The sequence below is a fragment of the Microbacterium sp. T2.11-28 genome, from assembly GCF_950097975.1.
Classification (GTDB): Bacteria; Actinomycetota; Actinomycetes; order Actinomycetales; family Microbacteriaceae; genus Microbacterium.
In genome coordinates this window covers 1-57111 of record NZ_CATNHF010000002.1, presented here as the reverse complement: position 1 = coordinate 57111, position 57111 = coordinate 1, and the positions used below count along the sequence as shown (strand labels likewise).

Annotated in this window: 53 protein-coding genes and 1 tRNA gene (1 of these 54 only partly in view); 18 read left to right on the top strand and 36 right to left on the bottom strand. The window is 69.3% G+C overall.

What is annotated here, in order from left to right; all coding sequences use genetic code 11:
• The 3 genes from QQZ13_RS05210 to pflA form a co-directional block, all read left to right on the top strand.
• A protein-coding gene (locus tag QQZ13_RS05210; RefSeq protein ID WP_284528092.1) for a Mur ligase family protein crosses the window boundary here: on the top strand, positions 1-861 show its 3' portion. It extends 711 nt beyond the left edge of the window; 861 of the gene's 1572 nt are visible here — the last part of the coding sequence; the start codon falls outside the window, past its left edge; the stop codon is at positions 859-861.
• 216 nt (positions 862-1077) lie between these two features.
• Positions 1078-3339 (top strand): formate C-acetyltransferase, encoded by a 2262-nt coding sequence (gene pflB / locus QQZ13_RS05205; protein WP_284528091.1) that lies wholly within the window; start codon positions 1078-1080, stop codon positions 3337-3339.
• Between the two features lie 36 nt (positions 3340-3375).
• On the top strand, positions 3376-4332 hold the full coding sequence (gene pflA / locus QQZ13_RS05200; RefSeq protein WP_284528090.1) for a pyruvate formate-lyase-activating protein: 957 nt from the start codon (positions 3376-3378) through the stop codon (positions 4330-4332).
• Between the two features lie 105 nt (positions 4333-4437).
• Here the strand turns inward: pflA and QQZ13_RS05195 are convergent, their stop codons facing one another.
• Complete coding sequence (locus QQZ13_RS05195) at positions 4438-5520, bottom strand: 1-deoxy-D-xylulose-5-phosphate reductoisomerase (protein ID WP_284528089.1); 1083 nt, start codon at positions 5518-5520, stop codon at positions 4438-4440.
• A gap of 50 nt (positions 5521-5570) precedes the next feature.
• Positions 5571-6548, bottom strand: a complete 978-nt coding sequence (locus QQZ13_RS05190) for an FKBP-type peptidyl-prolyl cis-trans isomerase (protein ID WP_284528088.1) — start codon at positions 6546-6548, stop codon at positions 5571-5573.
• Positions 6549-6625: 77 nt separating this feature from the next.
• On the opposite strand from QQZ13_RS05190, the gene QQZ13_RS05185 reads away from it, so the two are divergent.
• Positions 6626-7444 (top strand): 1-acyl-sn-glycerol-3-phosphate acyltransferase, encoded by an 819-nt coding sequence (locus QQZ13_RS05185; protein WP_284528087.1) that lies wholly within the window; start codon positions 6626-6628, stop codon positions 7442-7444.
• 5 nt (positions 7445-7449) lie between these two features.
• Here the strand turns inward: QQZ13_RS05185 and QQZ13_RS05180 are convergent, their stop codons facing one another.
• Positions 7450-7923, bottom strand: a complete 474-nt coding sequence (locus tag QQZ13_RS05180; RefSeq protein WP_284528086.1) for an OsmC family protein — start codon at positions 7921-7923, stop codon at positions 7450-7452.
• 80 nt (positions 7924-8003) lie between these two features.
• Between QQZ13_RS05180 and QQZ13_RS05175 the strand changes: the two genes are divergently transcribed.
• Together QQZ13_RS05175 and ald are read left to right on the top strand one after the other, a co-directional pair.
• Complete coding sequence (locus QQZ13_RS05175) at positions 8004-8993, top strand: asparaginase (RefSeq protein WP_284528085.1); 990 nt, start codon at positions 8004-8006, stop codon at positions 8991-8993.
• 31 nt (positions 8994-9024) lie between these two features.
• A complete protein-coding gene (ald, locus tag QQZ13_RS05170; protein WP_284528084.1) occupies positions 9025-10143 on the top strand; it encodes an alanine dehydrogenase in 1119 nt (372 codons plus the stop codon).
• Between the two features lie 5 nt (positions 10144-10148).
• Here ald and QQZ13_RS05165 read toward each other — a convergent pair whose 3' ends face one another.
• From QQZ13_RS05165 to QQZ13_RS05155, 3 genes are all read right to left on the bottom strand, one after another.
• The gene (locus tag QQZ13_RS05165) at positions 10149-12884 is read right to left on the bottom strand and encodes an FtsK/SpoIIIE domain-containing protein (protein WP_284528083.1); all 2736 of its coding nucleotides are present in this window, start codon (positions 12882-12884) and stop codon (positions 10149-10151) included.
• 66 nt (positions 12885-12950) lie between these two features.
• Positions 12951-13739, bottom strand: coding sequence for a PP2C family serine/threonine-protein phosphatase (locus tag QQZ13_RS05160; RefSeq protein ID WP_284528082.1), 789 nt, complete (start codon positions 13737-13739; stop codon positions 12951-12953).
• Between the two features lie 144 nt (positions 13740-13883).
• Positions 13884-14549 carry a large exoprotein gene (locus tag QQZ13_RS05155; protein WP_284528081.1) on the bottom strand — a complete coding sequence of 222 codons (666 nt, stop codon included), beginning with the start codon at positions 14547-14549 and terminating at the stop codon, positions 13884-13886.
• 163 nt (positions 14550-14712) lie between these two features.
• On the opposite strand from QQZ13_RS05155, the gene QQZ13_RS05150 reads away from it, so the two are divergent.
• The gene (locus tag QQZ13_RS05150; protein WP_284528080.1) at positions 14713-15273 is read left to right on the top strand and encodes a DUF4282 domain-containing protein; all 561 of its coding nucleotides are present in this window, start codon (positions 14713-14715) and stop codon (positions 15271-15273) included.
• Positions 15274-15285: 12 nt separating this feature from the next.
• Here QQZ13_RS05150 and QQZ13_RS05145 read toward each other — a convergent pair whose 3' ends face one another.
• From QQZ13_RS05145 to prmC, 13 genes are all read right to left on the bottom strand, one after another.
• A complete protein-coding gene (locus QQZ13_RS05145; protein WP_284528079.1) occupies positions 15286-16035 on the bottom strand; it encodes a YaaA family protein in 750 nt (249 codons plus the stop codon).
• 85 nt (positions 16036-16120) lie between these two features.
• The gene (locus QQZ13_RS05140) at positions 16121-16381 is read right to left on the bottom strand and encodes a F0F1 ATP synthase subunit epsilon (RefSeq protein ID WP_284528077.1); all 261 of its coding nucleotides are present in this window, start codon (positions 16379-16381) and stop codon (positions 16121-16123) included.
• A 1-nt stretch (position 16382) separates the two neighbouring features.
• Positions 16383-17831, bottom strand: a complete 1449-nt coding sequence (gene atpD / locus QQZ13_RS05135) for a F0F1 ATP synthase subunit beta (protein ID WP_284528076.1) — start codon at positions 17829-17831, stop codon at positions 16383-16385.
• Positions 17832-17854: 23 nt separating this feature from the next.
• Positions 17855-18757 (bottom strand): F0F1 ATP synthase subunit gamma, encoded by a 903-nt coding sequence (locus QQZ13_RS05130; RefSeq protein WP_284528075.1) that lies wholly within the window; start codon positions 18755-18757, stop codon positions 17855-17857.
• Positions 18758-18787: 30 nt separating this feature from the next.
• Positions 18788-20428 (bottom strand): F0F1 ATP synthase subunit alpha, encoded by a 1641-nt coding sequence (gene atpA, locus QQZ13_RS05125; protein ID WP_284528074.1) that lies wholly within the window; start codon positions 20426-20428, stop codon positions 18788-18790.
• Positions 20429-20500: 72 nt separating this feature from the next.
• A complete protein-coding gene (locus QQZ13_RS05120; RefSeq protein ID WP_284528073.1) occupies positions 20501-21289 on the bottom strand; it encodes a F0F1 ATP synthase subunit delta in 789 nt (262 codons plus the stop codon).
• Positions 21289-21837: a F0F1 ATP synthase subunit B gene (locus QQZ13_RS05115; protein WP_284528072.1), complete on the bottom strand. Its 549-nt coding sequence runs from the start codon at positions 21835-21837 to the stop codon at positions 21289-21291. Before QQZ13_RS05115 ends, QQZ13_RS05120 begins: the two co-directional genes overlap by 1 nt.
• A 28-nt stretch (positions 21838-21865) precedes the next feature.
• Positions 21866-22099, bottom strand: a complete 234-nt coding sequence (gene atpE, locus QQZ13_RS05110; RefSeq protein ID WP_144807427.1) for an ATP synthase F0 subunit C — start codon at positions 22097-22099, stop codon at positions 21866-21868.
• A gap of 42 nt (positions 22100-22141) precedes the next feature.
• Positions 22142-22972 carry a F0F1 ATP synthase subunit A gene (gene atpB, locus QQZ13_RS05105; protein ID WP_284528107.1) on the bottom strand — a complete coding sequence of 277 codons (831 nt, stop codon included), beginning with the start codon at positions 22970-22972 and terminating at the stop codon, positions 22142-22144.
• Positions 22973-23104: 132 nt separating this feature from the next.
• The gene (locus QQZ13_RS05100; protein WP_284528071.1) at positions 23105-23611 is read right to left on the bottom strand and encodes a hypothetical protein; all 507 of its coding nucleotides are present in this window, start codon (positions 23609-23611) and stop codon (positions 23105-23107) included.
• Positions 23608-24780: an MraY family glycosyltransferase gene (locus QQZ13_RS05095; protein ID WP_284528070.1), complete on the bottom strand. Its 1173-nt coding sequence runs from the start codon at positions 24778-24780 to the stop codon at positions 23608-23610. Before QQZ13_RS05095 ends, QQZ13_RS05100 begins: the two co-directional genes overlap by 4 nt.
• Entirely contained in the window at positions 24777-25490 is a 714-nt protein-coding gene (locus QQZ13_RS05090; protein WP_284528069.1) for an L-threonylcarbamoyladenylate synthase, read from the bottom strand. The genes QQZ13_RS05095 and QQZ13_RS05090 overlap by 4 nt, the downstream gene beginning before the upstream one ends.
• Positions 25491-25572: 82 nt before the next feature.
• On the bottom strand, positions 25573-26457 hold the full coding sequence (gene prmC, locus QQZ13_RS05085) for a peptide chain release factor N(5)-glutamine methyltransferase (protein WP_284528068.1): 885 nt from the start codon (positions 26455-26457) through the stop codon (positions 25573-25575).
• A 101-nt stretch (positions 26458-26558) separates the two neighbouring features.
• Between prmC and cysK (QQZ13_RS05080) the strand changes: the two genes are divergently transcribed.
• From cysK (QQZ13_RS05080) to epsC, 3 genes are read left to right on the top strand one after another with little or no spacing between them, the layout of a single operon-like run.
• The gene (gene cysK / locus QQZ13_RS05080; protein ID WP_284528067.1) at positions 26559-27497 is read left to right on the top strand and encodes a cysteine synthase A; all 939 of its coding nucleotides are present in this window, start codon (positions 26559-26561) and stop codon (positions 27495-27497) included.
• Between the two features lie 8 nt (positions 27498-27505).
• Entirely contained in the window at positions 27506-28456 is a 951-nt protein-coding gene (gene cysK / locus QQZ13_RS05075) for a cysteine synthase A (RefSeq protein WP_284528066.1), read from the top strand.
• A complete protein-coding gene (gene epsC / locus QQZ13_RS05070) occupies positions 28453-29076 on the top strand; it encodes a serine O-acetyltransferase EpsC (RefSeq protein WP_284528065.1) in 624 nt (207 codons plus the stop codon). The genes cysK (QQZ13_RS05075) and epsC overlap by 4 nt, the downstream gene beginning before the upstream one ends.
• Before the next feature lie 27 nt (positions 29077-29103).
• On the opposite strand, the gene QQZ13_RS05065 is transcribed toward epsC, so the two are convergent.
• From QQZ13_RS05065 to QQZ13_RS05020, 10 genes are all read right to left on the bottom strand, one after another.
• Positions 29104-29505 (bottom strand): hypothetical protein, encoded by a 402-nt coding sequence (locus tag QQZ13_RS05065; protein ID WP_284528064.1) that lies wholly within the window; start codon positions 29503-29505, stop codon positions 29104-29106.
• A gap of 53 nt (positions 29506-29558) precedes the next feature.
• The gene (gene prfA / locus QQZ13_RS05060) at positions 29559-30632 is read right to left on the bottom strand and encodes a peptide chain release factor 1 (protein ID WP_284528063.1); all 1074 of its coding nucleotides are present in this window, start codon (positions 30630-30632) and stop codon (positions 29559-29561) included.
• A 17-nt stretch (positions 30633-30649) separates the two neighbouring features.
• Complete coding sequence (rho, locus tag QQZ13_RS05055; RefSeq protein WP_284528062.1) at positions 30650-32632, bottom strand: transcription termination factor Rho; 1983 nt, start codon at positions 32630-32632, stop codon at positions 30650-30652.
• Between the two features lie 158 nt (positions 32633-32790).
• Positions 32791-33729 (bottom strand): homoserine kinase, encoded by a 939-nt coding sequence (thrB, locus tag QQZ13_RS05050; RefSeq protein ID WP_284528061.1) that lies wholly within the window; start codon positions 33727-33729, stop codon positions 32791-32793.
• On the bottom strand, positions 33726-34805 hold the full coding sequence (gene thrC, locus QQZ13_RS05045) for a threonine synthase (protein ID WP_284528060.1): 1080 nt from the start codon (positions 34803-34805) through the stop codon (positions 33726-33728). Before thrC ends, thrB begins: the two co-directional genes overlap by 4 nt.
• 2 nt (positions 34806-34807) lie before the next feature.
• A complete protein-coding gene (locus tag QQZ13_RS05040; protein WP_284528059.1) occupies positions 34808-36166 on the bottom strand; it encodes a homoserine dehydrogenase in 1359 nt (452 codons plus the stop codon).
• On the bottom strand, positions 36163-37605 hold the full coding sequence (gene lysA / locus QQZ13_RS05035) for a diaminopimelate decarboxylase (protein WP_284528058.1): 1443 nt from the start codon (positions 37603-37605) through the stop codon (positions 36163-36165). The genes QQZ13_RS05040 and lysA overlap by 4 nt, the downstream gene beginning before the upstream one ends.
• Before the next feature lie 151 nt (positions 37606-37756).
• The gene (locus tag QQZ13_RS05030) at positions 37757-38593 is read right to left on the bottom strand and encodes a DUF2993 domain-containing protein (RefSeq protein ID WP_284528057.1); all 837 of its coding nucleotides are present in this window, start codon (positions 38591-38593) and stop codon (positions 37757-37759) included.
• Positions 38594-38604: 11 nt separating this feature from the next.
• Positions 38605-40269: an arginine--tRNA ligase gene (gene argS / locus QQZ13_RS05025; protein WP_284528056.1), complete on the bottom strand. Its 1665-nt coding sequence runs from the start codon at positions 40267-40269 to the stop codon at positions 38605-38607.
• A gap of 118 nt (positions 40270-40387) precedes the next feature.
• Positions 40388-41233, bottom strand: coding sequence for a transglutaminase family protein (locus tag QQZ13_RS05020; RefSeq protein ID WP_284528055.1), 846 nt, complete (start codon positions 41231-41233; stop codon positions 40388-40390).
• A gap of 102 nt (positions 41234-41335) precedes the next feature.
• Here QQZ13_RS05020 and QQZ13_RS05015 point away from each other — a divergent pair, with 102 nt between their 5' ends.
• On the top strand, positions 41336-42139 hold the full coding sequence (locus tag QQZ13_RS05015; RefSeq protein WP_284528054.1) for an SGNH/GDSL hydrolase family protein: 804 nt from the start codon (positions 41336-41338) through the stop codon (positions 42137-42139).
• 16 nt (positions 42140-42155) lie between these two features.
• Positions 42156-42228, top strand: a tRNA-Arg gene (locus QQZ13_RS05010).
• A gap of 230 nt (positions 42229-42458) precedes the next feature.
• Here the strand turns inward: QQZ13_RS05010 and QQZ13_RS05005 are convergent.
• Complete coding sequence (locus tag QQZ13_RS05005; RefSeq protein WP_284528053.1) at positions 42459-42932, bottom strand: hypothetical protein; 474 nt, start codon at positions 42930-42932, stop codon at positions 42459-42461.
• Positions 42933-43046: 114 nt separating this feature from the next.
• On the opposite strand from QQZ13_RS05005, the gene QQZ13_RS05000 reads away from it, so the two are divergent.
• The 3 genes from QQZ13_RS05000 (at position 43047) to QQZ13_RS04990 (ending at position 45832) form a co-directional block, all read left to right on the top strand.
• Positions 43047-43655, top strand: a complete 609-nt coding sequence (locus QQZ13_RS05000) for a hypothetical protein (RefSeq protein WP_284528052.1) — start codon at positions 43047-43049, stop codon at positions 43653-43655.
• A 109-nt stretch (positions 43656-43764) separates the two neighbouring features.
• Positions 43765-44085, top strand: coding sequence for a nucleotide pyrophosphohydrolase (locus tag QQZ13_RS04995; RefSeq protein ID WP_284528051.1), 321 nt, complete (start codon positions 43765-43767; stop codon positions 44083-44085).
• The gene (locus QQZ13_RS04990; RefSeq protein ID WP_284528049.1) at positions 44072-45832 is read left to right on the top strand and encodes a DNA/RNA helicase domain-containing protein; all 1761 of its coding nucleotides are present in this window, start codon (positions 44072-44074) and stop codon (positions 45830-45832) included. Before QQZ13_RS04995 ends, QQZ13_RS04990 begins: the two co-directional genes overlap by 14 nt.
• Positions 45833-45859: 27 nt before the next feature.
• On the opposite strand, the gene QQZ13_RS04985 is transcribed toward QQZ13_RS04990, so the two are convergent.
• Positions 45860-47080, bottom strand: coding sequence for a hypothetical protein (locus tag QQZ13_RS04985; RefSeq protein WP_284528048.1), 1221 nt, complete (start codon positions 47078-47080; stop codon positions 45860-45862).
• Positions 47081-47094: 14 nt separating this feature from the next.
• On the bottom strand, positions 47095-48624 hold the full coding sequence (locus QQZ13_RS04980) for an McrB family protein (RefSeq protein ID WP_284528047.1): 1530 nt from the start codon (positions 48622-48624) through the stop codon (positions 47095-47097).
• A 373-nt stretch (positions 48625-48997) separates the two neighbouring features.
• Between QQZ13_RS04980 and QQZ13_RS04975 the strand changes: the two genes are divergently transcribed.
• Positions 48998-50623, top strand: a complete 1626-nt coding sequence (locus QQZ13_RS04975; protein ID WP_284528046.1) for an exonuclease domain-containing protein — start codon at positions 48998-49000, stop codon at positions 50621-50623.
• Positions 50624-50747: 124 nt separating this feature from the next.
• Here QQZ13_RS04975 and QQZ13_RS04970 read toward each other — a convergent pair whose 3' ends face one another.
• The 3 genes from QQZ13_RS04970 to QQZ13_RS04960 form a co-directional block, all read right to left on the bottom strand.
• Positions 50748-52544, bottom strand: a complete 1797-nt coding sequence (locus QQZ13_RS04970) for a hypothetical protein (protein ID WP_284528045.1) — start codon at positions 52542-52544, stop codon at positions 50748-50750.
• Positions 52545-52627: 83 nt separating this feature from the next.
• Positions 52628-53056, bottom strand: coding sequence for a hypothetical protein (locus tag QQZ13_RS04965; protein ID WP_284528044.1), 429 nt, complete (start codon positions 53054-53056; stop codon positions 52628-52630).
• A gap of 211 nt (positions 53057-53267) precedes the next feature.
• Positions 53268-53978 (bottom strand): hypothetical protein, encoded by a 711-nt coding sequence (locus QQZ13_RS04960; RefSeq protein ID WP_284528043.1) that lies wholly within the window; start codon positions 53976-53978, stop codon positions 53268-53270.
• 506 nt (positions 53979-54484) lie between these two features.
• On the opposite strand from QQZ13_RS04960, the gene QQZ13_RS04955 reads away from it, so the two are divergent.
• Positions 54485-55480 carry a hypothetical protein gene (locus QQZ13_RS04955; protein ID WP_284528042.1) on the top strand — a complete coding sequence of 332 codons (996 nt, stop codon included), beginning with the start codon at positions 54485-54487 and terminating at the stop codon, positions 55478-55480.
• 37 nt (positions 55481-55517) lie between these two features.
• Here the strand turns inward: QQZ13_RS04955 and QQZ13_RS04950 are convergent, their stop codons facing one another.
• Positions 55518-55973 carry a hypothetical protein gene (locus QQZ13_RS04950; protein WP_284528041.1) on the bottom strand — a complete coding sequence of 152 codons (456 nt, stop codon included), beginning with the start codon at positions 55971-55973 and terminating at the stop codon, positions 55518-55520.
• Here QQZ13_RS04950 and QQZ13_RS04945 point away from each other — a divergent pair.
• Positions 55960-56910: a hypothetical protein gene (locus QQZ13_RS04945; protein WP_284528040.1), complete on the top strand. Its 951-nt coding sequence runs from the start codon at positions 55960-55962 to the stop codon at positions 56908-56910. The two genes, QQZ13_RS04950 and QQZ13_RS04945, sit on opposite strands and share 14 nt — an antisense overlap.
• Positions 56911-57111: the final 201 nt, after the last annotated feature.

Sequence of the window (57111 nt, the reverse complement as noted above, 5' to 3'; positions counted from 1 at the left end):
GAGGCCAAGCTCGCGCTGTTCCGGCCCGACCGCTCGCGCCGTGGGGCCGTGTGCGTCGACGCGCCCGAGGGACGCGAGGTCGCCCGCCGCAGCGAGGTGCCCGTGACCACGGTGCTGACGCCGGCGCTGGCCGACGGGCCGGTCGACGCGGACTGGGTCGTCGACATCCTCGACGAGCGCCCGGACGGCACGACGTTCCGGCTCTCCCATCGCGACGGGCGGTCGCTCGTGACCACCGTGCCCGTCATCGGCAGCCACATGGCCTCCAACGCGGGGCTCGCGGTGGTGCTGCTCGTCGAGGCCGGCATCGACTGGGGCGAGCTCATCGCGCTGCTGGACGGCGCGCGCATCCCCGCCGAGCTGCCCGGACGGATCCAGCGCGTCTCCGGCGCACGCGGGCCCGCCGTCTACATCGACTTCGCGCACTCGCCCGACGCGTTCGTGAAGACGCTGGAGGCGGTGCGCCGGGTGACGCCGGGCCGCGTGGTCATGCTCACCGCGGCCAACGGCGACCGCGACGTCACCAAGCGCGAGGACATGGGGCGCACGGCCGTGCTCGGAAGCGACATGCTCGTCGTCACCGATCAGCATCCGCGCTCCGAGGACCCCGCCCTCATCCGCGCCGCCCTCGTGGCCGGTGCGCGCCGGGCGCGGCCCGAGGCGGACATCCACGAGGTGACGCCTCCCGAGCAGGCCATCGCCTTCGCGGTCTCGCAGGTCACCGAGGGCGATGCGGTGCTGTGGGCCGGACCGGGTCATCAGCACTATCGCGAGATCGCCGGCGTGCGGGTGCCCTTCGACGCGGCCGAGGCTGCGCGAGCGGCGCTCCGGGCCGCGGGCTGGCCGCCCGACGTCGCCTGAGGCCGCCTGACGTCGCCGGGCGCTCGAAAGCCGCCGGACACCGTCGCGGCGTTGTGGGCGGACCACAAGCGATCTTTTTTCCCGGCCCCTCCGTCGACAGAGTTCCACAGCGTTCTGTTGTGGTCTGACCACACGCGCTATCCTGAGGACATCCGGCACGCCGGGCGGGCTCCTCCCCTCGTCGTGACCGATCCCACGAGGAAGCAAGGAAGCGAAATGACCATCGTCACCCCCGCCGCGCAGGACGCTCAGCCCGCCGCCTGGAACGGATTCACGTCCGGACCGTGGCAGGACGCCATCGACGTGCGCGACTTCATCCAGCGCAACTACACCCCCTACGAGGGCGACAGCACGTTCCTCGCCGGTCCCACCGAGCGCACGACGCGCATCTGGGCCACCCTGGCAGCGATGTTCCCGGAGGAGCGCGCGAAGGGCATCTACGACGTCGACGCCCACACGCCCGCCGGCATCACCGCACACGCCCCGGGCTACATCTCCCGCGAGGACGAGATCATCGTGGGTCTCCAGACCGACGCCCCGCTGCGCCGCGCCATCATGCCCAACGGCGGATGGCGGATGGTCGAGGGCGCTCTCGACACCTACGGGTACGAGGTCGATCAGACCCTCAAGACCGTGTACACGGAGTACCGCAAGACCCACAACCAGGGCGTGTTCGACGCCTACTCCCCCAACGTGCGCGCCGCACGCAGCAGCCACATCATCACGGGACTCCCCGACGCCTACGGCCGCGGCCGCATCATCGGCGACTACCGCCGCGTGGCCCTCTACGGCGTCGACGCCCTCATCGCCGCGAAGAAGGTCGACAAGCTGGGCCTGGACACCACCCCGTTCACCGAGGAGGTCGTGCGCCAGCGCGAGGAGCACGCCGAGCAGATCCGCGCCCTCGGCGAGCTGAAGACGATGGCAGCCTCCTACGGCTTCGACATCTCGGGCCCCGCCACCAACGCCCGCGAGGCCGTCCAGTGGCTCTACTTCGCCTACCTCGGCGCGGTCAAGGAGCAGAACGGCGCCGCGATGTCGCTCGGACGCACCTCCACCTTCCTCGACGTGTACATCGAGCGCGACCTCGCCGAGGGCGTGCTCACCGAGGAGCAGGCGCAGGAGATCATCGACGACTTCGTGATCAAGCTGCGGATCGTCCGGTTCCTGCGCACGCCCGAGTACGACGCGCTGTTCTCCGGCGACCCGACCTGGGTGACCGAGACCATCGGCGGCATGGGCGAGGACGGACGGCCGCTGGTCACCAAGAACTCGTTCCGCTACCTGCAGACGCTCTACAACCTCGGCCCCGCTCCCGAGCCGAACATGACGGTCTTCTGGAGCCCCGAGCTCCCGCAGGGGTTCAAGGACTATTGCGCGCAGGTGTCGATCGACACGTCGGCCGTGCAGTACGAGTCCGACGAGATCATCCGTCCCGCCTGGGGCGACGACGCGGCGATCGCGTGCTGCGTGAGCCCCATGCGCGTGGGCAAGCAGATGCAGTTCTTCGGCGCCCGCGTCAACCTCGCCAAGACCCTCCTCTACGCCATCAACGGCGGACGCGACGAGGTGTCGGGGCAGCAGGTGTCGCCGGTGGCGGCCCCGGTCGGCGACGGCCCGCTCGACTTCGACGACGTCATGGCGAAGTTCGACCTCACGATGGACTGGCTCGCCGAGACCTACGTCGAGGCCCTCAACTGCATCCACTGGTCGCACGACAAGTACGCGTACGAGCGCCTGGAGATGGCCCTGCACGACAAGGACGTGCTGCGCACCATGGCCTGCGGCATCGCCGGCCTGTCGGTGGCGACCGACTCGCTGACCGCGATCAAGTACGCCACGGTCACCCCTGTGCGCGACGAGCGCGGCATCGTCGTGGACTACGTCACGGAGGGCGAGTTCCCCACGTACGGCAACGACGACGACCGCGCCGACGACATCGCCGTCGACCTGGTGGAGCGCTTCATGGCGAAGATCCGTCGTCACCCGATGTACCGCAACGCCCTGCCGACCCAGTCGGTGCTGACGATCACGTCGAACGTCGTCTACGGCAAGGCGACGGGCAACACCCCCGACGGACGTCGTGCCGGCGAGCCGTTCGCCCCGGGAGCCAACCCGATGAACGGACGCGACACCCACGGCATGCTGGCCTCGGCGCTGTCGGTCGCCAAGCTCCCCTACGACCAGTCGCAGGACGGGATCTCGCTCACGAACACCGTCGTGCCGGCCGGCCTCGGTCGCACCAAGGAGGAGCAGATCCACAACCTGGCGGGCCTGCTCGACGCCTACGTCGGCTCCGAGGGGTACCACATGAACGTCAACGTGCTGAACCGCGAGACGCTCGAGGACGCCATGGAGCACCCCGAGGACTACCCGCAGCTGACCATCCGCGTCTCGGGCTACGCCGTCAACTTCGTGCGGCTCACCCGCGAGCAGCAGCTGGACGTGCTGTCGCGGACGTTCCACGGGTCCCTGTGACCCCGGACGCCTCGAGCGCAGAGAAGAGCTGACATCATGGCCGCGACGATGCTCCGTCGCCCCGCGTGCGGCAGCCCTGACCGATCCACCCGACCGGAGGACCTTGCCCTCCCCGACGACGCGGTGCGCCTGGAGGCCCCCCTCCAGGCGCCCGCGCCCGCCGGCCGCCGCGCCGGTGCAGGGCTCGACGGCCTGCACGTGGAGCCGGTCGACCACCACGACCGCCTCGCGGCGATGCGGGAGGGGCGACTGGGGTCCGTCCACTCCTGGGAGCTCGTGACGGCGGTCGACGGCCCGGGCACGCGCCTGACGACGTTCCTCAGCGGCTGCCCGCTGCGCTGCCTGTACTGCCACAACCCCGACACTCTGGCGATGAAGGACGGCACCCCGGTCACCAGCGACGAGCTGCTGTCCCGGATCGCCCGCTACCGCGCGGTCTTCCGCGCCACCGGCGGCGGGGTCACCCTGTCGGGCGGCGAGGTGCTCATGCAGCCGGCGTTCGCCGCGCGGATCCTGCGGGGCGCGAAGGAGCTCGGCATCCACACCGCCCTGGACACGTCGGGCTACCTGGGCCGCAACGCCACCGACGAGATGCTCGCCGACACCGATCTGGTGCTCCTGGACGTCAAGAGCGGCGATCCGGACACCTACCGGCGGGTCACCGGCCGCGAGCTGGAGCCCACCCTCCGGTTCGGGCGACGCCTGGCCGAGATGGCCGGCGGCCCCGAGATCTGGATCCGCTACGTGCTCGTGCCGGACCTCACCGATGACCCGGCCGGGATCGATCGCGTCGCGCAGTACGCGGCGTCGCTCAACGACATCCGACCGGGAGCGGTCTCCCGCGTCGAAGTGCTCCCGTTCCATCAGATGGGCCGCGACAAGTGGGACGCCCTCGGCCGCACCTACGAACTCGGTGACACCCCGGCCCCGTCCGCGGAGCTCGTGGACCGCGTGCGCGCGCAATTCCGCGCACACGGCCTGACCACCTACTGACGTCCGTCAGTCGGGTCGCCGGTGCCCTCTCGCGCCGGCTGGACCGCTCGACCCGCCCCTTCCGCTTCCAGGGGCGGGACGAGCGGCATGCACGCGTGTGCCCGATCAGCGCGCAGCGATGAGCCGGTCGGCCTCCGCCCGTGCCCACCGCTCCGTCTCGACGAGGCTCTCGCGCGTCAGGGCCGCGGGCGCTTCGTGCAGGTCGACCACCCGGGCGACGACGTCGAGGATGCCGAGGTAGTCCAGTGCGCCGTCGTGGAAGGCGTCGACCGCCTGCTCGTTCGCGGCGTTGAACACCGCCGGGTAGGTCCCGCCCGCGCGCCCGACGCGCTTGGCGAGGGAGACCGCAGGGAACGCGTCGTCGTCGAGAGGCTCGAACGTCCACGACGTCGCCCGCGTCCAGTCCAGCGGCGCGCCCACCCCGGCGACGCGGTGCGGCCAGTCGATTCCCAGCGAGATCGGGAGCCGCATGTCGGGCGGGGAGGCCTGCGCGATCGTGGAGCCGTCGTCGAACTCGACCATCGAGTGGACGATCGACTGGGGATGCACGACCACATCGATGTCGTCGTACGGCACCCCGAACAGCAGATGCGCCTCGATGACCTCGAGCCCCTTGTTCACGAGCGTCGAGGAGTTCGTGGTCACGACCCGTCCCATGTCCCAGGTCGGGTGGGCGAGCGCCTCGGCGGGCGTGACGCCGGCCAGCTGCTCCCGGGAGCGACCGCGGAAGGGGCCGCCGGAGGCCGTCAGCACGAGTCGCCGCACCTCCGCCGGCGTGCCCGAGCGCAGCGCCTGGGCGATCGCCGAGTGCTCGGAGTCGACGGGCACGATCTGGCCGGGTGCGGCGAGCGCGGTGACGAGGTCGCCGCCGACGATCAGTGACTCCTTGTTGGCGAGGGCGAGGGTGCGGCCGCCTTCGAGGGCGGCCAGGGTCGGGCCGAGCCCGACCGATCCCGTGATGCCGTTGAGCACGACATCGGCCTCGACGTCGCGGACCAGCTGCTCGGCCTCGTCCGCGCCGAGCGCCGTGTCGGCGACGTCGAACTCGGCCGCCTGCGCCGCCATCCCGGCGCGATCGCTGCCCGCGGCGAGACCGACGACCTCGAAGCGGTCGCGGCGCGAGCGGATCACATCGAGGGCCTGGGTTCCGATCGAACCGGTGGAACCCAGGATCACGACGCGACGCATAGCGTCAGCCTAGAGGCCTTCGCCTGTCGGGGGCGCCTCGCGCTCCGCGCTCACTCCGTCTCGACGTGCTGGGCGCCCAGGATGTCGACGACGAACGCGAGGGTCTCGCCCTTCAGGTCGCTCTCGTTGATCTCGCCCTCGCCGTAGCCCTCGGCCGGGGGGATGACGACGAGCACCTGCGAGCCGACCGGGAAGCCGACGAGCGCCTTCTGGAACCCCTCGACGAAGCCCGTGGTCTGCGCGGCGTAGGGCGCCTTGCCGTTCCAGGTCTCGTCGAAGACCTCGCCGTTCGACCAGCGCACGCCCGAGTACTGGATGAGCACGTAGTCGCCGTCCTGGACGGTGTAGCCGTCGCCCTCCTTGAGGGTGGCGACCTCCGTCTCGGTGGGCGGGTCGGCGTCCGGGATCTCGATCGTGGGCGCGCCGTCGTCGGCGAGCGTGACGACCGGCAGGCCCGGGGCCGGGTCCTGCGGCTCGCCCCACGCGGCCGTGGGGACGACCGACAGCAGGTCGACCACGTACACCTCGGAAGCGATGGCCTCGCTGGTCTCGGTGGCCGGGGTGGCCGGGAAGGTCGCCACGACGCGGCTGCCCGGGGCGTTGCAGCCCAGGATCTGACCGAGCGGGCTGTCCGACGAGATCTGCGACGGCAGGAGCTCACCGGGCTCGTAGCCGAGGGTCACCAGCTCCTCGCCCTCGTCCGCGCCGTACGCGGTCAGCGCGTACTGGACGTAGTCGCCGGCCTGCGTCGGCTCGCCGTCGCCCTCCTGCAGGACGGTGGCCTGGAGCTCGTCGACCTGGAGCGGCGCGTCGAAGCTGATGGTGGGCGCCGAGCCCACCTCTCCCTCGACCGACACCGACTCCGACGCCGCACCCGAGGGGGCGATCGCGTCGCACAGGTCGACGGCGGCCGTCGCCGTGCCGGTGGGGGTCGGCGACGCCGTCGTGCCGCCCAGGCCGGAGCACCCGGCCAGCAGAACGGCCGACGCGGCGGCGATGGACACGGTGACGAACGGGCGCAGACGCACGGAAAGACCTCACGATGGCAGGAAGGGGACCCGACCATCCTGTCGCACTTTCTTCTGTCCCGGCTGTGAGAGCTGCCATGCCGGGGCCGGCATGGAATCGGGAGTACCCTCGACTGGTGACAGATGAGCAGAAGCCTGAGGCCGAGGCCGCTCCCCCCGAGAGCGAGGACGTCTCGGGCGTCGGCTTCACCTACTTCGTCGGACGCTGGATCGTCGCCCCGCTCGCGCGCATGGTCTACCGGCCGCGCATCGAGGGCGTGAGGAACGTTCCCCGCAAGGGCCCGATCATCCTCGCCAGCAATCACCTGTCGTTCATCGACTCGTTCGTCATCCCGATGTTCGCGCCGCGGCCGGTCTACTTCCTCGCCAAGTCCTCCTACTTCGACGGCAAGGGGCTCAAGGGCTGGTTCAGCCGTCAGTTCTTCACGGCGATCGGCGCGACCCCGGTGCAGCGCGGCGCCGGCCAGGCGGCGCTGGACGCCCTCGACCAGCAGCGGCGCATCCTCCAGTCCGGGCGTGCGATCGCGCTGTATCCCGAGGGAACCCGTTCGCTCGACGGCCGCCTCTACAAGGGACGCACGGGGGTGGCCTTCCTGGCGCTCGAGACCGGCGCGCAGGTCGTCCCCGTCGGTTTGATCGGCACCAACGAGGCCATGCCGGTCGGCGCCAAATGGCCCAAGTTCTCACCGCGGATGGTCATCCGCTACGGCGAGCCGCTGGATCTCGCCCACCTCGGACCCGCCTCATCGGGGCGGGCGCGACGGCAGGCCACCGACGAGATCATGGCCGCGATCCACGCGCTGTCGGGTCAGGAGCTCGCCGGCGCCTACAACGAGGCTCCCGCACAGAACCCCGTGGAGCGGCTGCGGCAGGTGCTCCCGCACGAGCGGCGCTGACGCGCTCAGCCGGCGACGAGGATCGTCGGCTCGTGCCGCACCGGGAAGTTGACGCTGTTGGCGATGAAGCACCAGTCCCGCGCCTGCGCGTGCGCGGCCGTCGCCGCGTCGCGCATCGACTCGTCCGCGATCGTCACCGTCGGGCGGAGCACCACTTCGGTGAACGCGCCCCCGCCCCGGCCGTCCTCGGTCATCGTGCCGGAGGCGTCGTCGGTGTAGGCGACCACGACGACGCCGGCGCCGACGCACGCGTGCAGGTAGGACAGCAGGTGACACTCCGACAGCGCGCCGAGGAGCAGGTCCTCCGGGTTCCACTTGGACGGGTCGCCCCGGAACGGCTTGTCGCTGGACGCCGCCACATCGGGCTTGCCGTCGACGGAGAGGGTCACCGAGCGGTCGTAGTCGCGGTAGCCGCTCGTGCCGGTGCCGCGGTCTCCCGTCCAGGTGGCCCGCAGCGCATAGCGATGTTCTCCGATCACCCCGCAAGTCTGCCATCCCGCGCGGGCCACGGGCCCGTCGGCTCCACGGCGTCGGCCGCCTCCGACGATAGGCTGGCCGCGTGACGCAGACCTTCACCGTGTCCTCCGCCGTCGAGCTGGCGGTCGTCGAGCGCAGCGGCTTCGTCGAGTCCCGCCACAGCGGATCGGCGATCGTCCTCGATCCCGAGGGGGTCGTCCTCGAGAGCCTCGGCGACGTCGACAGCCCGATCCTCCCCCGCTCGAGCCTCAAGCCGCTGCAGGCACTGGGTTGCGTGACGGCGGGCGCCGCGCTCGACGGCGAGCGCCTGGCACTGGCCACGGCGAGCCACTCCGGCACCGACCGGCACGTGGCCGTGGTCCGCGACATCCTCGACGCCGCGAGGCTCGACGAGTCCGCGCTGCAGTGCCCGCCGGCCTGGCCCGGCGACGCTCCGACCCGCGACGACCTCGTGCGCCGGGGCGAGGGCCCCTCGCGCGTGCGGATGAACTGCTCGGGCAAGCACGCCGCGATGCTGCTCGCCTGCACGGCGGCCGGCTGGGATCCGGCGAGCTACCTCGATCCGGCGCACCCGCTCCAGGCGCACATCCGCGAGGTCGTCGAGCGCCTGACGGGCGCCCGCGTCAGCGCCACCGCCGTCGACGGCTGCGGCGCCCCGGTGTACGGGATGAGCCTCACCGCGCTCGTGCGCGCCCTGCACCGGATCGGCACCGCCTCGGAGCGGTCGCCGTTCGCGCTGCACCGCTCCGCGGGCACGCTCGTGCGCGCCGTGCGGGAGAACCCCTGGACGATCGACGGCCCGGGACGGCCCGACACCATCGCGATCGAGCGCCTGGGCGTGTTCGCGAAGGGCGGCGCCGAGGGCGTGACGGTCATGGTGGCCCCCGACGGCACCACGACCGCGTTGAAGGTGCTCGACGGGAGCGGCCGCGCCGCGACCGCGATCGCACTCGCCCTGCTGGAGAAGCACGGCGCCCTCGCCGCCGCGGATGTCGCCGCGACGATGGCACAGCTTCCGCTGCCGGTCCTCGGCGGCGGACGGGAAGTCGGCGCGATCCGCCCGACGGTCTAGGAGCCCCACCCGGGCGCGGAGAGGAAACCCCATGAGGATCAGCGTTCCCACCGAGATCAAGAACAACGAGTATCGCGTCGCCCTCACCCCCGCGGGGGTGCACGATCTCGCCGCCGCCGGGCACGAGGTGTTCGTGCAGCGCGGCGCCGGTCTCGGGTCGTCGATGTCCGATGCGGAGTACACCGACGCCGGCGCGACCCTGCTCGACGATGCCGCGGAGGTGTGGGCGCGGGCGGAGCTCCTGCTGAAGGTCAAGGAGCCGATCGCCGCCGAGTACGGATACTTCCGCGACGACCTGGTGCTGTTCACCTACCTGCACCTCGCCGCCGATCGACCGCTGACCGAGCGCCTGGTGTCCGACCGGGTCACCGCCATCGCCTACGAGACCGTCCAGCAGGTCGGCGGCGGTCTCCCCCTGCTCGCGCCGATGAGCGAGGTGGCGGGGAGGCTCGCGCCGACGGTGGGCGCGGCCACGCTGATGCGCTCGGCCGGAGGCCTCGGTCTGCTGATGTCCGGCGTTCCGGGCACGCGTCCGGCCACCGTCACCGTCATCGGAGGCGGTGTCGCGGGGGCGAACGCAGCCGTGATCGCAGCGGGGCTCGGCGCGGACGTCACGATCTTCGACACGAACATCCAGCGGCTCCGCTTCCTCGACGACCACTTCCAGGGCCGCGTCAAGACGGCATCGTCGAATCCGCTCGACCTCGACCGCGCGGTGGTGAACAGTGACCTCGTCATCGGGTCGGTGCTGATCCCGGGGGCGAAAGCGCCCAAGCTGGTGACCAACGACATGGTCAGCCGGATGCGGCCGGGATCGGTGCTGGTGGACATCGCCGTCGACCAGGGCGGCTGCTTCGAGGACACGCGGCCGACCACCCACGCCGACCCCACCTTCGAGGTGCACGGGAGCGTCTTCTACTGCGTCGCGAACATGCCGGGCGCCGTACCGAACACGTCGACGTCTGCGCTCACCAACGCGACCCTGCCCTACGTCCGGCGGATCGCCTCGCTCGGCTGGGAGCGCGCGCTCGCGGCCGATCCCGCACTGGCGGCGGGCCTGAACACGACCGGTGGCGCGGTCGTGAACGCCGGCGTGGCCGAAGCGCACGCGATGGCGTCGACGCCGCTCGCCGACGTGCTGGTCGCCTGAGGCCGTCACGACGGCAGCAGGATGCGCGCGACCGCGCCGTCGCCCGCCCGCAGCCAGGCCCGGCCCGCCTGCGGCAGCGCGAACGGGGGCACCTCCGGTGAGCCGGTGATCGCCCGGTACTCCGCGGCGCACGCCGCATCGATGACCAGGTGCCCTTCCGCGCGGGCGCGCGCGAGCAGACGCCACTGACCGAGCCAGGCTTCCGGCGTCCCCCAGAGCACACGGCCCGGGGCGGGCACCGCCGACGGGTCGTCCACGGTCACCACCTCGCGCCCCTCCGCCGCCCAGCTCTCGATCGTCGACCGGGTCCGCGCGCCGGCGGGGGCGACGAGGGCGACCGGCAGGCGCGAGGGGCGCCACGGGCGCTGCGCAGCGGTGGCCTCCGCGGCGGCACCCTCGCCGTCCGGCTCGGTCCACAGCCCCTGGACGAGGATGCCGTCGCACCTCCCCCGTCCGGGCGGGAGCCGCGCGGGGTCGCCGGGCGCACCTCCCGCGGCGAGGTGGTCGCTTCGCGAGGCATGCGACAGGAGCAGTCGCCGCGGGATCGCCTCCACGATCCGCGCGACGGCGCCGCCCGGACGCTGCGCCGAGACCACCACCTGCACCCCGCGTCCACGGGCCTCGCGTGCGAGCCGTTCGATCCGCTCCCTGACGACGGCTCCGTGGTCGGGACCGAGGCGGGCCAGCAGCAGATCCAGGTCGTCGGCGACGACCAGGGCGCCGCGGGCCACACCCTCCGCGGCTTCGGTCGCATCCCATCCGCGCTCGGGATCGGCGGGGATCGTGAGGACGGCGCCCGCCTGTCGCGCGAGGGCGCGCAGCGCGCTCGTGCGGCCGCTGCCGGAGGCTCCCAGCACCACCAGCCCGGGTTCGTCCGCGGGCAGCGCGAGCGGGCGCTGCCGCTGGTGCTCGGGCTCGTCGGTGACGCCGAGGATCAGCTCGCCCGGTCGGCGCTCCACCTCGCGGAGGCCGATGACGGCCGGCAGCGGCTCCAGCCACGGCCTGCGCGCGGGCGGATGCGAGATCGTCTCGAGTCCCTCGATGTCCGCCGGAGCGCATCGGGAGACCCGCAGCGCCCGGGCAGCGGCGTCGACCGGCCTCCGGACGAGGCAGACCCCGCGGTCCTCGACCCGCCCCGACAGCGCGGCGGCCTCGTCGGTGCCGATCACCGCCCGCGAGTCGGAGGCGTCGGTGACGCGCAGCGCCAGCCGCAGCGGGGCGTTCGCCAGCACCGCCTCGCGGAACGCCCCCGCCGCGCGCTGCGAGGCCAGGACGAGGTGGACGCCGAGCGCGCGTCCTCGCGCCGCGATGTCGCCGAAGAGCTCGTGGAGCGCCGGGTGCGAGGCGACGAGGGCCGCATACTCGTCGACCACGACGATCAGGCGCGACAGCGTGCCGCCGGCCTCCTCGACGTCGCGGACCGCGGCCGCGGCGAGCACGCGCTCACGGTGACGCAGCTCGGCGCGCAGGCTCTCGATCGCCCGGACGGCAGCGGTCTCGTCGAGATCGGTCAGCACGCCGGTGACGTGCGGCAGCCGCGCGAGCGGGTCGAAGGCGCGCCCGCCCTTGAAGTCCACGAGCAGGAAGGAGACCTGCTGCGGCGTGTGCACCGCCGCCAGGGCGACCACCCAGGAGATCAGCAGCTCGCTCTTGCCGGACCCCGTCACGCCGATGACGACCGCATGCGGCCCGTCGGCGATCAGGTCGATGACGACGGGCTCGCCCGCGCGCGTGCCCACCACCGCCGGAAGGCCGCCCGGCCGTGGTCGCGGCGCCGCGACGAGCAGCTGCGCGAGCGGCGGTGCGGGCTGGTCGGCGGCGCCGCGCAGCGCGCGAGCGCGATCTGCCAGGATCGCCGCCAGCTCCCGCGCCCGATCGCGCGAGACCGGCTCGATCTCCACCTCGCGGCTGACGTCACCGTGATCGACGCGGGCGCGCGCGGGCCCCACGAGCGACAGCACGACGCCGCAGCGCGGTGGCGGCGGGTCCCCCTCGGCGACGACGGCGATCACGACGCCGTCATCGCGCTCGCTCCGTTCGCCGGGCTCCGACAGGCGCAGGAGGCGCCTTCCGGTGCTGCGGCGGTGCGGCAGCACCGCGGCCCAGCCGTCGTCCGCGGTGATCACGCGCAGTTCTCCCGGAGGAAGGTTCAGACACGCCTGCAGGAGGAGGCCGCGCGCGACCGCCCGGGCAAGCACGGGCGGCCCGACCACCGCCACCCCCTCATCCAGCGGCACGGTGACGGGAGCGCGTGCGAGGACGCGCGCCGCTGCGCGCAGTGCCCTCACGGCGTCGCCGCCGTCGCCACCCTCGACCCGCACCGCGCTCGTCGCCTCACCGCGGCCGACGACGAGGCTCCGGACGCGCTCGGGCACCGGCCTCCAGATCTCCTCGGGCCGCGCCGCGTGCGCCGCGACATCGGGATGTCGCACCCACAGCGCCGCCCGCTCGCGGTCGTGCCGGGCCGCCACCTCCGCGCGGATCGCCGCGAGTCTCTGCGCGTGCGCCGCCCGCTCCCGCCGCGCGGCACGCCGGGATCCGCGACGGCCGTCGAGCAGCCCCGCGAGCGCCAGCACCGGCCCGAGCAGCGCGAACCACAGCATGGCCGTCGACCCCGTCACCGCCCACAGCAGCCCGGCGCCCAGCACGGGTGCGAGCGACGACAGCAGGGGAAAGCCGGGACGCACCGGCTCAGCGGGCGCGGAGGGGAGCCGAAGGGGTTCGTCGGGTGCGGTGGTCACCGCCCCAGTCGAGCGGAGATCATCGCTGCGCGGAGGCTTCCGGTGCCGTCCGGTGGAGAGGAGCGCTCAGTCCTCGAGCGGGGAGGAGCCGGTGCGCGACACGTTCAGCACGATGATCGTGATGTTGTCGCGACCGCCGTTCTCCAGAGCGGCCTCCAGCATCGCGTCGACGGCCTCGGTGGGGTCGTCGTGCTGCAGGAGGAAGTGCAGGATGCCGTAGTCGGTCAGCTCCTTGGTGAGCCCGTCACTGCAGACGACGAACCGGTCGCCGTCGACGACCTCGAGGCGCACGTAGTCGGGAGCCACGCCGTCGGAGGGCCCGACGGCGCGCGTGATCACGTTGCCGTAGGGGTGGTTCTCGGCCTCCTCGGGGCTCAGCCGGCCCGCGGAGATGAGCTCCTGCACCACCGAGTGGTCCGTCGTGATCTGCGCGAGGCTCTCGTCGCGGAACAGATAGACGCGCGAGTCGCCGATGTTGAGGGTGACCCAGGTGGGCTCCTCACCCGTGTCGTCGAGGTAGACGCCGGTGACCGTCGTGCCGGTTCCCTCGTCGGTCGCCTCGGGGTGCGAGTCGATGTCGGCCACCGCACGGCCGAGGGCCTTCTCGATGGCCTTGGGGCTGACCGTGCCCTTGTCCGCCACCGCGCGCAGCCGGGTGATCGTGCTCGACGACGCGATCTCGCCGCCGATGTGGCCGCCCATGCCGTCGGCGACGACGAACAGGGGGTACTGGGCCAGCACGGCGTCCTGATTGACGTCGCGGCGACGACCGCGATGGGTGACCTCGGCCCAGGACAGTTCCAGAGCGCCGTCCGGCAGCGAGACCGTGTGTCTCTGCGTCGCGGATTCGGCCACGATCCCACCCTTCCTGGTCGTCGGTGGACGTGGTCACACTCTAGTGGACCGGCCTGTGCCGCCCGGACCACGGCCGGGCCGCGTCGGGCAGGAGGACGCCATCCGGGCGCGCTGCGATGCGTGCCCGGATGGCGTCATCCGTCCTCAGGCCTTCGGCGGCTCCGTCGTCGGCGGCTCCGTCGTCGGCGGCTCGGCGACCGGCGGCTCGGGCGCGGCGGACGGAGCGGCCGGCGGCGGCGTGGGAGCGGCGGACGGCGCGGCCGGAGCGACGTAGCCGGGCGCGGTGACGGGGTTGGCCGGGTATCCGCCGGCGGGCGCCTGGCTGGGGATCCCCGCCCAGGTGGTGGTGTCGGAGAGGAACCCGTTGCCGGCCCAGGGGGCGGCGGGAACGTTGAGGTTCCACCGCGACTTGTCGAACGCGTTGATGCCCAGCCACACGGGCGCCAGGAAGAAGTAGAGGATGACCCACACCGCTTCCTTCTGGAGCTTGAGGCCGACCCGCCACGCTGCGAGCAGTGCGATGACGTGCATCGCGAGGCCGAGGACGCCGTTGAGACCGGGCACCCAGAAGAGCACGATCGCAGCGCCGCCGGCGATGAGCACGAGCCAGGGGTTCAGGTCGCCGAGCTTGCTGAACACCATGAAGTTGTAGATCGGCACCCAGGCGCGCCACTTGCCCTGCACGCCGGCCTTGTCGAAGACCTTCATGAGGAAGTAGGCGGTCACCACGTAGATGGCGACGCCGATGAGGAAGCTGAAGAAGCCGAGAATCGCGAGGGCCGCCAGTGCGGCACCGTCCGGGTAGTCCATGTCGATCCTTTCCGAGGGGCGTGAAGGCGGCGAGCCGTCGGCCGAGGGCCTCGGCTGGTGCCATGCTAGCGAGCAGCCGTCGCGCTGCACAGGATCGCGCGCCCACTCGCGGTGCGCCGCCGAGCGTGGATAGCCTGGCGCTACACCCCACGGAAGGACCGTCATGACCGACAGCACCCCCACCCCGCCTCCCCTTCCGTCTCAGCCGGCCGCCCAGGCCGCCGCGGCCCCCACTGGCGCACCGGCAGCCGCCGAGGTCGATGACACCGGCGTCCCGCGGCTGCTGGGCGACGTCGACGACATCGGCCGCGGCTTCCTGTCGGCGCTGTTCGACATCTCGTTCACGACCTTCATCACCCGCCGTCTGGCCAGCGCGTTCTACGTCGTGGGCCTCATCGCCATCGCGATCGGCTTCATCGCGACGTTCTTCGGCGGCATCATCGGGGGTATCCGGTCGCTGTGGTGGAACCCCGGCGGCGGCATCGCGCTGATCGTCTCCACGGTGATCATCGTGCCGATCCTGGCCTTCATCGCCGTCGTGGTGCTGCGGTTCGTGATCGAATCGGTGGTGGCGCTCATCGCGATCGCCGAGAACACCGAGCGGACCGCCCAGAACACGGGCAGCGCCCCGACCAGCGGCACCGCGGTCACTGCGAACACCGCAGCAACCCCGGGCACCTCGACCGCACACGCCCCCGAGACCGGGACCGCGCGCGAGGCCTGACGGGCGCCGGCCTCAGACGACGAGGTCCAGCTCCCCGGGCGCACCGGGCCGCACGTCCCAGCCGGCGGCCTCCGCCCAGCGACGGAAGCCGCGGAGCGAGCCCACGCGCGGCCGGTCCTCGGCCAGCGCCCGCACCAGCGCGCCCTTCGCGTGCTTGTTGAAGTGGTTGAGGGCGCGGACCACGCCGTCGTCCCCCGCCGTCACGACGCGGAGATATGCCGAGGCCACCCCGGAGGGCACCGGGCCCAGCGCGGCATACGCCTCGGACCGCAGGTCGAGCACGACCGCGGGGGCCAGCGCCGCCAGCGCGGAGGTGACGGCATCGGCCCAGACCCGGCGCAGCGGCGGGATCCCCGGAAGAGTCGTCCCCGCCGCCAGCCGGTAGGCGGGGATCGGGTCGGTCGCACGGACCGGGCCGAACGGAGCCGACTGGATGAGGACGTGCGCACCCAGCCAGCGTCGCGCCGCTGCAGGCAGCGACGACGCGTCGAGGGCGTCGAACAGCACGCCGGTGTAGCGGTCGACCGCAGCCATCGTCGGCGCCTCGCGGAGCGCGGCGTTGTCGGCGATCTCTCCCCGCTGCCGAGCGCTCAGCCGAAGCACGCGCGCCGCCTCCTCCTCGTCCGCGCTGAGGCCCACGAGCGCCTCGGACACGAGTGCGCGCTGCGGGGCCAGCGACGGGAGCGCCAGGCCTCCGACGTCGAGGGGCGCGCCCGCGCCGCCCGGTCGCTTGGTCTCGGACGGCGGAAGCAGGATCAGCATGGCGGTGGCGGGATCGACACGGGACGAACGGCTCCGGAGAAACAGCGACGCCGCCCGGGTGAGCGGGCGGCGTCGCGACGTGGTGTCAGGATTCGAGGCTGGCGTGGCCGGCGACGATGGTGAGCTCGTCGGCCTCCATCGACAGGAAGCCGTCCTGAGCGCTGGCGATCACCTTGCTGCCGTCGGCCTGCGTGATGCGGACCTGACCCTCGGCGAGGATGGCCAGCACGGGCTCGTGGCCCGACATGAAGCCGATCTCGCCCTCGACGGTCTTGGCGACGACGAGGCTCGCCTCACCGTGCCAGACTTCCTCCTCCGCGGAGACGAGGGTGACAGTCAGGGGCATGTCAGCCGTTCTCCTTCTGGATCTTCGCCCACTTCTCCTCGACGTCGCCGATGCCGCCGACGTTGAAGAAGGCCTGCTCGGCCACGTGGTCGAAGTCGCCCTTGACGATCGCGTCGAACGACTCGACGGTCTCCTTGATCGGGACCGTGGAGCCCTCGACACCGGTGAACTTCTTCGCCATGTAGGTGTTCTGCGAGAGGAACTGCTGGATGCGACGGGCGCGGGCCACGACGACCTTGTCCTCCTCGGAGAGCTCGTCGACACCGAGGATCGCGATGATCTCCTGCAGCTCCTTGTTCTTCTGGAGGATCTGCTTGACGGCGGTGGCCACGCGGTAGTGGTCGGCGCCGATGTAGCGCGGGTCGAGGATGCGGCTCGTCGAGGCGAGCGGGTCGACGGCGGGGTACAGACCCTTCGACGCGATCTCGCGGGAGAGCTCGGTCGTGGCGTCGAGGTGCGCGAACGTGGTCGCCGGCGCCGGGTCGGTGTAGTCGTCAGCGGGAACGTAGATCGCCTGCAGCGAGGTGATCGAGTGACCGCGGGTCGAGGTGATGCGCTCCTGGAGCACGCCCATCTCGTCGGCGAGGTTCGGCTGGTAGCCCACGGCGGAGGGCATGCGGCCCAGCAGCGTGGAGACCTCGGAACCCGCCTGCGTGAAGCGGAAGATGTTGTCGATGAACAGCAGCACGTCCTGCTTCTGCACGTCGCGGAAGTACTCCGCCATCGTCAGCGCCGACAGCGCGACGCGCAGACGCGTCCCCGGCGGCTCGTCCATCTGACCGAAGACGAGGGCGGTCTTGTCGAAGACGCCCGCCTCCTCCATCTCGTGGATGAGGTCGTTGCCCTCACGGGTGCGCTCGCCGACCCCGGCGAACACGGACACGCCGCCGTGGTCCTGCGCGACGCGCTGGATCATCTCCTGGATGAGGACCGTCTTGCCGACGCCCGCACCGCCGAAGAGGCCGATCTTCCCACCCTGGACGTACGGGGTCAGCAGGTCGATGACCTTGATGCCGGTCTCGAACATCTCGGTCTTGGACTCGAGCTGGTCGAAGTTCGGCGCCTGGCGGTGGATGCCCCAGCGCTCGGTGACCTCGATGGTCTCACCCGGCTCGGCGTTGAGCACGTCACCGGTCACGTTGAACACGCGACCCTTGGTGACATCGCCCACGGGGACCGTGATGGGACCGCCGGTGTTGCGCACCTCCTGGCCGCGGACCATGCCGTCCGTCGGCTTCAGGGAGATGGCCCGCACGAGGTCGTCGCCGAGGTGCTGCGCGACCTCGAGGGTGATCTCGGTCGACTCGCCATCGATGGTGATGGTCGTCTTCAGAGCGTTGTAGATGTCGGGGATCGAGTCGTGCGGGAACTCGATGTCGACGACGGGGCCGGTGACGCGCGCGACGCGACCGACGACCGTGGTCGCTTCAGCGGTGGCGGTGGTGGTCATTCTCTGTCTCTTTCGTGGGGTCGTTACTTGCCCGATGCGAGGGCGTCGGCGCCGCCGACGATCTCGGCGATCTGCTGCGTGATCTCGGCCTGACGCGCGTTGTTGCGCAGGCGGGTGTAGTCGGTGATGAGCTTGTCGGCGTTGTCGCTGGCCGACTTCATCGCCTTCTGCGTGGCGGCGTGCTTGGCCGCGGACGACTGGAGGAGGGCGTTGAAGACGCGGCTCTGGACGTAGACGGGCAGGAGGGCGTCGAGGACGACCTCCGGGCTCGGCTCGAACTCGTAGAGCGGGTAGACCTGCGTCGACGACGTCTCGGCCTCGTCGGCCTCGACGACCTCCAGCGGAAGCAGGCGCACGGTCTCGGGCGTCTGCGTCATCATGCTGATGAAGCGGTTGTACACGAGGTGGATCTCGTCCACGCCGCCGTCCTCGCCGCCGAGGTCGTAGGCGTCGATGAGCGCGCCGGCGATCTGCTCCGCGGTGTTGAAGTGCGGCGTGTCGGTGTCGCCCGTCCACTCCCCCGCCCACGGCATCCGGCGGAACTGGAAGAAGCCCACCGCCTTGCGACCGACGAGGTAGTACACCGGCTCCCGGCCCTCGCTGCGCAGCAGCTCGCCCAGCTGCAGGCCCTCACGGAGGATCTGCGAGTTGAACGCGCCCGCGAGCCCACGGTCGGAGGCGAAGATGACGACCGCCGAGCGGCGGATCACCTCGCGCTCGGTGGTGAGCGGGTGCTGGACATTGGAGTGCGTCGCCACGGCGGCCACGGCCCGCGTCACGGCACGCGCGAAGGGGGACGACGCGCGGACGCGCGCCATCGCCTTCTGGATGCGCGAAGCCGCGATGAGTTCCATCGCCTTCGTGATCTTCTTGGTCGTCTGAGCAGAAGAGATCTTCTGCTTGTAGACCCGGAGTTGTGCGCCCATAGGTTCTGTGTCTCGGTCAGACGTCGCGGCTCAGCCGCGGCGGCCCTTGACGATCTTCTCCTGGTTGACGTCCTCGACGTTCGCCGCCTCGACCTCTTCATGGCCGGGCTTGTTGATCGCCTGGCCCTTGCCGCCCTGGAACTCCAGGACGAAGGCGTCGGTGACCTTCTCGAGCTCGGCGAGGGTGTCGTCGTCCAGCACGTTCGTCTCGCGCAGCGTGTCGAGGATCGACGTGTTGCGCTTGAGGTAGTCCAGCAGGTCGCGCTCGAAGCGCAGCACGTCCTCGACCTCGATCGAGTCGAGCTTGCCGTTCGTGCCGGCCCAGATCGAGACGACCTGCTCCTCGACGGGGTACGGGTCGTACTGCGGCTGCTTGAGCAGCTCGGTCAGACGCGCACCGCGGTCCAGCTGACGACGCGACGCGGCGTCGAGGTCGGACGCGAACATCGCGAACGCCTCGAGCGAGCGGTACTGCGCGAGCTCGAGCTTGAGCGTGCCGGAGACCTTCTTGATCGACTTCACCTGGGCGTCACCACCGACGCGCGACACCGAGATGCCGACGTCGACAGCGGGGCGCTGGTTGGCGTTGAACAGATCGGACTGCAGGAAGATCTGGCCGTCGGTGATGGAGATCACGTTGGTCGGGATGTAGGCCGACACGTCGTTGGCCTTCGTCTCGATGATCGGCAGACCCGTCATCGAGCCGGCGCCCAGGTCGTCCGACAGCTTCGCGCAGCGCTCGAGCAGACGCGAGTGCAGGTAGAAGACGTCGCCGGGGTACGCCTCGCGGCCCGGCGGACGACGCAGGAGCAGCGACACGGCACGGTAGGCCTCGGCCTGCTTCGACAGGTCGTCGAAGATGATCAGGACGTGCTTGCTGTCGTACATCCAGTGCTGGCCGATGGCCGAGCCGGTGTACGGCGCGAGGTACTTGAAGCCGGCCGGGTCGGACGCCGGAGCGGCGACGATGGTGGTGTACTCCATGGCGCCGGCGTCTTCGAGCGCGCCCTTGACCGAGGCGATCGTCGAGCCCTTCTGGCCGATGGCGACGTAGATGCAGCGGACCTGCTTCTCGGGGTCGCCCGACTCCCAGTTCGACTTCTGGTTGATGATCGTGTCGATCGCGATCGCGGTCTTGCCGGTCTGGCGGTCGCCGATGATGAGCTGACGCTGGCCGCGGCCGACGGGGATCATGGCGTCGATCGCCTTGATGCCGGTCTGCATCGGCTCGTGCACGCTCTTGCGCGACATGACGCCGGGCGCCTGCAGCTCGAGCGCGCGGCGACCGGTGGTGGCGATCTCGCCGAGTCCGTCGATCGGGTTGCCGAGCGGGTCGACGACGCGGCCGAGGTAGCCGTCGCCGACGGCGACCGACAGCACCTCGCCGGTGCGGGTGACCTTCTGGCCCGCCTCGATGCCCGAGAAGTCACCCAGGACGACGACGCCGATCTCGTTCTGGTCGAGGTTGAGGGCCAGGCCCTCGATCCCGTTGGCGAAGCGCACGAGCTCGTTCGCCATCACGCCGGGGAGACCCTCGACGTGGGCGATGCCGTCGGCGGCGTCGATGACGGTGCCGACCTCGGTGGCGGATGCCGCGGTGGGTTCGTACGCGGCGACGAAGTCTTTCAGCGCGTCACGGATGACGTCGGGGCTGATGGACAGTTCTGCCATGGTCTTCCTTTGTTGTGAAAGTCGGTGCAGGGAGGCCCTGCGGACCCGCTCCCCGGTGGGAGCAGGGAAGTTCTAGCCAGCCAGGCGCTGACGGAGATCGTTGAGACGGGAGGAGACGGTGGCGTCGATGACGTCGTCGCCGATCTCGATGCGCACACCTCCGACGACCGACGGGTCGACGACGGTGTTGAGCGCGACGTCGGCACCGTAGCGACGGCTGAGCGAGGAGCGCAGCCGCGTGAGCTGGTCGGCATCCAGCGGAGCCGCCGCGTAGACGGTCGCGACCGTGCGGCCGCGCTGGTCGGCCACGATGCGGAGCGCCCGGTTCAGGAGCGAGCGCACGCGACGCTCCCTGGGCTGCTGCACGAGCGAGGAGACGATGAGCGTCGTCGCCTCGCTGGTGCGACCGCCCAGGATCCGCTCGATCAGCGTGCCCTTGGCGGAGGAGTCGCCCAGCCGGCTGCCCAGGGCGAGCTCGAGCTCGGGGTTCACGGCGACCGTGCGCGCGACCTCGAACAGCTCCCCCTCGACGTCGACCGTCGGCACGGCGATCGCGGCCGCGCGGATCGCGAGCGCCTCGATGCCGCCGATGAGGTCGTCGAGCGAGGACCAGCGCTGCGCAGCAGCCGTGGTCACCAGCGAGACGACCTCGGGCTGGAGGCTCGCGAACACCTGCGCGGCCACACCGGCACGCGCCTCGCCCGGGACTCCCCAGGCCGACAGCGCGCCGCTCAGCTGCGACGACTCGCCGATGGTGCGCGCCGCGAGGAACAGCTCCCGAGACGTGCTCAGGTCGCTGATCTTCGTGGTCGCGAGCGCCGCTTCGGTCGCCGCGAGTGCCTGAGTGGTCGCAGAGCCCATTACTTCGCCGTCTCCGACTCGAGGTCTGCGAGGAAGCGGTCCACGACGCCCTTGGCCTTCTTGTCGTCGGCGAGGGTCTCGCCGATGACGCCGCCGGCCAGGTCGAGCGCGAGCGTGCCGACCTCGCTGCGCAGCGAGACGAGGGCCGACTGGCGCTCCGCCTCGATCTGCGTGTGGGCCGCCGCCGTCAGGCGGGCCGCCTCGGTCGACGCGTTCTCGCGGGCCTCGGAGACGATCTTCTTGCCGTCCTCACGGGCGGCGTCGCGGATCTCCCCGGCCTCCTTGCGGGCCTCGGCGAGCTGCGAGGTGTACTCCTCGAGCGCGGCCTCGGCGCGGCGCTGGGCCTCGTCGGCCTTCGCGATGTTGCCCTCGATGGCGGCGGAGCGCGCGTCGAGGAGCGTCTTCATCTTGGGAAGGGCGACCTTCCAGAAGACGAAGAGGATGACGACGAAGCAAACCGCCGACCAGATGATGTCGTACCAGGCGGGGATGAGCGGGTTGTGCGCCGCACCCTCTTCCGCCGCGTACGCGACAAGATCCTTGAGCATCCTGTCTCCTTAAGGGACTGGTGGGGGCTTACTGGAAGATGAAGTAGGTGGCGATGCCGATGAAGGCGAGCGCCTCGGTGAAGGCGATACCGATCCACATCAGCACCTGCAGACGGCCGGCCAGCTCGGGCTGGCGGGCGACGCCCTCGATCGTCTTGCCGACGACGATGCCCACGCCGATGGCGGGGCCGATGGCGGCGAGGCCGTAGCCCATCGTCGCGACGTTGCCCTCGAGGGCGGCGAGAACCGTAGTTGCGTCCACGGGGTTTTTCCTTTCGGTTGAGGGCGGCGGTTGCCGTCCCGATCAGTGCTCTTCGGCGACCGCGAGCTGGATGTAGACCGCGGTCAGGATGGTGAAGACGTAGGCCTGGAGGACGGCCACCAGGATCTCGAACAGGGTGAAGGCGAGGCCGAACGCGAGCGAGCCCGCTGCCAGGGCCGACCACCAGCCACCGAGGTCGAGGAGGAAGAACTGCGTCGCGGCGAAGAACAGGACGAGCATGAGGTGCCCGACGATCATGTTCATGAGCAGTCGCAGCGTCAGCGTGACGGGCCGCACGATGAAGGTCGAGATGAACTCGAGCGGCGTGACGATGATGTAGAGGAACGGCGGCACGCCCGAGGGGAACAGCGCGTTCTTGAAGAAGTTCTTCGGGCTCTTCTTGAGGCCGGCGTAGATGAACGTCACGTAGCTGATGACGGCCAGCAGCAGCGGGACGGCGATGATGCTCGTGCCGGCGATGTTCAGGAACGGGATGATGCCCGTGATGTTCATGAACAGCACCATGAAGAAGATCGTGGTGAGGATCGGCAGGAAGCGCTGCCCGTCCTTCTTGCCCAGCAGGTCTTCGGCCACGTTGACGCGGACGAAGTCGAGGCCCATCTCGACGAGGCTCTGGAAGCGGCCGGGCACGACCGTCATGCGCCGCGTGCCGAGCCAGAAGATCAGGACGATCGCGATGACCGCGAGGAACTGGATCAGGTGGATGCGCGTGATGGAGAGCGGTTCACCGAACAGGACGAGACCCGGGAACGTGAAGATGGCCTCAGGGAAGAACTCGTCGATCGAGGGACCGTGGAATTCCGGGCCTTCTCCGGCCGAGGTGGCGATCAGGGTCGCAGTCTGGGTAAACAGCGCTGGCTCCAGCTTCGGGGCACCGGCCAGGGCCGGGGCGACGATGGTCGATGTGAGCGGACTCCGCACACCACTCCCGGAGGAGCAGGGCAACCGCTCCGTGAGGAGCAGGCGGGCTCTGAAGACAGCCTATCAGTCCTCGCGTGCGGTATCGTCCCGGGCCGGACGATCCGCGGCGCCCTCGGCGACCTCCTCGGCCGTGGGGAGGGTCACGTCGCTGACGTGCGGGATGCGCATCTTCAGCATGACGACGACGTCGATGGCCAGCGAGACGAGCACGCTCGCCACGAGGGCGACGAAGAACACCGGCCCGTTCAGCCACGGCTGGTCGCGCAGCGACAGCAGCACCACGATGAACAGGACGAACTTGAGCAGCCAGGCGCCCATGACCAGCCCGAAGAAGATCGGCACGTAGAGCGGGTCGCCGTACCAGCGGTTCGCGATCAGGATGCTCGCGCCGGTGAACCCCAGGAAGACCGCGGCGAGCACGACGGCGACCAGGGCGCTCCACAGCCCGTCGACGCCGCCGACGGCCCAGCCGACGAGCGCGCCGATGACCGCCAGCCCGGCGGTGGCGGCCGCGGACCACAGGAGGGTCGTGCGCAGGACGGGAGTGCTCGAGACGGTGGGGGGGTTCATGCGACGGACTTCCGTTCGGGGGCGGGTGGGGCGGCGCCGCGCGGGGCGCGCCGGGAGGGCATCAGGGTGACGATGAGACACGCGGTCACGCCGAGGGCGGCGAAGGCCACGCCGGGCCCGTAGAGCCCCGGCCAGCCCGCGGTCGTGCCGATGTACATGAGGAGGACCGAGAAGCTGACCACCGCGGTCCAGGCGTAGAAGATCAGCACGGCGTCGCGGTCGGTGTGGCCCATGTCGAGCATGCGGTGGTGGAGGTGCTTGCGGTCGGGCGAGAACGGCGACTTGCCCTTGGACATGCGGCGGATGACCGCCAGCCCGAAGTCGAGCAGCGGCAGGAGCACGACCACGATGGGCAGGAGCACGGGGATGAACGCACCGAGCAGCTGGGAGCGGCCGAACTGATCGTTGTCCGCGAGGAGCTGCGGCGGCAGATTGCCGTTGACGAGGAGCGCCGAGACCGCCATCAGCAGTCCGAGCATGAGCGCTCCCCCATCGCCCATGAACAGCCGCGCGGGGCTCCAGTTGAAGGGCAGGAAGCCGACGCAGACGGCCACCAGGGTGATCGCCAGGAACGCGGCGAGGCTGGAGTAGCTGCTGAACTCGAAGTCGCGCGCGAGGAGGTACGTGTAGGCGAAGAAGACCACGTTGGCGATGAGCACGACGCCCGCGACCAGCCCGTCGAGCCCGTCGATGAAGTTGACCGCGTTCATGACCACGACGATCACGAGCACCGACAGCGCGACGCTGATCCAGCCGGACAGGTAGGTCGCGCCGCCGACCGGGAGGTAGAAGATCTGCACGCCGCCGGGGCCGACGATGATCCAGGCGACGAGGATCTGCGCGCCGAGCTTGAGGAACCAGTCGAGATCCCACAGATCGTCGGCCACGCCCACCACCACGATGAGCAGCGTCGCGCCGAGGATCGCCCACACGCGCGCGGGCTCCTGCCAGATGATCTGGAAGTAGGGCACCGCCGTGGAAAGCGCGAAGGCCCCGAGGACGCCGAGGAACATCGCGACGCCGCCCAGCCGGGGGGTGGGGTTCTTGTGGACGTCGCGCTCGCGGATGCCGGGGTAGAGCTTGTAGCGCATGCTCACCCGCCACACCACCCACGTGAGCGTGAAGGTCAGCGCCGCGGTGATGATCAGCGTGAAGAGGTAGTGCTTCACGCAGCGCCGCCGCCAGCGTCGGAGTCGGCGGGGTCGGGGTCGGCGGGGTCGGGCTCGAGCAGGTCGCCGAGGACCTCGCGCAGCTCGGCGCGTCCGACCGCGCCGTCGCGGAGCACGCGCACCGCGCGGCGGTCGTCGCCGACGAGGCCGGTGGCGTCGATGATCGTCGAGGCGACGCCGGTGGACGAGGCGCCCCCGTCGAGGTAGACCGTGACGCTGTCGCCGAGCATGTCGAGCGCGTCATCGACCGCGGTGGCCGCGGCCTTCCCGGTCAGGTTCGCGCTGGAGACCGCCAGCGGACCGGTCTCGGCGAGCAGCTCGAGGGCGATGCGCTCGGCCGGCATGCGCACGGCCACCGTGCCGCCGGTGTCGCCGAGGTCCCACGTCAGCGAGGGCTGGGCGGGGAGGACGATGGTGAGCCCGCCCGGCCAGAACCGCTCGACGAGGCGCTCGACCGGCTCGGGGAGCTCGGCCACGAGGGCGCGAAGCGTCGGGATGCCGGGGACCAGCACGGGCGGCGGCGACTGCCGGCCGCGCCCCTTCGCCGCCAGGAGGCGGGCGACGGCGGCCGGGCTGAAGGCGTCGGCGCCCACGCCGTAGACGGTGTCGGTGGGCAGCACGACGAGTTCGCCCCGGGCGATGGCCTGACGCGCCTGACGGAGTGCGGGAAGCAGCTGGTCGGCGTCGCGGCAGTCGAACACAGTGGACATAGCCGCTCCAGTCTACGGTCGCGCGCCTCGGGTTCCCTGTGCCGGTGCTCGGGTGACGGTGCTCCCGCGCCGGCGGCGCCCGTCAGGCGCGGATCGCGGTGGTGGCGCGGTCGCGCAGGGTGAGGTCGGGGTGGGTGGCCGCCGCACGCCACCCGTCGGCGGTCAGGAGGTCGCGGATCGCGGCGCCCTGCCACTCGCCGTGCTCGATGACGAGCGACCCGCCCGGGTGGAGCAGGCGCTGCCCGACGGTCGAAAGCTGCCGCACGACGTCGAGCCCGTCGGCGCCGCCGTAGAGCGCCGCCGGCGGGTCCCAGTAGCGCACCTCCGGATCGCGCGGGATCGCGTCGTCAGGCACATAGGGCGGATTGGAGACGAGCACCGACACCGTGCCGTCGAGGGCGGGGAACGCCACGGCCAGGTCGATGAACGCCAGCGTCGCGTGCGGGGCGATCGCCGCGAAGTTCTCCTTGGTCCACAGGAACGCGTCGACGGAGTTCTCCGCCGCGAACACCCGCGCGTGCGGCACCTCGGTCGCCATCGACAGCGCGATCGCGCCGGAGCCGGTGCCGAGGTCGACCGCGATCGGGGCGGGCGACGCGGCGGCCTGGAGGGCGTCGATGGCCAGCTGGGCGACCATCTCGGTCTCGGGGCGCGGCACGAAGACGCCGGGACCGACGCGCAGCTCGAGGTGGCGGAATGGCGCGAGGCCGGTCAGGTGCTGCAGCGGCTCACGGGCCGCCCGCCGGGCGACCAATTCGTGCCACGCGTCCAGGTCGGTCGCGGGGACCGGGTCGCCCCGCAGCGCGGCGGCGGCCAGTGCGCCGCGGGAGAGCCCCAGCACATGGGCGGCGAGCAGCTCGGCGTCGACGTCGGGCGTGGGCACGCCGGCGGCGGCGAGGGTCGCCGTCGCCCCGCGCAGCAGCTCGCTCAGGCGCGCGGGCGCGCGCGAATCATCGATCGTTCTCATGGGCGCGTCCAGCCTAATCGTGAAGAATCGTCACATAGGTCGTCCTCCCGGTTCGCCGCCGTAGGCTGGTCCGACCCGCACACCCGCACGAAAGGCAGGCCATGTCCGGCATCCACCCCGACATCACGAGCGCATTCGGCAACACCCCACTGGTCAAGCTCAACCGCGTCACCGAGGGACTGCCGGGCACCGTGCTCGCAAAGCTCGAGTTCTACAACCCCGCCTCGTCGGTCAAGGACCGCCTCGGCATCGCGATCGTCGACGCCGCCGAGGCCTCGGGCGAGCTGAAGCCCGGCGGCACCATCGTCGAGGGCACGAGCGGCAACACCGGTATCGCGCTGGCGATGGTGGGCGCTGCGCGCGGCTACAAGGTCATCCTGACGATGCCGTCGTCGATGTCGGTCGAGCGGCGCCTGCTGCTCAAGGCCTACGGCGCCGAGCTGGTGCTCACCGATCCCTCTCTCGGCATGAAGGGCGCCGTCGCCGAGGCCGAGCGCATCGCGGGCGAGACCCCGGGCGCCGTCCTGGCCAAGCAGTTCGCGAACCAGGCCAACGTCGAGATCCACCGCAAGACCACCGCGGAGGAGATCATCCGCGACACCGACGGCGAGGTGGGCTACTTCGTCGCGGGCATCGGCACGGGCGGCACGATCACGGGCGTGGGCCAGGTGCTGAAGGACCGCCTGCCCGAGGCGAAGGTCGTCGCCGTCGAGCCGGCCGACTCGCCGCTGCTGACCAAGGGGACGCCCGGCCCGCACAAGATCCAGGGCATCGGCCCGAACTTCATCCCGCCGATCCTCGACCAGGGCGTCATCGACGAGGTCGTCGACGTCGCCTTCGACGACGCGATCAGCACGGCGCGCGAGGTGGCCACCAAGGAGGGCATCCTGGTCGGCATCTCCTCGGGCGCAGCGATCTGGGCTGCGCTGCAGGTCGCCGCGCGCCCCGAGGCCGCCGGCAAGAACGTCGTCGTGATCGTGCCGTCGTTCGGCGAGCGCTACCTCTCGACGGCGCTCTACGAGCACCTGCGCGAAGACTGAACCGACACGTGCCCGGCATCCATCCCGACATCACCAGCGCGTTCGGCGACACCCCGCTCGTCCGCCTGAACAGCCTCCCCCGCGACCTGCCCGGCGGCGCGGAGGTGCTCGTCAAGCTCGAGTTCTACAACCCGGGCGGGAGCGTGAAGGACAGGCTCGGCTACGCGCTGATCGAGGCGGCCGAGGCCGCCGGCGAGCTGGTGCCCGGCGGCACCATCGTGGAGTCCACGAGCGGCAACACCGGCATCGCGCTGGCGCTGATCGGGGCCGCGCGAGGGTACCGGGTGATCCTCACGATGCCCGCCTCGATGTCGAAGGAGCGCCGCACGCTGCTGAAGGCCTACGGCGCGGAGCTGGTGCTCACCGACCCCTACAAGGGCATGACCGAGGCCGTCGACACGGCCCGGCGGATCGTGGCGGAGACGCCGGGCGCGGTGCTGGCACGTCAGTTCGAACACGCGGCGAACGCGGCCATCCATCGCCGGACCACCGCGGAGGAGATCTGGCGCGACACCGACGGCCGGGTGGACTGGTTCGTCGCCGGGTCGGGCACCGGCGGCACGATCACCGGCGTCGGCCGGGTGCTCAAGGAGCGGAACCCCGACGTGAAGGTCGTCCTCGTCGAGCCGAAGGACTCCCCCGTGCTCAGCGAGGGACGCGCGGGCGGGCACCGCATCCAGGGCATCGGCCCGAACTTCGTGCCGGACGTGCTCGATCGGTCGGTCGTCGACGAGATCTCGGACGTGGAGTTCGACGACGCGATCCGCGTCGCCCGCGAGCTGGCCACCCGTGAGGGCATCCTCGCGGGGATGTCGGCCGGCGCCGCCGTCTGGACCGCGCTGCAGATCGCCGCGCGTCCGGAGGCGGCCGGGCAGCGCATCGTCGTCATCGTCCCCGACGCCGGAGAGCGGTACCTGTCGACCGCCCTCTACGCGCACCTCCGCGAGGAGGCGTCGTGAGCGCCCCGCGGTCCCCCCGCTCCGTCGCCCGTCGCGGCGCGCGCCGGCTCCTCACGTTCCTCTCGCGCGTGCGCGAGGATGTCGCCGCCGCGAAGCTGCGCGACCCCGCGGCACGCTCGGGCATCGAGATCGCCCTGCTCTACCCGGGACTCCACGCCATCTGGGCGCACCGCGTCTGGCACGCGCTGTGGGTGCGCCGGGTGCGATTCCTCGCCCGCGCGGGCTCCCAGGTCACCCGCTGGCTGACCGGCATCGAGATCCACCCCGGGGCGACCATCGGGCGGCGCTTCTTCGTCGACCACGGCATGGGCGTCGTCATCGGCGAGACGGCCGAGATCGGCGACGACGTCATGCTCTATCACGGCGTCACCCTCGGCGGCCGCACCCGCGACGCGGGCAAGCGGCACCCCACCCTCGGCGACGGTGTCGCCGTGGGCGCCGGAGCGAAGATCCTCGGTCCGGTGACCGTGGGCGCGGGATCGGTCGTCGGCGCCAACGCCGTCGTCACCCAGGATGCACCCGAGGACTCGGTTCTGGTCGGCATCCCGGCCAAGCCCCGGCGCCGCACGCCCGGCGAGGACACGAAGGCCGTGCTCACCGCTCCCGAGTACCACATCTAGCCCGCGCCGCGCGGGACGGCGGGTCGGTCAGCCGCGGCGCTCGGCGACCTTCTTCTTGATGAAGAGCATCGGGAGGAACAGCGTCGCCAGCGCGGTGACGAGCCAGACGATCACCGGCGCGATCACCCACGTCCACCACGGGGCGCCGATCGTGAGCCCGGCCCGCGGGATCAGCACCACCACGACGAGGGCGACGAAGGTCGACACGATGCCGATGCCGCCCAGCAGCGCGGGGGCGTTGCGCTGCGCGACGCGGGCGAGCCAGGGCGCCAGGACGCTCTGCAGCACGGCGAAGATCACGATGGCCAGGATGAAGCCGAGCGGGCTCCCCCAGTCGATGACGAAGCCGGGGAGCACCAGGTCTGCCACGATGAGGCCGACCGCCGCCGAGGCGAGGAAGATCAGCGCGCGCAGGAGGAACATGATCATGCCGCGAGCGTAGCGCGGGCGGTTCGCGCGGCGCGAGGCCGGCGCGCACCGTGTCAGGAGCCCAGCGCCGCCAGCCGGGCTTCCTCGTCGGCGCTGATGGCCGACTCGATGAGCGGGCCGAGCGCGCCGTCCATCACCTGGTCGAGGTTGTAGGCCTTGTACCCGGTGCGGTGGTCCGCGATGCGGTTCTCGGGGAAGTTGTACGTGCGGATGCGCTCGGAGCGGTCCATTCCGCGGATCTGAGACCGCCGCGCGTCGGAGGCCGCCGCGTCGAGCTCCTCCTGCTGCTTGGCGAGCAGGCGCGCGCGGAGGACGCGCATACCGGCCTCGCGGTTCTGCAGCTGGCTCTTCTCGTTCTGCATCGAGACGACGATGCCGGTCGGGACGTGGGTGATGCGGACGGCGGAGTCGGTCGTGTTGACGGACTGCCCGCCCGGCCCGGACGAGCGGAAGACGTCGATCTTGAGGTCGTTCGGATCGATCTGGATCTCTTCGGGCTCGTCGACCTCGGGGAAGACGAGGACGCCGGTCGTCGAGGTGTGGATGCGTCCCTGGGACTCGGTGGCCGGCACGCGCTGCACGCGGTGCACGCCGCCCTCGTACTTCAGATGCGCCCAGACGCCCTGCGCGGGGTCGGAGCTGGATCCCTTGATGGCGACCTGGACGTCCTTGTACCCGCCGAGGTCGCTCTCGTTGCGCTCGAGCAGTTCCGTCTTCCAGCCCTTGGAGGCGGCGTACTGCAGGTACATCCGGAGGAGGTCGGCGGCGAACAGGGCCGACTCGGCCCCGCCCTCGCCCTGTTTGATCTCCATGATGACGTCCCGCGCGTCGTCGGGGTCGCGCGGGATGAGCAGGCGCCGCAGGCGCTCCTGAGCCGCCGACAGCTGCTCCTCGAGCGCCGGCACCTCGGCGGCGAACGCGTCGTCCTCCTTGGCGAGCTCGCGCGCCGCGTCGAGGTCGTCGGAGGCCGCCACCCACGCGTCGTGGGCGGCGACGATCCGACTGAGCTCGGCGTAGCGGCGGTTCACGCGCTTGGCGCGCGCCGCATCGGCGTGCACGGCGGGGTCGGAGAGCTCCTCCTGGACCGCCTTATGCTCGTCGATCAGTCCTTGGACGGACTCGAACACGATCGTCCCCGTCCGGGTCAGCGGATGCTGTTCTCGTGCCCGTGGCTGTGGCCGCCGGCGTGACCGGTCGGGGTCGGGATCGACTTCTGCATCTGCACGAGGAACTCGACGTTGGACTGGGTCTCCTTGAGCTTGCCCAGCACGACTTCGAGGGCCTGCTGCGGGTCGAGGCCCGCGAGCGCACGACGCAGCTTCCACGTGATCTTGACTTCGTCGGAGGACAGCAGCATCTCCTCGCGGCGGGTGGAGGACGCGTTGACGTCGACCGCCGGGAAGATCCGCTTGTCGGCCAGCGAGCGGTTCAGGCGCAGCTCGCTGTTGCCGGTGCCCTTGAACTCCTCGAAGATGACCTCGTCCATCTTGGAGCCGGTCTCCACGAGCGCGGTCGCGAGGATCGTGAGCGATCCGCCGTTCTCGATGTTGCGGGCGGCGCCGAAGAAGCGCTTGGGCGGGTAGAGCGCCGACGCGTCGACGCCACCGGTGAGCACGCGACCCGAGGTCGGCGCCGAGATGTTGTAGGCGCGGCCGAGACGGGTGATCGAGTCGAGCAGCACGACGACGTCGCGACCGAGCTCCACGAGACGCTTGGCGCGCTCGATGGCGAGCTCGGCGACCGTGGTGTGGTCCTCGGCGGGGCGGTCGAAGGTCGAGGCGATGACCTCGCCCTTGACCGTCCGCTGCATGTCGGTGACCTCTTCGGGACGCTCGTCGACGAGGACGACCATGAGGTGGACCTCGGGGTTGTTCGTCGCGATCGCGTTCGCGATCTGCTGCAGGACGATCGTCTTGCCCGCCTTCGGGGGCGCGACGATGAGGCCGCGCTGGCCCTTGCCGATGGGGGCGACGAGGTCGATGATGCGCTGGGTCAGCTTCTCCGGCGCCGTCTCGAGGCGCAGGCGCTCCTGCGGGTAGAGCGGGGTGAGCTTGCCGAACTCGACGCGGTTCGCGGCGTCGTCGACCGAGAGGCCGTTGACTGCGTCGACCTTGACGAGCGCGTTGTACTTCTGGCGGCTCGACTGCTCGCCCTCGCGGGGCTGCTTGATCGCGCCGACGACGGCGTCGCCCTTGCGGAGGTTGTACTTCTTGACCTGGCCGAGCGAGACGTAGACGTCGCTCGTGCCGGGGAGGTAGCCGGTGGTGCGCACGAACGCGTAGTTGTCGAGGACGTCGAGGATGCCGGCGATCGGGATCAGGACGTCGTCCTCGCCGATCTCGGTCTCGAACTCGTCACCGGTCTGCGCGGTGCGGCGCTTGTTGCGCTGACGGCCGCGGCCCTGGCCCTGCGACGCGTCGTCGTCGGCGTCGGCGGCCGGAGCGGCTTCGGGGGCGGCGTTCTGCGCGGCCTGGCCGTTGCCCTGGCCGTTCTGACCGCCCTGACCGCTCTCGCCGCTCTTGTTGCGGTTGCGGCTGCGGCTGCGCGAGCGGCTGCGGCTGCGGCTGGGCGTCTCGGACGCGCCCTCGCCGTCGCCGGCGCCCGTCTCGGACGACGCGTCGCCCTCGGCGGGCTGGTCGCCCTCGGTGGCGGGAGCGTCCTCGGCGGCTGCGTCCGGGGCGGGCGTCTCGTCGGCAGCAGCCTCGGTCGAAGTCTCCCCGGCCGGGGTCTCCTCGGCCGGGGCGTCAGCGGGCGCCTCGACGGCGGTCGACTCGCCGCTCGCCGCGGCGGCGGCCTCGGCGTCGGCCTCGGCGGCGGGGGTCTCGGCGGCGGGCGACTCTGCCGGGGTCTCGGCGACGTCGGTGCTCTTGGCGCGGCGCGGAGCGCGCTTGCGCGGGGCCTTCGCCGGCTTCTCAGCGGCAGCGGGGGCCTCCTCGGCGGGTGCCTCGGCGGCAGGAGCCTCCTCGGCAGGGGCCTCCTCGGCGGGCTGCTCCTCGGCCGGAGTCTCCTCCGCGACCGGCTCGGCGGCCGGGGTGGTCTGGTCGGCGGTGGCCGACTCGGTGGGGACGTCCACGGCTGCGTCTTCGCGCGCGGCGTCGTCGGTCTGGATCTCGGAGATGGACTCCACGAGTTCTCCCTTTTACGTATGGATATGACTGACCGTGTCCCGGGCCCGTCCACAGCAGGCGCCATCCCACCCCACAGCGCGTCCGCGTCCTCGAGGGACGGCGATCGCCGAAGCGGGGGGTAACACGGTGGTTCGCAGATTTGCGACGGAGGCCAGATTCACGAGTAGCTCGTGGAACCCTCCGTATAGTCCCTCACTGTACCACCCTTGACGTCGACGGCGAGCAGGAGCGGCTCCCACGGAGTGTCCTCCGCGGCGGCGACCTCGACGGCCTCGAGACGGCGCCCGGGGCCGTCGGCGAGCACGAGCACGCTCGGTCCCGCACCCGACACGACGGCCGCGAACCCGGCGGCGCGGAGGCGCCGCACGAGCTGGTCGGTCGCCGGCATCGCCTCGGCGCGGTAGGACTGGTGGAGCTTGTCCTCGGTGGCCGCCATGAGCAGTTCCGGACTCTGCGTGAGCGCCGCGATGAGAAGCGCCGAGCGCGACACGTTGAACACGGCATCCTCACGCGGCACCTGCAGCGGCGCGAGGCCGCGGGCGACGCTGGTGGACATCGTGAAGTCCGGGACGAACACGAGCGGCGAGACGCCCCGGTGCACGAGGAGCTTCTTGTGCTGCGGGCCGTTCTCGTCCATCCAGGCGATCGTCAGGCCGCCGAAGAGGGCCGGCGCCACGTTGTCGGGGTGGCCCTCCATCTCGGTGGCCAGGCGCAGCAGCATCTCGGGGCCGAGGTCGACGTCGCCCGCCAGCAGGCCCTTGGCGGCGAGCAGACCCGCCACCACCGCCGCGCCCGAGGAGCCCATCCCCCGCCCGTGCGGGATCGTGTTCCGCGCCGAGAGGTGGAGGCCCGGCATGGGGCGTCCCACGGCCTCGAACGCGTAGGCGATGGCGCGCACCACGAGGTGCGACGCGTCGGTGGGCACGTCGTCGGCGCCCTCCCCCGACACGACGATCTCCAGCCGGCCGGCGGGAAGGGCGGTGACGGTGAGCTCGTCGTAGACGCTCAGCGCCAGGCCGAGCGTGTCGAAGCCGGGACCGAGGTTGGCGCTGGTGGCAGGCACCCGCACCGCGACCGACTCAGGCGTCCGGGTCATGCCGTCGGGGCCAGTCCGAGGACCGAGGCGACCTCACTGGTCGCCGCGTCGACGACCGTCGGGGTGATCTCGGTGCCGTCCGGCTGGCGCAGGGCCCACTGCGGGTCCTTCAGGCCGTGCCCCGTGACGGTCAGCACGACGCGCGAGCCGGCGGGGATGACGCCCGCCTCGGCGCGGTCGAGCAGGCCCGCGACGCTGATCGCCGATGCCGGCTCGACGAACACGCCGACCGTGCCGGCGAGGAGCTTCTGCGCCGCGAGGATGCGGTCGTCGTCGATGGCGCCGAACCAGCCGTCGGTGGCGTCGCGCGCCTCGAGGGCGAGCTCCCACGAGGCCGGGTTGCCGATGCGGATCGCGGAGGCGATCGTCTCGGGGTTGCGGACGACCTCGCCGCGCACGAGCGGGGCGGAGCCCTCGGCCTGGAACCCGAACATGCGCGGCACGCGGGTGGAGACGCCGCGCTCGGCCTCCTCGCGGTAGCCGCGGGAGTACGCCGTGTAGTTGCCGGCGTTGCCGACGGGGATGAAGTGGAAGTCGGGGGCGTCGCCCAGCTGGCTGACGACCTCGTACGCCGCCGTCTTCTGCCCCTCGATGCGGTCGGGGTTGACCGAGTTCACGAGGTGGACGGGGTAGTGCTCGGCGAGCTCGCGCGCGATCTCGAGGCAGTCGTCGAAGTTGCCGCGGATCTGGATCAGCTGGCCGTTGTGGATGACCGCCTGGCTGAGCTTGCCCATGGCGATCTTGCCCTCGGGCACGAGCACCGCGGCGGTGATGCCGGCGTGCGCCGCGTACGCGGCGGCGGAGGCCGACGTGTTGCCGGTCGAGGCGCAGATGACGGCCTTCGCGCCGTGCTCGACCGCGCGCGAGAGGGCGACGGTCATGCCCCGGTCCTTGAAGGAGCCCGTGGGGTTCATGCCCTCGAACTTGATGTGCACGTCGGCGCCGGTGATCTTCGACAGCGACGGCGCCGGGATGAGCGGCGTGCCGCCCTCCCCCAGCGTCACGACCGTCGAGGCGTCGGTGACGCCCAGCCGATCGGCGTACTCGCGCAGGACTCCGCGCCAGACATGTGCCATGTTCAGTCTCCTTCCACGCGCAGGACCGAGACGACGCGTTCGACGACGTCGCTCGACCCGAGACGGTCCACCGTCTCGGCCAGGTCCTGCTCCTGTGCCTTGTGGGTGCCGATGACCAGGCGCGCCCGGCCCTCCGCACCCGTGGTCTGCGCCGCGGCAGCCGCATCGGCGTCCGCGTCGATGATGCTCTGCCGCTCGATGATGGTCTGCTCGACGGTGGCGATCGAGACGCGGCCGTCGGCGAGGATCCCGGCGATGGTCGCCAGGACGCCCGGGCGGTCGTCGACCTCGAGGGTGATCTGGTAGCGGGTCACCGCCCGTCCGATCGGCGCGATCGGCAGATTGGCGCGGGTGGACTCGCCCACCCCGACGCCGCCGGCGATGTGGCGGCGCGCAGCCGAGACGACGTCGCCGAGCACGGCCGAGGCGGTCTGGATACCGCCGGCGCCGGCGCCGTAGAACATGAGGTCTCCCGCGGCCTCGGCCTGGACGAACACGGCGTTGTTGGCGCCGTGCACGCTCGCGAGCGGGTGGTCGCGGCGGACGAGGGCCGGGTGCACGCGCACCGAGATGGCCTCGCCACCCTCGTCGTCGAGCCGCTCGCAGACCGCCAGCAGCTTGACGACGTAGCCGGCGGCGCGCGCGGCGTCCATCATCTGGGCGTCGATGGTCGAGATGCCCTCGCGGTGGACGGCTTCGAGCGGGACGGTCGTGTGGAAGGCGAGCGAGGCGAGGATGGCCGCCTTCTGCGCGGCGTCGAAGCCCTCGACGTCGGCGGTCGGGTCTGCCTCCGCGTAGCCGAGACGCTGCGCGTCGGCCAGGACGTCGGCGTAGTCCGCGCCCTCGCCGTCCATGCGGTCGAGGATGTAGTTGGTCGTGCCGTTGACGATCGCCAGGATGCGGCGCACGCGGTCGCCGGCGAGCGAGTCGCGCAGCGGCCGGACGATCGGGATCGCGCCGGCGACGGCCGCCTCGTAGTGCACCGAGGCGCCCACCTGGTCGGCGGCCTCGAACAACTCGGGCCCGTGGGTCGCGAGGAGCGCCTTGTTGCCGGTGACGACGTCGGCGCCGGCGTTGAGGTCCTGCAGGAGCGCGGTGCGGGCCGGCTCGATGCCGCCCATGAGCTCGATGACGATGTCGCTGCCGACGATCAGGGGCTCGGCGTCGGTGGTGAGCAGCTCGCGCGGCAGGTCGGTGTCGCGGGGGGCGTCGAGGTCGCGCACGGCGATGCCGACGAGTTCGAGCTGGGCTCCGGCGCGGTCGGCCAGTTCGGCGGAGTGCTCCAGCAGGAGCGCCGCGACCTGCGAGCCGACCGAGCCGGCTCCCAGGAGTGCGACGCGGAGTCGGCGGTCCTCGGTCATTCGTTCCCCTCGTTGATCGGGTCTGTGGGGTCTGGTCGGTCGGTCGGGTCGGCGCCCACGTCGCGCGCCAGGATGTCGGCGATCGACTCGCCCCGCACGATGACGCGGGCCCGGCCGTCGCCGACGGCGACCACGGGAGGGCGCGGGACGGCGTTGTAGTTGCTCGACAGCGAGTAGCAGTAGGCGCCGGTCGCGGGAACGGCGAGGAGGTCGCCCGGGGTGACGTCGCCCGGGAGGTACTCGGCGTCGACGACGATATCGCCGGATTCGCAGTGGCGGCCGACGACACGTGCCAGGGCGGCCGTGGCGTCGGAGGTGCGCGAGGCGATGCGGGCGGAGTACTGCGCGCCGTAGAGCGCGGGACGGGCGTTGTCGCTCATGCCGCCGTCGACGCTGACGTACAGGCGGGTGAGGTCGTCGCTCACCTGCACCGGCTTCACCGTGCCGACCTCGTACAGCGTGACGCCGGCGCGGCCGACGACGGAGCGCCCCGGCTCGAAGGCGAGATTCGGGATCGGGATGCCGCGGACGTCGCACTCGCGGGCGACCGCGTCGACGATGCCCGTCGCGAGCTCGTCGATCGGCGTCGGGTCGTCGACCGACGTGTAGGCGATGCCGAAGCCGCCGCCGAGGTTCAGCACGGGGACGTCGCCGCCGGCGAGCAGCTCGGCGTGGAGGTCGACGAGCCGCGCGGCCGACTCGGCGAACCCGGCGGTGCCGAAGATCTGCGAGCCGATGTGGCAGTGGAGTCCGATGAATGCCAGCGACGGCAGCTCGCGGATGCGGGCGACGACGGCCGGGGCGTCGCCGAGCGCGAAGCCGAACTTCTGGTCCTCGTGCGCGGTCGCGAGGAAGTCGTGGGTCTCGGCGTGGACGCCACTGTTGACGCGCACGAGCACTGCCTGCCGGGCGCCGCGGCGCTCGGCGATGGCGGCGAGCCGCTCCACCTCGATCAGGCTGTCGACGATGACGGAGCCGACGCCCACCTCGACGGCCTGCTCGAGCTCGGCGACCGACTTGTTGTTGCCGTGGAGGCCGATGCGCGCCGGGTCAGCTCCCGCGGCGAGCGCGATGGCGAGCTCTCCCCCGGTCGCGACGTCGACGGCGAGTCCCTCGCCGGTGACCCAGCGGACGACCTCGGTGGACAAGAACGCTTTGCCGGCGTAGTAGACGCGGGCGTGCACGCCGTGGCGGGCGGTCGCGGTCTCGAAGGCGGTGCGGACGGCGCGGGCCCGGGCGCGGACCTCGGGCTCGTCGAGCACGTAGAGCGGCGTGCCGAAGCGCTCGCGCAGCTCGGCGACGCCGACCCCGCCGATGCTCAGCGCGCCGTGCGCGTCGCGGGAGGCCGACGTGGGCCATACCTCGGTGGCGAGGGCGTTCGCGTCGTCCGGCACGGCGAGCCAGTCCGGCACGGGCGCACGGTTCTCGGAGGCGGACACGGAGGGCACCAATCGGGTGGGGATGGCGGCTGTCGGCGGGATGATCACGCCGGGACAGTCCTGAGATGCGGTGCTGAAAGTCTAGGGCACCGTGCCGGGCGCTCCCGTCCGTGTGACTGCGGGAGGCGCGGTCCGTCGCGGAGGTGAGCCCTCAGGCGCAGGTGCCGTTCTCGCGGGCCGAGGCGTCGCGCAGGATCGAGCTGTCGATCTCGAAGTCGACGACGACCGCCGCCGGGTCGACCTGCACGCCCGTGAGGGTGAGCGCGGCGGGCAGGTACTGCGCGATGCACACGTCCCAGTCGCGCACGACGGTGGAGGCGAGGGCGCCGAACTGCTGCACGATCGATTCGGCGGAGATCTCGGCGTCGGCGATGCGCAGCGAGGTCGGCGACAGGACGAGCTCGCCGTTCTCGGCCCGCGGGGTCAGCGCGACCCCCACGGGCACGGTGGTGACCAGCGCGTTGAGCTCGAACGTCACGGCGACGTCGGGCGCGTCGATCTCGACCGTGTCGGCCGGGAAGTCCTCGAGCGTCGCGAGCAGCGTCTGCAGCTGGGCTTCGTCGATCGTCGCGGTCGCGTAGGCGCCGCTCCAGTCGCCCGCTCCGTGGATGGGGACGTCCTGGGCCAGCACCGAGATGTCGGCGGTGAGGCGGCCGAGCGGCACGTCGTCGGACGCCACCCGCACCTCGCCGAGGCTCCCGACGATCAGCCCGAGCAGCACGGGGCCGTCGACCTGGACGTCGACCTGCTGGTCGGCCGGCAGCGACAGCTGCGTGATCGTCTGCTGGCGGATGGTCTGCTCGACGATGCTCCGCGCGATCGCGTCACCCGCGAACCAGGCTCCGATGGCCAGCGCGACCACGATGACGAGGGAGACGAGCCACGGCCAGCGCCGGCGCTTCCGACGCGGCGGCTCGGCCGGGCTCGACAGCACCCACTGCGCCCGCGGGTCGGGCAGCGGCTGGGTGGGCTGATCGTCGGCGCTCATCGCGGCATCCGTCACATGCGCTCGGGAGCGGAGACCCCGAGCAGGTGCAGGCCGTTGCGGAGCACCTGGCCCGTGGCGTCGTTCAGCCACAGGCGCGTGCGGTGGAGGTCGGTGACCTCCTCGTCGCCGAGCGGGGTGACGCGGCAGTTGTCGTACCAGCGGTGGTAGAGGCCGGCGAGCTCCTCGAGGTAGCGGGCGACCCGGTGCGGCTCCCGCACCTCGGCCGCGAAGGCCACCACGCGCGGGAACTCCTGGAGTGCGCCCAGGAGCGCCGATTCGGTCTCGTGGTTCAGCAGCTCGGGCGCGAACGCGTCGCGGGTGACGCCGACCGACGCGGCGTTGCGGGCGACGTTGTGGGTGCGCGCGTGGGCGTACTGCACGTAGAAGACGGGGTTGTCGTTCGTCCGCTTCTGCAGCACGTCGAGGTCGATGTCGAGGTTCGAGTCGGCCGAGCTGCGCGTCAGCGAGTACCGGGCGGCGTCGACGCCGACGATCTCGACGAGGTCCTCCATCGTGACGACGGTGCCCGCGCGCTTGGACATGCGGACCGGCTGCCCCTCCTTGACGAGGTTGACCATCTGGCCGATGAGGATCTGGAGGTTCACATACGGCTCGTCGCCGAACGCGGCCGTCATCGCCATGAGGCGCTGGACGTAGCCGTGGTGGTCGGCGCCCAGCATGATGATGCAGCGGTTGAAGCCGCGCTCCCGCTTGTCGAGGTAGTAGGCGAGGTCGCCGGAGATGTAGGCGGGCTGGCCGTCGCTCTTGATGACGACGCGGTCCTTGTCATCGCCGAAGTCCGTGGAGCGCAGCCAGGTGGCGCCGTCTGCCTCGTAGATGTGGCCGAGCTCCCGCAGACGTGCGACGGCGCGGTCGACCGCACCGGAATCGTGCAGGTCGTTCTCGTGGAAGTACACGTCGAAGTCGACGCCGAACTCGTGGAGCGACGCCTTGATCTCGTCGAACATGAGGCCGACGCCGACGGAGCGGAACGCCTCCTGCTTGGCGGCGGGGTCGAGGGCGTCGATGTCGCCGTCGTAGGCCTCGACCACGCGCTGCGCGATGTCGGTGATGTAGCCGCCGCCGTAGCCGTCTTCGGGGGTCGGGAGCCCTTCGTGGGCGGCGACGAGGCTGCGCGCGAACCGGTCGATCTGCGCGCCGTGGTCGTTGAAGTAGTACTCGCGGGTGACCTGCGCGCCCTGCGACGACAGGATGCGGGCGAGTGAATCACCGACGGCCGCCCAGCGCGTGCCGCCGAGGTGGATCGGGCCCGTCGGGTTGGCGCTCACGAACTCGAGGTTGATGACCTCGTCGCTGCGGCTGTCGTTCGTGCCGAAGTCCGCGCCGGCGTCGACGATCGTCTTGGCGAGGGCGCCGGCGGCGGCCGCGTCGAGGCGGATGTTGATAAAGCCGGGCCCCGCGACCTCGACGCTCGCGATGCCGTCGGTGGCGGCGAGCGCCGTGGCGATCTCGGCGGCGAACTCGCGCGGGTTCGCGCCGACGACCTTACTGAGCTTGAGGGCGGCGTTCGACGCCCAGTCGCCGTGGTCGCGGTTCTTCGGGCGCTCGAGGACGAAGTCCTGCACCATGAGCCCCTCGCTCGAGCCGGGGCGTCGCGCCTCTGCGAGAGGGGTGACGACGGCGAGCAGGGCTTCAGACAGGGCTTCAGGATTCATGGCCTTCCGATTCTACGGTCGGCGACCTGGGCGTTCGTTTCGTCTCGCTTCGCTCGCTCAACGACCGGGGGGCGTTTCGGTCGTTGAGCCAGGAGCGCAGCGACGAGACGAAACGGGCTCAGGCCAGCTGCACCAGCGCGCCGAAGTCGTCGAGCGCCGGGTCCGATGCCGCGGCAGCCGCGTCGATCGCCTCGACGTCGGAGGTGTCATCCGGCACCACGACCGCGTCGACCCGCATGCGCTGCAGGCCTACGTGGCCACCGTGGTAGCTGAGGAACGCGCAGTCGGCGGCATCCCGTCCCGTCGCGATGCGCACCAGCGAACGGCGGTTGGCGAGCCGCGTCGCGTCGATGACGTACCAGGTGCCGTCGTGGTAGGCCTCGGCGACCGCGTGGAAGTCCATGGGGCGCAGGCCCGGCGCGTAGCAGGCGGCGTAGCGGGCGGGCATGTCCATAGCCCGCAGGAGCGCGATCACGACGTGTGCGTAGTCGCGGCAGACACCTTGGCCGGTCATGAGCGTCGTCACCGCGGAGTCCGTTCCCTGGCTGAGCCCCGGCGTGTAGGTCGTCGACGTCGCGACGAACTCGCTCACCGCCGTGATGAGCTCCTCACCCTGCATGCCGCGGAACTGGCGACGCGCCTGCGAGAACACCTCGTCGGACTGGCAGTAGCGGCTCGGACGCAGGTAGGTGATCGCCTCGAGGTCGCTCGTCGCGCGCGGCGAGACCTGTCCGTCGATGAGCGCCTCGTACCGCACCTGGAGCAGGCCCGCCTCGCCCTGCAGGCGGTGCAGCCGGCTCCCGGACTGGTCGATGATCTCGGTCGGCGTGTACACGCGGTCGCCCTGCGCGAACGTCAGCTCTTCGCGCACGACGGGCGCCGGCTGGGCCGCCGCGATCTGGAAGATGAGGTCGACGGGCGACCCCAGATCCAGGTCGAGTTCGGCGGTCACGATGCGATGCACCGGGATATCCTCGCATGCCCGCGAGGGTGCTGGATCACCCCCACAGGAGGCGGTCGGAGGAAACCGTTTCCGCCTGTGGGATTCGTGACATATCCTCTCGGCATGGGGGCGAGGGAGCGGGCCACGGAGAGGGCCGACAGCCGGTCGCGCGTGCGCGCCGTGCGGCCGCCGGCGTGGGCTGTCGCCGCACTCGCGGTGCTCGTGATCGCGATCGCCGTCCTCGCGTTCTGGCGCCCCTGGGCGCAGCCCGCCGCGAGCATCGCCGCCGGTGCGGAAGAGGTCGTCGCCGTCACTCCCCCGGAGCTTCTCGACCTGCCCGAGAATCCGCGCGTGCTGATCTTCGGCGACTCGTGGACCTGGGGAGAAGCCGCCGCACCCGGCGAGGGCTACGCGTACGTCGTCGCGGACATCGCCGGCTGGACCACCGTCGTCGACGGCATCCAGGGCAGCGGATACCTCCGCGAAGGGAAGAACGGCCTCACCTTCGGGCAGCGCATCGACCGGCTCGACCCGGCACCGAACCCCGAGCTCGACCCCGACCTCGTGATCGTGCAGGGGTCGATCAACGACCGCAAGCTCTACCCAGAGGGCTATCGCGACGCCGTCGTCGCCGCGTGGGACGCACTCGCGGAGCTGTATCCGTCGGCGCGCATCGTGATCCTCGGGCCCGCGCCTCATATCCTCCCGGTCGAGGAATCGACCATCGCCGTCGACGCCGAGCTCTCGCGCCTGGCCGCCGCCCGCAGCTGGTGGTACATCTCCCCCCTCGCCGAGGAGTGGATCACCGACGCCGACTACCTCGACGTCATCGACACGAGCGAGGTCGGCCGCAACCACCCGTCGACCGCCGGCCACCGCTACCTCGCCGAGCGGCTGGCCGCGGCGGTAGAGGCCATCTCGCGGTGATAACCTCGATCAGTGCGCCTCCGTAGCTCAGGGGATAGAGCGTTGGTTTCCGGTACCAAAGGTCGCAGGTTCGATTCCTGTCGGGGGCACTTCTTCTAGATTGAGGATCGCCGGCCTTCGGTCTCCGCACCGCAGAGGGACAGCATGGAGTTACCGACTTCGAAGGTCCTGCACCGGACCGCTACGAACTCGCTCTGTGGCCCGTCGACGAGCAGCGACCGGACGCGATCCATCGGCAGACCAGCGATCAGGCTGCGTACTGGCACGAGGTGCGGGGCTCGAAGTAGAACTCACTTGCGGTCGATGTGCACCCGCGTGATCACGGGACGGGTGCGTCATAGGGCTCGTACGTCTTCAGCTCCCCCCACCGGGTCCACCCCGGGAGAGGCACGAGAAGTGCGGCGCATCCGGAGTATCCGGTCTCACTGAGCCGCTCTCCGTCCTCCATCGTGAGCGTGACACGCGAGCGGCCTAAAGCCGATCTCTCCGTCGCACGACCCGCGATGGCGGCTTCAATGATCCGCTTAGCCCGCTCAACGTGCTCCGGAGCGTAGTCGAGCTCAAACCGACCCCCGGGGTGACCGACCTCCACGATCAGCCATTGCTCGGAGGTCAGCGAGATCGCGCGCGCTCGCGGATTTCGCGGCAAGATATCGCAGGCACCCATGCGGCCTTCGTAAAGCGACCCGACCTCGACAGAAGCTGCGGTTCCCACCAGATCGCGCGCGTGATCGACGAGCATGTCGAACGCGCGCCACTCCGATTGGAACTCGGGGTCATGGTCGGAGCTCACGGTTTCAATCTATGACGCCCGATGGCTCTCACGGCGAAGCGGGGCGGTCGCCCACCAACGAGTTCGTGGAAGATGAAGATGCACGGCCATGAGCAGCGGTTGTAGCGTCCTTTCATGAGCACGCCACCCGAGCCATCTCCGTGGATTCCCGCGCCACCCAGCGTTCCGCTGCGCGGTGACGAGAGGTTCCTAGGCATGGACGCTACGGTCCAGGATTTCTGGCGTTTCGCGATGTCAGACCTGCGCGTGAACAACACGCGTGGGTATCTGGCGGAGTTCATGGTGGCCCGGGCGCTCGGCGTGAACGCGCTGCGCACCGAATGGGATGACTACGACGTGCTGTGGAACGACATCGCGATCGAGGTGAAGGCGTCAGCTCACCTTCAGGTGTGGGCGCAGCGTCAGCTGTCGCAGATTCGATTCACCGGTCTGCGTGCCCACTCATGGGGTGATATCGAGGCCGGGATGTCGCCCGAGAAGAGCTACAAGGCGGACGTGTACGTGCTCGCGGCGCACACCGTCCGGGAGCATAACGCCTACGACCCACTCGATGTCTCGGCATGGTCGTTCTTCGTCCTACCGCAGGCGCAACTCGTGTCGCTGAACGTCGACAGCCTCAGCCTGGCGAGAGTCAGTGGGCTGACCGAAGCCGTCGGCATCACGGAGCTCGCCGCGGCCGTCCTGACGGCACATGGGCGCAACGCGAATCTCGTGCAGCGCTGAGAGAGCCCCGTGCTCTCTGGTGCCAGCGAGGAGAAAGCACGACGAAGTCAAGCGCATTCCGATGCGTTCAAAGGCGACCCAGGGCCAGCTCTGCGCTAGCGTCGCAAACGTGACGAGTGAGCGAGTTCGTGAGGCGTTGTCCGGCTTTGTGCGCGAGCGTGACTGGGGTCAGTTTCATACCCCGGCGAACCTTGCGAAGAGCATCTCGATCGAGGCGGCTGAGCTGCTCGAGTGCTTCCAGTGGAGCGATGACGGTGACGAGGCGCGCGTCCGCGAGGAGCTGGCCGACGTCGTCACCTATTGCACGCTCCTCGCCGAACGACTGGGGCTCGATCTAGACGACATCGTTCTCGAAAAGCTGGCGGTCACCAGCGCCAAGTACCCGGCCGAGCGGTCGAAGGGACGGAGCGCGAAGTATGACGCCCTTTGAGATCGAGCGGCTGGACTTCACACACCGCGCGGTCGCGAACTGGGCAGTCGGTGACGAGCGTCGCGCGAACTGGCCCGTTGTATACATCCTGGACAATGTCGACTCTTCAGGTTTGCCCTCGGTGTACGTGGGCGAAACCGTCAGCGCCGCGTCGCGAATGCGTCAGCACCTCCAGAATCCATCGAAAGCAGGATTCCGTCGCGTCCGTGTCGTCATAGACGAGAGGTTCAACAAGTCGGCGTGCCTCGACCTCGAGTCGCACCTCATCCGCTGGCTCGCCGGTGACGGGAATTTCACCGTGCTCAACGGGAACGAGGGCATCATCGATGCGCGGTACTACGAGCGCGATCAGTACCGCCAGAGCTTTCGTGACATCTTCGAGCAGCTGCGCTCCGACGGCGTCTTTCAGCGCAGCATCCCGGAGATCGAGAACAGCGACCTGTTCAAGCTTTCTCCCTTCAAGGTGCTCACGCAGGAGCAGGCCATCGCGGTCGAGCAGATCGTCGAGGCACTCCTCGCGGACCTCGCGACAGGCACGCGATCGACCAGCGTCATCCAGGGCGATCCGGGTACGGGCAAGACGATCGTGGCGATCTTCCTGATGAAGCTGCTGGCGGACATTCGCGACTACGAAGACACCGATGAGATCGAGCAGGACTCCCTCTTCTCTGAGTTCTTCGTCCCCGAGAATCGAGAGCTACTGAAGAGCGTTCGCGTCGGCCTGGTCGTACCCCAGCAGTCGCTTCGAGAATCGATCAAGAAGGTGTTCAAGAAGACGCCGAAGGTGAGTGAGGACCTCGTCTTGAACCCGTTCGATGTCGGCAAGTCGTCTATGCCGTTCGACCTGCTTATCGTCGACGAGACGCACCGGCTCAATCGCCGCGCGAACCAATCCTCGGGCATGCGCAACCGCGACTTCACCGACATCAACGAACGGCTCTTCGGATCTGACGACCTCAGCAAGACGCAGCTCGATTGGATCCGAGCGCAGAGTACGCACCAGATCCTGCTCATCGACGAGCAGCAAGGTGTGCGGCCGGCAGACCTCCCGAGCGAGGTTCTTGCCGCTGAGATCACTGACGCCAAGCGAGTGCATCGGTGGTTTCCGTTGGCGAGACAGATGCGGGTAAGGGCGGACGCAGACTACGTGGGATTCGTCCGCCAGTTGCTTCGGGGTGAACTTCGCACGGGCGACCGCCCAGACTTCGGTGAATACGACCTGCGGTTCTTCGAGAGCGTCACGGAAATGCAGCAGGCCATCCGCGACCGCAACCGCGAGGTGGGGCTCGCCCGACTCGTGGCGGGCTACGCCTGGGACTGGAAGACCCGCGGCAACGGACCCGGCTTTGACTTCGAACTGGAGGGAATTGGGTTCGTCTGGAATCGCACGGACAAGGATTGGATCAACTCCCCGGGCTCAATCGACGAGGTCGGCTCGATTCACACGGTGCAGGGTTACGACCTCAACTACGCCGGCGTGATCATCGGCGGCGACCTCCGTTACGACGAGCCCACCCGACAGGTTTTGGTCGACCGCGACGCCTACCGCGACAAGAAGGGCAAGGAGAACCTCGCGAAGCTGGGAAGGGAGACGACTGACCGGGATCTCCTGACACTGATTCAGAACATCTATGGCGTGCTGCTCACGCGAGGAATCTTGGGAACTTACGTCTACGTGTGCGATCCAGATCTACGCGAGTACGTGCGCCAGACGATCGCGAGCGTCGGTTTCGAGCAAGCTCTCTGAAACAAAGCTGATGCTGGGCTTCTCCTCTCAGGCGGTGGCGAAGACCTTAGTCGCGACCCCCTCCATGTGCTTGCGAGCAGACTCTGCGAAGCGGCGTTCAGAGTCTTCGGGATCAGTCCCTTCGCCAATTGCCCAACGGAGACGTGAAACGTGGATGTCGCCAACCTTTAGCGAAGGGTGAAGTACCTCAATTTGGGCGAAGTCCGCGATAACCGCGTGCGGACTCTTGTATGCCGCGGCGAACAGGACGGCTTGGGCGAGATCCTGGCGATTCCAGCTTCGATCACCAATCTTGTACTTGACGTCCCCCGTGAACGGAGGCGGCCCAATCTCGAGGTCTGGATTCACCGACACAAACGCGGGGAGCAGGTGACGTCCACCAGTCTTGACGACGCGCATCGGGGCGAGTGCGTCAGCGAGCACCTGGCGGATCGCATCCTCGGCAACGGCTGCCGAGTTGAAGAGGAACGTCCCAGAGGCGTGGTCGCCGGACTCGAGGGAGCGGCCGACCCCGGCAAGAATGTCGAACGCGTACTTCAGAGCTGTCTGGTAATGGCGGTAGCGTGCGGGGAGTCGGTCGAGATCAACGTCGTCCCGCGCTTCACGGGACGCAGGGGGAAGCTCGCGTGCAAAGTAGGCCAGCCTCATCCGAAGGCGTTCGTTAACCGCCGGGGAGCGAATCGACTGGGAAACAGCCGCTGCCAGGTACTGGTTGAACGGTGTGGCTTCGGAGAAGTCGTCGAACTCGCAGTCCACGAGAATTCGGCCCTGCAGCCACTGGCGGGATGTTGACACCAAGCTGACATGGCCCCGCACGTGCGGAAGCCGTTCCGACGAATGCACGTAGTCCTTCACAAGACCCCGACGGAATAGCGTGTCGAGCTCTCCAACGAACCACTCGATAACGAGTCGCTGCAGACCTGCAGCGGCCTCGAGCGACGTCATCGCCGAGTCGACGCGAGGCATGCCGTTTGACCGGGCGAGCAGGTGCATGAAGTGCTGCATGCCAATCTTCGGTTCGACGATGATCGTGAGGTCCGGAAGTCCGACGACGCCAACTACGTTGCCAACTTCGATGCGCCAGCTGCCTCCGAAGAGTTTGGTCAGCCGGAAGACGGATCGGGAATCGTCGCCGTGCGCGCCGTTGCTTCCCCACCACCGCCGCTCCCCCGCGAGCTTCTTGCCGAGGAGAGCCAGCCTCCCCGCTTGGTCGTCGGTGAGCCCATGTGTGGCTGTTCGCGCCTCCATGAGGCGGAGTGTCTTCATTCGCCGAAGAGGCCCTCAACGCTTAGGCCATCAAGACTCGCGACGTTGCCGCCGACGTAGTCCTCCAGTAGCGGCTGCACCTGTCGTTCCCACACTGCCCGCAGAGTGGCCCGACTCATTCGATCCAGCATGAAGTAACTGTGGCCGATGCCGTGGTGGCGGTCACCCATGAGTGCGAAGACTGCTTCATTCAGGGCATCGAATCCGGAGTACAGGGACGGTCCAAGCTCATTCACATGGCCTTCCTCGGAGTAGTGCGCCTTGAGAATGTCCGATGATGGGGTGACATCGAAGAAGTCGAAGCGCCTTCGTAGCGCGAAGTCGACGCTCCGGATACTCCGGTCCGCGGTGTTCATGGTTCCGATGATGAACAGCTGTTCCGGCAACGCGAACCTATTCCGGTACATGAGTCGGACTTCCTGCTCGCGGTACTCAAGCAGGTAGTACAGCTCGCCGAATACACGGGGAAGATTCGCCCGATTCATTTCGTCGATGATCAGCACGCGCGGCTGGCCGTCCTCTGCGATGGCGTCGGCCAGTTGGACGATCGTCCCGGCAACCGGGGCGAACTCGAACGCGCCGGTGGAGCCAATCGTCGGGCGGAGACCCTCGACGAACTCCTCATACCCATACGTCGGATGGAACTGCACGACTTCGATCTGCGGATTGTTGTCGACGTACCCCGCTTGCCCGAGAAGGTAGGCAGCAAGGTGGCGAGCAACGAAGGTCTTGCCCGTGCCGGGAGGTCCCGCCAATACGATCTGCGGACTCGCGTCCCGAAGGCTCTCAACCGTGTTCAGGATCTCGTCCTCAGACCAGTGGATCGCGTTTCTGATCGTCCTGAGTTCCACCTGCCCCGCGTCTTGGAACGCCGGCACCTCGCGGACCGCCGGCTCCGCCGGGGTGCGATTCTGACTGGGAAGTGCGTCGGTAGTCGGAAGGATCGTCAATAGCTCTGACAGCCACCGCAGGTGCCGTTTGATGTCCCCGTCACTCGGGATCCCGTCTCGGCCGTATCTGAAGGCCAGCAGGTTGCCACGAGCGTACTGGGCGCCGAGACCCGGGTCGCGCAGGTCGACATCACGAGTTGCTTCGTCCATCAACGGAGTCCTCGAGGCCGGCGATTCAGATACTCGGCGCCATCCATCTGAAACGTTGACTTCGATGCCGCCCGGATCCAGCTTGGTTACGCCCTGGTTGAGCGACAGATAGGCCGCAGATCCGTCCGCGGCAAACAGGAGCACGACGTACCAGCCGAGGGTTGGTCGGGGCGATTGAGCAGGATCGAAAACCCGTACCCAGGGCACCTTGGCATTGTTGCCGGCCCCGTTGCTTCCCTTCACCTGCGATACATGATCATCCGACGAGGCGAGAAGTGAGGCGAACTCAGTTGCGATTGCGTTGATCAGTTCGCGCCGGCGCGACATCGCGGGCGAAGCCAGGGGGGTGAAGTGGACTTGGAGCTCGAGCACTCCCTGGATCAATTCGCCAAGGCCACGCGGGAGGCTTTGGGGTTCGTCTGTCATGTCGCCAACCTATTGCAGGGGCGAATCCGGTCGGCCGCGCCATCCCGGGCCCGCGGGCAACGAGAGTACGGATCCGAATCAGCGCTTGCCGATCGTCCGACACTGCGATCGACCGCGGTCGCTTCGCTGTACTGAGCGGATGCAATCCCCCGCAGCGAGTACTGGCGGCTCGGACGCCTCGACTAGTAGACGAGTCGCCCCGATACCCGGTGGTCAATGCGCGGACATCGAGGTGAGTGACGGGACCTGAACCCGTTGCTCACTTGACGACATGCCTGTGTGTCATCGCACACGTACATGCCAGGTCGGCCCGCCGCGGCATGATGGGTCGAGTGCGCTCCCCAATCGGCAGCGCAGGGACATGGGGAGAAGCATGGGCTGGCTCGATTGGTTGTTTAGCGGCGGTAACGCGAAGAAGGAGACGGCGGCACCGCGGGTGGCCCCGCCGCCTCCGCTTTCGCGCCCGCCCTACTTCGCCATCATCGACGTGGAGACTACAGGCCTATCCCCGAAGAAGGACCGCGTGCTTGAGCTCGCGGTCGTCCGAGTGGATCAAGGCGGCAACGTCGTCGACGAGTGGTCAACCCGGTTCAACCCCGAGGGGCCTGTCGGCGCAACACACATCCACGGGATCACGCAGGCCGATGTGGCGAACGGGCCCCTTTTCCGCGATGTCGCCGCTTCCGTCGTGCCGTACATCGCGGGGCTGCCCATCGCCGCGCACAACGCGCGCTTCGATCTTGCGTTCCTGCGCGCGGAGTTCAGCCGCGCAGGCTGGGACGTTCCCTGGCTGCCGGCATACTGCACGCTCGACGGCAGCCACCACTACATGCCTGATCTGGACCGCCGTCGTCTGGTCGACTGCTGCTGGAGCGCTCGCGTCCCGCTGAACGGTGCGCACTCGGCCCTCGGCGATGCTCGTGCGACCGCCGGCCTTCTTCGCCACTACCTGCAGGTGCAAGGTCGAGTGGGTCCGCACCCGGCACTTGTCTCGGTGCAAAGTGACGCACGAGGCGTGGTGTGGCCCTCAGGACCCAGCCGGGCACCTCTTGAATTCTTGCCCGACGAGCGGGTCTCGGCTCGGTCGCGTCCGATCAGGGTCACCAAGGCGAAGCCAAAGCAGCCTGCGCTCATCACCCAGCTGTCGAAGCTCAGCCTCCCCGAAGTGCTTGACGAGGGGGCGCCCGTAGGATCACTCACGTACGTCGAAACCCTGCTGGATGCGCTCGAGGACGGCGTCATCTCCGAAGATGAAGCTGCCGCTTTGCAGGACCTCGTCGAGGTCTACGAGCTCAGTGACGCCGATGTGGCTGACGCGCACCAGGCCCTAGTGCTCGCCCTCGCGCACAAGGCGCTCGACGACGGCCACGTTTCCCGCGACGAGCGGACCGAACTCGAGTCCATCGCATCGTCACTGCGACTGTCGGGCGAACTCGTTCCGAAGCTGATCTCCGAGGCAGACGCCGCGCGCGCGACACGGCTCGGCGCGAAACTCGGTCCGCTTCCTGCGGACTGGGCACTCGGGGAGCCGCTGCGCGTCGGCGACAAGGTCGTTTTCACGGGCTTCGATGGGCGCGAACGTGAACGAGCACGGCTGGAGCGGCGAACCCAGGAGCTCGGCGTCCGCGTGCTCGGAACTGTTTCCGGTCTCACCGCGATGCTCGTGAGTGACGGTTCCTTTGCAGGAGGAAAGCTCGCGCGAGCACAGGAACTCGGTACCCGCATCGTTGATCCGGAGACCTACGCCATCTTGGTCAAGCACCTCCAACCCGCCAAGGCCGCGGCACCCAAGCCGAGACGTGCCGCAGCAACGACCACGACCGCCGCCGCTGGGACCACGCCCATCACGGTTCAAACGACCACCTCTCCCGGTGCGATCCGCGCCTGGGGCATCGAGAACGGCTACACCGTCGGAGTTCGTGGCCGGCTTTCGACGGAACTCGTTCAGGCCTACGAGCTTGCGCTGCTCGACGCGCAGAACGAGCCCGCCGGGCCGTAAGCAGATTCTTGAACGGGCGACGCACGGTCCCGGGGCGTTGCGGGCGGCGCCGCAAGGTGCGTCGGCTCGTAATGTCGCGGAGCAGTGCTCGGACGACCCGGCGCCGCTAATCCGAGCGTGTGACCTATCTCCAGATCCAACCCAATCGACGCCGAAGCTCTTTTCGCGCTGAGCGCAGCGGCTGAGGAAGTAGCCTGCGAAGCTCATCGGCGTCAGTCGACACGGGTAGGGCGCAGAACAGTCCGGCGAGCCTGAGCAGCACCGCTGTCTCGGTCGGAGAGAAGGTGAACTTGAAGCCGTGCGCGGCGAGGTTGCGGGCGTTCGACCCGGGGGAGAGTAGAGCGACTCGAACTGCTCGCACCCAATCGGGGTCGAGGCCGAGCTCCTCCAGCTTCTCGATGTAGAAGTCCATGGATGGAAATCGACCTGGCGAGCTCCCTCGCTCCAAGCGATAGATCGCTTCGTCAAGTCGCAGCAAGAGGCCGCGCGCTCCTGCCTCGATGAGCGGTAGCGCGATTCGGGCGGCGTCGGAGTAGCGCTCCTCCCAGAAGAGGCCCAGGGCGGAGGCAAACTCGACGGTCAGGAGCCGGTCGGAACCGTACCGCGCCGTCATGCGGGTGGCGACATCGCTGATCGCGACGGCGCCATATGTTCGCTGGATCTCCCATAGCTCTTCGGCGAGGAGGATCCCGTGGGTGCCGATGACGAGTTGCTCCATTCGGAGGATTTCGCCGTCCTCGAACGCGTCGTTGGTCCTTTCCGGAAGACCATGCACGCCGAACACCGTCGTCGAGAATAGTCCGCGGATACTGCCTTTCGCAGCGTCAAGGGCCACGTTCTTGTTGTGCTCGTACGATCCAGCGGGCGAGGGCGACGCAAGGAATACAGCGAGAGCTTGCTCCCAGGAGCCGGCTCGTGCCACCCGACGGATGTGACTGCGGACTGCCACGGTCGGTAGGCGCTCGGTCGACTCAATGGCCTGCCACCCCATCGCATCGCGCGGGATTGACTGCATCTTGCGGACGGCCGCGTCATACGCGTCGGCGGCACCATGGTCCTTTGCTAGCTGAGCGGCTTTGGAGGCCCAGTGCATCTGGAGGAAGCCTTCGCCGTCCTCGGCGGTCGAGAGATACCGTTCCGTCTGCCGCCGGGTGGCATCAAGTCTTTCTTCTTCGGTGCGGGCCCAACGACGACGACAATCAGCGATCCAATCCGCGGCGTTTGCGTCGCGGTAGCGACTCTCGGCGGCGTTCAGCAAGTCTGAGACCGTCGCTCGCTGCTCATCCGAGGGCACGAATGTGCGGGGCGTTTGGGTCAACATTTCCAGGACGCGGGCCGGTCCACCCGGCGCAGTCTCGGTGTCGAGCAGACGCCTCGCTAGATTGACACCCGCGAGCCAGACATCGGCTTCTGCCGTCATACGTCGCGAACGGGCAATCGAAGCCGCTCGAACGATCACCATCGCTGCGTAGAACGAGTCCGTCGAAGCGCGCTCCGCCGTGTCCAGGTAGCCCGCCACGGTCGCCGATGCGTGCTGAGCGCTGGTATCTGTTCTGGACGTCAGGATCAGATCAGCCAGGTGGCCGCGGACGACCGGCTCCGTGACTGTCGAAAATAGTCCAAGCCACAACCTCACGGAATCGGTCGGTGTATCACTAAGCGGGCGGACTCCCCAGAAGCCCGCGTTCGCGTCCTGAGGCGTAAGCCGCGCCCGACCCTCGCCTGAAGGGTCATCGTCGAGCTCGTATCCAAGGAGCGTCGTCAGCTCACCTTGGAGTAAGGGTGGCAGCGCTTCGAAAACGGCATTCCCGTAACATGCGCCCGCGACGTCGGCCGGTTCGCCCGCGGGACGACCAAGCGCCTCGAGTACGGCAGCAGCCTGAGCCACATGCGCCTCTTGAAATGCGTACCGGTCAGTCACGTATGGTCGCCCTTCTGTTGCAGCTTCAGAGACAGGACGATATGCCATCCCGGGGACAGTTCAAGTCGTAGCGCCGGCTGCCGCTAGCGGAGAGCGTCTTCGTAGGCCGCGAGCCAAACACCGCAGATAATGCGTCGGGCTTGGGCGGCGAACGCAAGTCGAGCGAACCAGCCACCGAGAATGACGAGACCCCCGCTCGTCACCCATCCCAGGAACTCGCCGATGCCACTAGCCGAGAGGGTGGTGCCGACTAGAACCGTCAGTGCAGCGATAACGACGGCGAAGATGGCCGCGGGGGCTTCCGCCCCATTCATGCTGTGGGCGCGTAGCACCCCGAGTACGGCGAGCCGGACGTCGGGTTTGTCTGCGGTATTCGCAATGAAGTCGTTAACACGGGCGGCCGTGAGCGGCGCGTCCGGTCCGGTGGGCAGGTACCGCACCGCTCCCGCCGGCACCCGGTCAGTGAGGTACGGAACGGAAGCAGAGACGAATGGGGAGCGAACCTTCGGCACGGGACCACCCTCGCACCCACGGCTGACATTCCCTCGGAGCCAATCGGGTACTCGAACAAACTGGAGTCCCTGGACTACCCAGCCGCGTGGTCGGACCGTGTGTGAATGCGCCTGCGACGACCCTTCCGCAAGCGCCCGGGGTCGGGGAGTGCCTCCCGCGGTGGCGCGTCCTGGGAATAGTCATACTGACTCGTCAAACCCCTTCGGTGCGTCAGTTCGGTCGCCGAAGGTGCTTCTGCAGTTCGGTCCTGAAAGATGTCTTTGTGTCCGCCATCCACGACCGGTAGAGATCGCGGTCGTTGGGTCGCACAGGTCGCCAATCGTTATTCAAGCCGGTGAAGTCGGGCGGCTGACCGCCGTCCCAGCGAATGTACTCGAGGGCCATCGCTCGCAGCCGATGGATAGACGGCTCCAACATCGCCAACTCCGCGTTGCCTATGTCGACCAGATCGGCTTCGGAGGCCGCGTGGAGCTTGTCATCGATGACGACAGAGCGCGAGGCGCGCCAGGTGTGGGACAAGTCGCGCCAAGCATCTATAGCCACTGCGCTGGGCTGAAACACCAGTTCAGCCTCGCGTTCTGCATCGAGCATGGCCCCGTGATTGGGGTACTCCTCCGAGGTGAGGAGCAGGTGACCAAGATCTCTCGGTCGCATGTCGTAGAGCTCGTCGGTCCAGGAGTAAATGAACCGACCGTACGTGTCAGCTGCTACTGACCGACGCTCCGCGGTGCGAACTTCGCGCTCGGCGGCGAGCTGTTTAGCGGCGAGGTCGCGGTCGTGGCGCAGCTGTCGACGAAGCGCCAACACGGTAGCCACCCCAGCAAGGAGGACGCCGATGAGAGTCTGGAGCGCCCCGGCAGTCCACGCCGGCGAGGCGATGATGCAGCCGAGCTCCGACCACCAGGCCAAGTCCTTGCACATTGTCCGTCGCTATCTGAGTGAGGGAAAGCCGATCCCCCGGCAAGCGAGGGTCGATGCTTCTGCATGTTGAGTCGAGCGACGAGAGTGCGCCTCACCGTGACGAAGCACGCGATCGCAATATAGCGGAGCCCAGGAGTGTCATCGCAACACGCTCACCGTCCCCCGCGACCGTTCCACACCCGCCATCGGTGGCTGGCGGGTGCCGGTTCGAACAGCCCGGCGGAGACATGCGCGACGGCGGCGCCATGGCCGGTAGAGCTCCCGCCAGCCGAGAGAACCACACCGACCCCACCGGGTCCCCGCAGACGAGCCCAACGCGACCCAAGACCCAAGACCCAAGACCCAAGACCCAAGACGAACTGAGGCAACAAGGAAGAGAGAGAAGGAAACAGCGATGCACGCAGGCACCAGGGGTGAGCGACACCCTTTAGAAGCACTCCCCCACATGTACCTCCAACGCAGAAAAATCCCTGGATAGCTGCGAAAACTAAGCATAGTCTTGCGCCGTGCGAGGACGCCTCGAGCGATGGAAGCGGGGTGTCGAATCCCGAGGGGTTCGACAGTCAATCAGCTACGCGTTCGAGGGCACCTGCGATGCACACCAGCAGCACTCTCCCGGCATTGATGCGCTCGAAGCGTACAGCGCGGCCTCCGATTCGACCGTCCTCGATCTCCTCGAAGCGCTCGGGGAGGCGGGGAACATCCACTTGGTCGACAAGTCATACTTCGTGAGTTCCAAGCTTGTCGGGACCCTCTTGGCCGAGAATCCCGATTCCTTGATCCCCGGTCAGCCGCGCGAGTGGGCGGACTATCTGCATTCGGCGGGCCCGCCGGCCGTCGGTCAAGATCGGTGGCGGACGCTGCTGTCCCGATTCAATGAGCTCATCCGGGCATACCGTCGGCGGGAAACGAAGAGGCCCGCGCCGGACAGATTCTTCAACGCTCTGGAGGATGCCTGGCGACACTCGAACGATGAGTATGTAAGTGAACTCCTCCATCAAATGTGGATGGACCGCGAGGATGCGGCTGACCTGGCGAACGCACGGACGTCAGCACTACGGGAGTTCGACCCGATGTGGCCAGCGTTGGTCGCCGTGGCACGTACGTGGACGCTCAGGCTCGGAAACGTGGCACTGGAGTACGTAGCCGACAACTACGGGGACATAGACACGGAGTCCCGGTTCGAGATATTGGAGGCCGTCCGGGTCCCCACGCTCATCACGGGTCGAGTGCACTACGGCGTCGATCTCCGGGACCTACGATTCGTGGACTCCAAGTTGGATGCACGTGTCCAGGTCGCTGACATCCTGGCGGGAGTGGCCCGAGAGATGGCGAGCCTCGCGATGAGCGGGATCTTCGACAACGAGTTGCAGGTTCGCGCCCATCAGATGTTGGACTTCAACGTGATGTGTTCGACCGGCTCGCCCTTGGACGTCTTGGTCGAGCGTCGCCCTGTTCGTTACATGACCGAGTGGATGGCGTCGGGCGAACACGCCCCCTGAGGTTCCGGGCCCCGGAGCTCGGTCGGACTAGACGAGATCAGCGGGACGGCGGCACACGTGCCCGGTAATGCCCGCGGTGGTGAACGGTCATGCGCCAGACGCATGTCCTTAACCCGAGTCCCAAGTTGGCGATGGCGGACCAAGGGAAGAATCGCGCGCCCTCCACGCCGGAACCACCAAGGCGCTCTCCTCGACCGTCGTGGGTCGGCGTTATGGGCCCGGGCGCGTCGTCGGGCCCGCGACCCGAAACACCGATGATGCTCACCCCCTCGACCTGGATGCGAATCTCGTATCGCAACTCTTCGCCGCCTTGACCGTCGTCGTAGCGAATGGGATGAGCCAGATTTATTGCGACGATATCCCCGACCTTCACGTCTAGCGGTGCGTCCTCCATGCGCTGACGAAATCGGATACCGCTGCTGCGCCTCACGTCGTTACCCAATCCATGCGGCAGGATGGGCCCCGTCTGCGCAACGAACATGATGGGGGCCATCGTGCGGGTTTCTGAGTTCTATCGGCTTGGCATTACGCAGCCCTCGCTTGAATTCGTCGATGTCGACGTAACGGGTGACACCAGAGTGTTCGTTGACCCCCACGCGTTCACCACAATGGAGAGCGATTGGGCGCGCGAGTGCGTCAGTCTTCTTCAAGACTTTTACGGCGAACTATTGGCAGCCGTCAGAGCGTCACACCGAGCGCGAGCGATGTACCTGCTCGGACGACTGGGCGAATCGAACGAAGCACACCTCGGCCTGTCGAGTGCGCAAGCTCGCGGTAGTGGCGTTGCGACGGGCATTGCAGCCGACATCTACGACGCTCTCGGGATGAGCAGCGCGGTCGTATCGGGGATCCTCAGCGAAGTTCAGGAGACGGTCTTGTTCGTTGATGGCGTCGGGCACGACCGAGTCTCCGATATGACCATCAACATCATCCGCAGCCAGTTGATCAAGTTCACCCAGGACGTGTGCTCTCTGTACGGCATCCCAATGGTGCAGCGACTCGACTCAGGCTGGATGTGGGACCGTCGAACGCAGTCGTGGGTGACTGACCATGTCGACCTGCCGATGCCAAATGGCAAGCTCTTGCTAGTTCCGCTAGCTGTCGTCCGCAAGTCCCCCACCTTTGACCCAGGCGACTATCTCTCGCACTTCGTCCTGCCCTACCTTCAGCAAGTCGAACTCGACAGTGCTCACTCAACTCTCGTTCGCCGGCGAACTTCTAGACGCTTGCGCGGCGAACGGTTCGTCACGAAGAAGTCCATTCTGGAGCGCGACCCAAAGCCTCGGAAGCACTGGAACAACGAAGTCACGGACCGGAAGCCGGACCTGCTGGAGGACTATCGCCGCGCCAAGTCAGGCATAACCGAGCCACCCGGACATGACGACATCGCTTCAGCCTTCGGGACGCCCCTGTGCGTCAGGATGGGGTGAGACACCAGCACTGCTGACCTTCGCACTGCACGGGGCGAGAACGGACCAATACTGAGATGACGATGACGGTTGCTGACGTCGGCACCGATGATGGGGCTATGGCTCCTCGTGCTGACCGGCCCAAGAGGCGGACGTTCACCGCCGAGTTCAAAGCGGCGATCCTGGCCGAGTACGACGCCGCGGACCGCTCTGGGCGTGGGG

Coding starts and splice junctions, on each gene's coding strand:
- pflB (WP_284528091.1), top strand. CDS start 1,078: ATGACCATCGTCACCCCCGCCGCGCAGGACGCTCAGCCCGCCGCCTGG.
- pflA (WP_284528090.1), top strand. CDS start 3,376: ATGGCCGCGACGATGCTCCGTCGCCCCGCGTGCGGCAGCCCTGACCGA.
- QQZ13_RS05195 (WP_284528089.1), bottom strand. CDS start 5,520: ATGCGTCGCGTCGTGATCCTGGGTTCCACCGGTTCGATCGGAACCCAG.
- QQZ13_RS05185 (WP_284528087.1), top strand. CDS start 6,626: ATGCCGGGGCCGGCATGGAATCGGGAGTACCCTCGACTGGTGACAGAT.
- ald (WP_284528084.1), top strand. CDS start 9,025: ATGAGGATCAGCGTTCCCACCGAGATCAAGAACAACGAGTATCGCGTC.
- QQZ13_RS05155 (WP_284528081.1), bottom strand. CDS start 14,549: ATGGACTACCCGGACGGTGCCGCACTGGCGGCCCTCGCGATTCTCGGC.
- QQZ13_RS05150 (WP_284528080.1), top strand. CDS start 14,713: ATGACCGACAGCACCCCCACCCCGCCTCCCCTTCCGTCTCAGCCGGCC.
- QQZ13_RS05145 (WP_284528079.1), bottom strand. CDS start 16,035: ATGCTGATCCTGCTTCCGCCGTCCGAGACCAAGCGACCGGGCGGCGCG.
- QQZ13_RS05140 (WP_284528077.1), bottom strand. CDS start 16,381: ATGCCCCTGACTGTCACCCTCGTCTCCGCGGAGGAGGAAGTCTGGCAC.
- atpD (WP_284528076.1), bottom strand. CDS start 17,831: ATGACCACCACCGCCACCGCTGAAGCGACCACGGTCGTCGGTCGCGTC.
- QQZ13_RS05130 (WP_284528075.1), bottom strand. CDS start 18,757: ATGGGCGCACAACTCCGGGTCTACAAGCAGAAGATCTCTTCTGCTCAG.
- atpA (WP_284528074.1), bottom strand. CDS start 20,428: ATGGCAGAACTGTCCATCAGCCCCGACGTCATCCGTGACGCGCTGAAA.
- QQZ13_RS05120 (WP_284528073.1), bottom strand. CDS start 21,289: ATGGGCTCTGCGACCACTCAGGCACTCGCGGCGACCGAAGCGGCGCTC.
- QQZ13_RS05115 (WP_284528072.1), bottom strand. CDS start 21,837: ATGCTCAAGGATCTTGTCGCGTACGCGGCGGAAGAGGGTGCGGCGCAC.
- QQZ13_RS05100 (WP_284528071.1), bottom strand. CDS start 23,611: ATGAACCCCCCCACCGTCTCGAGCACTCCCGTCCTGCGCACGACCCTC.
- QQZ13_RS05090 (WP_284528069.1), bottom strand. CDS start 25,490: ATGTCCACTGTGTTCGACTGCCGCGACGCCGACCAGCTGCTTCCCGCA.
- prmC (WP_284528068.1), bottom strand. CDS start 26,457: ATGAGAACGATCGATGATTCGCGCGCGCCCGCGCGCCTGAGCGAGCTG.
- cysK (WP_284528067.1), top strand. CDS start 26,559: ATGTCCGGCATCCACCCCGACATCACGAGCGCATTCGGCAACACCCCA.
- QQZ13_RS05065 (WP_284528064.1), bottom strand. CDS start 29,505: ATGATCATGTTCCTCCTGCGCGCGCTGATCTTCCTCGCCTCGGCGGCG.
- thrB (WP_284528061.1), bottom strand. CDS start 33,729: ATGACCCGGACGCCTGAGTCGGTCGCGGTGCGGGTGCCTGCCACCAGC.
- thrC (WP_284528060.1), bottom strand. CDS start 34,805: ATGGCACATGTCTGGCGCGGAGTCCTGCGCGAGTACGCCGATCGGCTG.
- QQZ13_RS05040 (WP_284528059.1), bottom strand. CDS start 36,166: ATGACCGAGGACCGCCGACTCCGCGTCGCACTCCTGGGAGCCGGCTCG.
- QQZ13_RS05030 (WP_284528057.1), bottom strand. CDS start 38,593: ATGAGCGCCGACGATCAGCCCACCCAGCCGCTGCCCGACCCGCGGGCG.
- argS (WP_284528056.1), bottom strand. CDS start 40,269: ATGAATCCTGAAGCCCTGTCTGAAGCCCTGCTCGCCGTCGTCACCCCT.
- QQZ13_RS05015 (WP_284528054.1), top strand. CDS start 41,336: ATGGGGGCGAGGGAGCGGGCCACGGAGAGGGCCGACAGCCGGTCGCGC.
- QQZ13_RS05000 (WP_284528052.1), top strand. CDS start 43,047: ATGAGCACGCCACCCGAGCCATCTCCGTGGATTCCCGCGCCACCCAGC.
- QQZ13_RS04990 (WP_284528049.1), top strand. CDS start 44,072: ATGACGCCCTTTGAGATCGAGCGGCTGGACTTCACACACCGCGCGGTC.
- QQZ13_RS04985 (WP_284528048.1), bottom strand. CDS start 47,080: ATGGAGGCGCGAACAGCCACACATGGGCTCACCGACGACCAAGCGGGG.
- QQZ13_RS04980 (WP_284528047.1), bottom strand. CDS start 48,624: ATGACAGACGAACCCCAAAGCCTCCCGCGTGGCCTTGGCGAATTGATC.
- QQZ13_RS04975 (WP_284528046.1), top strand. CDS start 48,998: ATGGGCTGGCTCGATTGGTTGTTTAGCGGCGGTAACGCGAAGAAGGAG.
- QQZ13_RS04960 (WP_284528043.1), bottom strand. CDS start 53,978: ATGTGCAAGGACTTGGCCTGGTGGTCGGAGCTCGGCTGCATCATCGCC.
- QQZ13_RS04945 (WP_284528040.1), top strand. CDS start 55,960: ATGATGGGGGCCATCGTGCGGGTTTCTGAGTTCTATCGGCTTGGCATT.
- QQZ13_RS04950 (WP_284528041.1), bottom strand. CDS start 55,973: ATGGCCCCCATCATGTTCGTTGCGCAGACGGGGCCCATCCTGCCGCAT.